40 protein-coding genes, 1 tRNA gene and 1 pseudogene are annotated in these 55684 nt (G+C 63.4%); 32 read left to right on the forward strand and 10 right to left on the reverse strand.

The genetic code is table 11. The features are described from left to right. Positions 1-118 precede the first annotated feature (118 nt). Both AB6724_RS18775 and cysC read right to left on the reverse strand, forming a co-directional pair. Positions 119-958 carry a sulfotransferase family protein gene (locus AB6724_RS18775; protein WP_369340058.1) on the reverse strand — a complete coding sequence of 280 codons (840 nt, stop codon included), beginning with the start codon at positions 956-958 and terminating at the stop codon, positions 119-121. Between the two features lie 13 nt (positions 959-971). Next, positions 972-1496, reverse strand: a complete 525-nt coding sequence (gene cysC, locus AB6724_RS18780) for an adenylyl-sulfate kinase (protein ID WP_369340059.1) — start codon at positions 1494-1496, stop codon at positions 972-974. Positions 1497-1732: 236 nt separating this feature from the next. On the opposite strand from cysC, the gene AB6724_RS18785 reads away from it, so the two are divergent. The 5 genes from AB6724_RS18785 to AB6724_RS18805 all read left to right on the forward strand — a co-directional run bounded on the left by AB6724_RS18785 (position 1733) and on the right by AB6724_RS18805 (position 14647). Next, positions 1733-8233 (forward strand): Ig-like domain-containing protein, encoded by a 6501-nt coding sequence (locus AB6724_RS18785; protein WP_369340060.1) that lies wholly within the window; start codon positions 1733-1735, stop codon positions 8231-8233. Positions 8234-8269: 36 nt separating this feature from the next. Continuing rightward, the gene (locus AB6724_RS18790) at positions 8270-9631 is read left to right on the forward strand and encodes an efflux RND transporter periplasmic adaptor subunit (RefSeq protein ID WP_369340061.1); all 1362 of its coding nucleotides are present in this window, start codon (positions 8270-8272) and stop codon (positions 9629-9631) included. 6 nt (positions 9632-9637) lie between these two features. Then, entirely contained in the window at positions 9638-11749 is a 2112-nt protein-coding gene (locus AB6724_RS18795) for a site-2 protease family protein (protein WP_369340062.1), read from the forward strand. A 338-nt stretch (positions 11750-12087) separates the two neighbouring features. Then, complete coding sequence (locus tag AB6724_RS18800) at positions 12088-13041, forward strand: alpha/beta hydrolase (protein WP_369340063.1); 954 nt, start codon at positions 12088-12090, stop codon at positions 13039-13041. Positions 13042-13543: 502 nt separating this feature from the next. Further along, a complete protein-coding gene (locus AB6724_RS18805; RefSeq protein WP_369340064.1) occupies positions 13544-14647 on the forward strand; it encodes an enoyl-CoA hydratase/isomerase family protein in 1104 nt (367 codons plus the stop codon). A 166-nt stretch (positions 14648-14813) separates the two neighbouring features. Here the strand turns inward: AB6724_RS18805 and AB6724_RS18810 are convergent, their stop codons facing one another. Then, positions 14814-15905 (reverse strand): DUF72 domain-containing protein, encoded by a 1092-nt coding sequence (locus AB6724_RS18810; protein ID WP_369340065.1) that lies wholly within the window; start codon positions 15903-15905, stop codon positions 14814-14816. 179 nt (positions 15906-16084) lie between these two features. Between AB6724_RS18810 and AB6724_RS18815 the strand changes: the two genes are divergently transcribed. The 5 genes from AB6724_RS18815 to AB6724_RS18835 all read left to right on the forward strand — a co-directional run bounded on the left by AB6724_RS18815 (position 16085) and on the right by AB6724_RS18835 (position 24566). Then, positions 16085-18448, forward strand: a complete 2364-nt coding sequence (locus AB6724_RS18815) for a Tex family protein (protein WP_369340066.1) — start codon at positions 16085-16087, stop codon at positions 18446-18448. A 54-nt stretch (positions 18449-18502) separates the two neighbouring features. Further along, positions 18503-19741: an alpha/beta hydrolase family protein gene (locus tag AB6724_RS18820; RefSeq protein ID WP_369340067.1), complete on the forward strand. Its 1239-nt coding sequence runs from the start codon at positions 18503-18505 to the stop codon at positions 19739-19741. Between the two features lie 60 nt (positions 19742-19801). Next, entirely contained in the window at positions 19802-20644 is an 843-nt protein-coding gene (locus AB6724_RS18825) for an HDOD domain-containing protein (RefSeq protein WP_369340068.1), read from the forward strand. A 75-nt stretch (positions 20645-20719) separates the two neighbouring features. After that, a complete protein-coding gene (locus AB6724_RS18830; RefSeq protein ID WP_369340069.1) occupies positions 20720-21835 on the forward strand; it encodes a patatin-like phospholipase family protein in 1116 nt (371 codons plus the stop codon). 223 nt (positions 21836-22058) lie between these two features. Beyond that, positions 22059-24566, forward strand: a complete 2508-nt coding sequence (locus AB6724_RS18835; RefSeq protein ID WP_439329898.1) for an AI-2E family transporter — start codon at positions 22059-22061, stop codon at positions 24564-24566. Positions 24567-24635: 69 nt separating this feature from the next. On the opposite strand, the gene gbd is transcribed toward AB6724_RS18835, so the two are convergent. Continuing rightward, complete coding sequence (gene gbd / locus AB6724_RS18840) at positions 24636-25772, reverse strand: 4-hydroxybutyrate dehydrogenase (protein WP_369340070.1); 1137 nt, start codon at positions 25770-25772, stop codon at positions 24636-24638. A gap of 469 nt (positions 25773-26241) precedes the next feature. Between gbd and AB6724_RS18845 the strand changes: the two are divergent. The 3 genes and pseudogenes from AB6724_RS18845 to AB6724_RS18855 all read left to right on the forward strand — a co-directional run. Next, positions 26242-27150, forward strand: a pseudogene (locus tag AB6724_RS18845) (IS110 family RNA-guided transposase); the annotation flags it as partial. 668 nt (positions 27151-27818) lie between these two features. Then, the gene (locus tag AB6724_RS18850) at positions 27819-28793 is read left to right on the forward strand and encodes an alpha/beta hydrolase (RefSeq protein WP_369340071.1); all 975 of its coding nucleotides are present in this window, start codon (positions 27819-27821) and stop codon (positions 28791-28793) included. Between the two features lie 18 nt (positions 28794-28811). Then, on the forward strand, positions 28812-29675 hold the full coding sequence (locus tag AB6724_RS18855; protein ID WP_369340072.1) for a GNAT family N-acetyltransferase: 864 nt from the start codon (positions 28812-28814) through the stop codon (positions 29673-29675). A gap of 116 nt (positions 29676-29791) precedes the next feature. Here the strand turns inward: AB6724_RS18855 and ygfZ are convergent, their stop codons facing one another. Then, the gene (gene ygfZ / locus AB6724_RS18860; protein ID WP_369340073.1) at positions 29792-30748 is read right to left on the reverse strand and encodes a CAF17-like 4Fe-4S cluster assembly/insertion protein YgfZ; all 957 of its coding nucleotides are present in this window, start codon (positions 30746-30748) and stop codon (positions 29792-29794) included. Between the two features lie 45 nt (positions 30749-30793). On the opposite strand from ygfZ, the gene mltG reads away from it, so the two are divergent. The 6 genes from mltG (at position 30794) to AB6724_RS18890 (ending at position 35691) form a co-directional block, all read left to right on the forward strand. Continuing rightward, entirely contained in the window at positions 30794-31786 is a 993-nt protein-coding gene (mltG, locus tag AB6724_RS18865) for an endolytic transglycosylase MltG (RefSeq protein WP_369340074.1), read from the forward strand. 121 nt (positions 31787-31907) lie between these two features. Then, positions 31908-32585: a dTMP kinase gene (tmk, locus tag AB6724_RS18870; protein WP_369340075.1), complete on the forward strand. Its 678-nt coding sequence runs from the start codon at positions 31908-31910 to the stop codon at positions 32583-32585. After that, a complete protein-coding gene (locus AB6724_RS18875) occupies positions 32582-33607 on the forward strand; it encodes a DNA polymerase III delta subunit-related protein (protein WP_369340076.1) in 1026 nt (341 codons plus the stop codon). The genes tmk and AB6724_RS18875 overlap by 4 nt, the downstream gene beginning before the upstream one ends. 91 nt (positions 33608-33698) lie before the next feature. Beyond that, positions 33699-34055 carry a PilZ domain-containing protein gene (locus AB6724_RS18880; protein ID WP_369340077.1) on the forward strand — a complete coding sequence of 119 codons (357 nt, stop codon included), beginning with the start codon at positions 33699-33701 and terminating at the stop codon, positions 34053-34055. Positions 34056-34147: 92 nt separating this feature from the next. After that, positions 34148-34966, forward strand: coding sequence for a TatD family hydrolase (locus tag AB6724_RS18885; RefSeq protein ID WP_369340078.1), 819 nt, complete (start codon positions 34148-34150; stop codon positions 34964-34966). Next, positions 34963-35691 carry an ankyrin repeat domain-containing protein gene (locus AB6724_RS18890; RefSeq protein WP_369340079.1) on the forward strand — a complete coding sequence of 243 codons (729 nt, stop codon included), beginning with the start codon at positions 34963-34965 and terminating at the stop codon, positions 35689-35691. The genes AB6724_RS18885 and AB6724_RS18890 overlap by 4 nt, the downstream gene beginning before the upstream one ends. 87 nt (positions 35692-35778) lie before the next feature. On the opposite strand, the gene msbA is transcribed toward AB6724_RS18890, so the two are convergent. Next, entirely contained in the window at positions 35779-37641 is a 1863-nt protein-coding gene (gene msbA, locus AB6724_RS18895) for a lipid A export permease/ATP-binding protein MsbA (RefSeq protein WP_369340080.1), read from the reverse strand. A 353-nt stretch (positions 37642-37994) separates the two neighbouring features. Between msbA and tolB the strand changes: the two genes are divergently transcribed. From tolB to AB6724_RS18925, 6 genes are all read left to right on the forward strand, one after another. Beyond that, positions 37995-39314: a Tol-Pal system beta propeller repeat protein TolB gene (gene tolB, locus AB6724_RS18900; RefSeq protein ID WP_369340081.1), complete on the forward strand. Its 1320-nt coding sequence runs from the start codon at positions 37995-37997 to the stop codon at positions 39312-39314. A gap of 64 nt (positions 39315-39378) precedes the next feature. Beyond that, entirely contained in the window at positions 39379-39906 is a 528-nt protein-coding gene (gene pal / locus AB6724_RS18905) for a peptidoglycan-associated lipoprotein Pal (RefSeq protein WP_369340082.1), read from the forward strand. Then, entirely contained in the window at positions 39906-40667 is a 762-nt protein-coding gene (gene ybgF, locus AB6724_RS18910; protein ID WP_369340083.1) for a tol-pal system protein YbgF, read from the forward strand. The genes pal and ybgF overlap by 1 nt, the downstream gene beginning before the upstream one ends. Then, on the forward strand, positions 40667-41506 hold the full coding sequence (locus tag AB6724_RS18915) for a tRNA threonylcarbamoyladenosine dehydratase (RefSeq protein WP_369340084.1): 840 nt from the start codon (positions 40667-40669) through the stop codon (positions 41504-41506). Before ybgF ends, AB6724_RS18915 begins: the two co-directional genes overlap by 1 nt. Positions 41507-41560: 54 nt before the next feature. Next, a tRNA-Lys gene (locus AB6724_RS18920) sits at positions 41561-41636 on the forward strand. Positions 41637-42122: 486 nt separating this feature from the next. Further along, complete coding sequence (locus AB6724_RS18925; protein ID WP_369340085.1) at positions 42123-42296, forward strand: hypothetical protein; 174 nt, start codon at positions 42123-42125, stop codon at positions 42294-42296. Between the two features lie 275 nt (positions 42297-42571). On the opposite strand, the gene AB6724_RS18930 is transcribed toward AB6724_RS18925, so the two are convergent. Further along, positions 42572-43795 (reverse strand): GGDEF domain-containing protein, encoded by a 1224-nt coding sequence (locus tag AB6724_RS18930; protein WP_369340086.1) that lies wholly within the window; start codon positions 43793-43795, stop codon positions 42572-42574. A gap of 327 nt (positions 43796-44122) precedes the next feature. Between AB6724_RS18930 and AB6724_RS18935 the strand changes: the two genes are divergently transcribed. Both AB6724_RS18935 and rimO read left to right on the forward strand, forming a co-directional pair. Beyond that, positions 44123-44479: a hypothetical protein gene (locus tag AB6724_RS18935; RefSeq protein ID WP_369340087.1), complete on the forward strand. Its 357-nt coding sequence runs from the start codon at positions 44123-44125 to the stop codon at positions 44477-44479. 408 nt (positions 44480-44887) lie between these two features. Beyond that, the gene (gene rimO / locus AB6724_RS18940; RefSeq protein WP_439329899.1) at positions 44888-46291 is read left to right on the forward strand and encodes a 30S ribosomal protein S12 methylthiotransferase RimO; all 1404 of its coding nucleotides are present in this window, start codon (positions 44888-44890) and stop codon (positions 46289-46291) included. A 168-nt stretch (positions 46292-46459) separates the two neighbouring features. Here rimO and efp read toward each other — a convergent pair whose 3' ends face one another. From efp to AB6724_RS18955, 3 genes are all read right to left on the reverse strand, one after another. Further along, on the reverse strand, positions 46460-47014 hold the full coding sequence (gene efp, locus AB6724_RS18945; protein WP_369340089.1) for an elongation factor P: 555 nt from the start codon (positions 47012-47014) through the stop codon (positions 46460-46462). 185 nt (positions 47015-47199) lie between these two features. Further along, complete coding sequence (earP, locus tag AB6724_RS18950) at positions 47200-48333, reverse strand: elongation factor P maturation arginine rhamnosyltransferase EarP (RefSeq protein ID WP_369340090.1); 1134 nt, start codon at positions 48331-48333, stop codon at positions 47200-47202. A 3-nt stretch (positions 48334-48336) separates the two neighbouring features. Further along, positions 48337-49251, reverse strand: coding sequence for a LysR family transcriptional regulator (locus AB6724_RS18955; RefSeq protein ID WP_369340091.1), 915 nt, complete (start codon positions 49249-49251; stop codon positions 48337-48339). A gap of 146 nt (positions 49252-49397) precedes the next feature. Here AB6724_RS18955 and AB6724_RS18960 point away from each other — a divergent pair, with 146 nt between their 5' ends. The 5 genes from AB6724_RS18960 (at position 49398) to pgsA (ending at position 55443) form a co-directional block, all read left to right on the forward strand. Continuing rightward, positions 49398-50630, forward strand: coding sequence for a CaiB/BaiF CoA transferase family protein (locus AB6724_RS18960; protein ID WP_369340092.1), 1233 nt, complete (start codon positions 49398-49400; stop codon positions 50628-50630). Continuing rightward, on the forward strand, positions 50627-51622 hold the full coding sequence (locus AB6724_RS18965; RefSeq protein ID WP_369340093.1) for a hydroxymethylglutaryl-CoA lyase: 996 nt from the start codon (positions 50627-50629) through the stop codon (positions 51620-51622). Before AB6724_RS18960 ends, AB6724_RS18965 begins: the two co-directional genes overlap by 4 nt. A 93-nt stretch (positions 51623-51715) precedes the next feature. After that, on the forward strand, positions 51716-52702 hold the full coding sequence (locus AB6724_RS18970) for a Bug family tripartite tricarboxylate transporter substrate binding protein (RefSeq protein WP_369340094.1): 987 nt from the start codon (positions 51716-51718) through the stop codon (positions 52700-52702). 167 nt (positions 52703-52869) lie between these two features. Next, positions 52870-54819 carry an excinuclease ABC subunit UvrC gene (gene uvrC, locus AB6724_RS18975; protein WP_369340095.1) on the forward strand — a complete coding sequence of 650 codons (1950 nt, stop codon included), beginning with the start codon at positions 52870-52872 and terminating at the stop codon, positions 54817-54819. A gap of 60 nt (positions 54820-54879) precedes the next feature. Next, positions 54880-55443, forward strand: a complete 564-nt coding sequence (gene pgsA, locus AB6724_RS18980) for a CDP-diacylglycerol--glycerol-3-phosphate 3-phosphatidyltransferase (RefSeq protein ID WP_369340096.1) — start codon at positions 54880-54882, stop codon at positions 55441-55443. Positions 55444-55684: the final 241 nt, after the last annotated feature.

The raw sequence follows: 55684 nt of genomic DNA on the forward strand, positions 1-55684 counted from the left end.
AGTCCGTGAAGGTCAATGCGGCCATCCACGGCAAGTTTACGGAGCTGATCGCCGGCATGAGCGGGCAGGTGCTGATGTCCATGAAGACTAACGATGGAAAATAATTATCTTCGGGACTTTATTGATCTCGAGATTTAACCGTAATTACATTCGCCCGACTGCTCGATTGATTATTCCAGAACGAGAGTTTTCCATATTGTTCAAATAGATCAGGTGGCAAAATTGTTGCCCTGGAGCTTAAATTGACTTCTCTCCGGACTTTGTGCATTCCATGAAGCCCCAATGCTTGATCAAAATCTGGGGCATCGTAATTCACATTGGAGAAATCATGCTCGAAATAAGGCTCTTCAACAAAATCATATATTAGTGGAATTACTTTTTCCGGCGCCCTTGCCAGGAACTCGTAATCAACAATCAACAATGAATTGGCATGTTTTCCATAGTAGGCTTCTCTCAAGGCAGACCAGGAGTATCCGACCAATCTATTTGGCATTGCCAGTGCTTCGATGCGACTATAGACAGTATTTCTCTCAACGCCATTATTGAATAATTTTGTGATTTCAAACGGGTTTGATGCGTACAGGCGTTCAATGCTATCCATGATCCAGGCGACATTTCGGACGCAAGCAATTACCTTTGACTGCGGAAAGATATCTGCAATCAAAGGCATGTTTGCACTCCATGTGCGGCTGGTGTCAAAAATAACTTCTTTATTCTCCTGGTCTGAATAATAGCTGTCAAAAATTCCTTTAACCAGACGCCGTCTTTTATCTTTCGAGATAACCGGTCCAAATTCGCTTCCGGCGCCAACTTGCTCAAGCATATTATGGACCAGTGTTCCAACCGGGCTTGACATTCCGGCGTAGAACTTCGGGTTCTGAAGCAAGATTGCAGACAACAGCGTTGAGCCTGAACGAGGTAGTCCGGTGATGAAGTGGTATTTCAAAGGATTATTCATGGGGATAAAAATCTTATTTGTTTAAGAGGGCGTTTAAATTGCGTATGGAAATGGATAAGTCCTCACGGCTTGTGTCAATTGTCAGACTTGGTTCACGCGGGGCTTCATACGGAGACTGGATTCCGGTCATGAGTGTGTTTGAGCCGCTCCGAGCCCTGGCATAAAGGCCTTTGGGATCACGCTGTTCACAAATCTCCAATGGCGTGCTGACATAAACTTCCATGCACCGGTCTTTTCCAATAATTTCATAGGCCATATCTCGATCTTCCGCATAAGGTGAAACCATGGCGACCAAAGCATAAATTCCATTGAGATTTAGTATTTTTGCGATGTGAGCGGCTCTGCGCATATTTTCTGCGCGATCGATTTTGCCAAAGCCTAAATCTTGACATAAGCCGGCGCGCAACTCATCGCCATCGATGATGCAAACATTTTTTCCATTTTCTCGCAGACTCTCTGAAAAAGCTTTTGAAATAGTGGTTTTTCCTGATCCCGGCAATCCCGTGAACCAGAGTGTCTGTGACGGATTCTTGCTCATTTTTGACGATGCTGAAAATTAAGTGGTGTGCAAAAATTATGATTCAAAATATAAATCATTTCAATAGCATCAAGCTATTGAAGTAAAAAATTTTGATTGAAAATTTAATTTTATATTTTGAAGAAAATATTTTAACATGTAAATTTTGTAAGTTTATTATTGTGAATAAACTTACAATGACGAGGTTTGCAGTAAATGGATATTAACTCTCATTTGTTAAATTCTGAGGCAGCATTATGAATTTTGTAACCAAGAATTTGTGGCAGCGTGTCTCAGCCATTTTGACCTCTACAAAGCAAAGTCAAATGAATTTTGATGCGATTTCATATATGTCGCGTTCAAATTCAGCGCTTCGACCTAGTAGTTCTGTAAGACCATTGGCATTAGAGCAGCGCTTTATGTTTGACGGTGCCGCAGTTGCTGTCGTTGCCGACCAAGCTCATGCGGCAGCTCCTGACACGGCGGTAGACCACGCAGCCAAAGTTGCGAGCAACCCGCAGCTTCACCCGATAGCGCTGGATTCCTCGCCACCAGCAGCCACGCAGCAGACGGTCGTGTTTGTGGACAGCCGGGTGAAAGACTATCAGCAGCTGGTTTCCAACCTTGCTTCGGATACGCAGGTGGTCGTTCTAAACGGCAACCAGGATGGCTTGCAGCAGATTGCCGACTATCTGGCGCTGCATTCAGGCACAACAACGGCTGAAATCCTTGCTCACGGCAATGCTGGTGAACTGTGGCTGGGCAGTAGTTATCTGTCGACGGCCAATCTCAGCGCGCATGCGGATACCTTGGCACGTGTCGGAAACGGTTTGGTCGCCGGCGGCGATATCCTGATTTACGCTTGCAACACTGCAGAGGGAGAAACCGGGCGGCAGTTTGTCAATTCATGGGCAACTTTGACCGGCCGCGACATTGCAGCATCTAGCAACCGCACCGGCACAGGTGGAGACTGGGCGCTGGAGATCTCCACGGGGATCATCGAAAGCCACAATGTGCTCTCGGCCGAAGCCATGGCCGCCTACCAGTATGGGCTGGCGACCCTCACCGTGACCAACAACGCCGACACTGGCTTCGGCTCGCTGCGCCAGGCCCTGAGCGATGCGGTGGCGGGTGATATCGTCACCTTCAACAGCAGCATGACGGTCAACCTCAACTCGCAACTGATCGTCACCAAGAACCTCACGATCGATGGCGACCTGAACAACGATGGTGTTGCCGATGTGACCCTCAGCGGCCAGTACAAGACCCAGGTGATCAGGGTCAACCCCGGTGTCACCGCGACCTTCGATGGTTTGGTCATCACCCAGGGCCTGGCGGTCGGCCAGGGGGGCAACGCGGGTGTGGACGGTGCCGCGTCGATGGGCGGTGGTATTTTCAACGCCGGTAACCTGACCCTGAACAATGTCAAGGTGACCGCCAACGCGGCCTCGGGCGGCGGTGGTGGCGGCGGTGTTACCGCGCCCTATGCAGGTGGCGCCGTGGGCGGTGGCGGCGGCGGTGGCGGTGCCCTGGGCGGACAGATCGGTGGCCACGGCGGGAGCGCGGGCTTCGGTAGCGGTATCTATTCCGGCACCAGCGGTAGCGCCAACACGGGCGGCATCGGCGGCAGTTATTCCGCGTTCTACATGGGCGGTCGGGGGGGTAGCAGCACCGGCGGCGCAGGGGGTATCGGAGCGGCCGGCTACAGTAACGGCGGTGCGGGCGGTACAGCGAACAACGGCACCCTTTCCATCGGTGGTGGTGGCGGCGGTTCCGGTTGGGACAAGGCCGGTCGCAGCGGCGCAGCGGCCAGCGGCGGTATCTACAATGCCACTACTGGTTCCTTGACCATTATCGGTACCTCGGTCATTTCCAACAACCTCGGTGCTGGCGGCGGCGGTGGCGGTGGCGGTGGTATTGGCGGCTCTGCCGACCCCGGTGGCGCGGGTGGCAAGGGTGTCGGTGCGATCTGGAACAAAGGCACGCTGTTGATGACGGCGGCTAACTTCGCGGCCATGTCCGGCAACGTCGGTGGCAGCGGTTCCGGTGGTTTTGCGTCGGGCGGAGGTGCCAACGGGGGCAGCCCGGCGGCCGTGAACAATATCTACAACGATGGCGGCACACTGAACACTAACTATGCGCCGCCGGTGGCCGCGACCATCGTGGTCACCAACACGGCCCAGCACATTGGCAGCACTTCGCTGGTGACCATCACCTTCAACCAGGCGGTCGTGGGCTTCACCAATGCCGACCTGACGGTGTCCAACGGCACCCTGAGCCCCGTTGCCTCCAGTGACGGTGGCATCACCTGGACCGCGATCTTCACCCCGAATTCGAGCGTCACCAGCGGCACCAACCATATCGTCCTGGACAATACCGGGGTCAACAGCGCATCGACGGGCACGCCGGGGAGCGGCACCACCTCGTCGAACAACTACGCCATCGACACCGTGCGGCCGACCGCGACCGTCGCGGTGACCGGCTCTACGCTGAGCACCACGGCACCCGGCACGGTGACCATCACCTTCAGCGAAGCGGTGACCGGTTTCAGTCTGGCCGACATGACGGCCTCCAACGGCACCCTGAGTAACCTGACCACCAGCGACAACATCCACTGGACCGCGACGCTGACGCCGAACTCTGGCAACACCAGCAGCGGCAACGTCATTACCCTGGACAACACCCTCTATACCGATACCGCGACCAACGCCGGTACCGGTACGACCCTTTCCAACACCTATACGGTCGACACCGTGCGGCCTACCGCGAGTATTGTGGTGGCCAACAATGCGCTGAACATCGGCGGCACGTCCCTGGTGACCATTACCTTCAGCGAGGCGGTCACGGGGTTCACCAACGCCGACCTCACCGTTGCCGACGGCACCTTGAGCGCGGTGAGCAGCAGCGACGGCGGCATCACCTGGACCGCGACCCTGACCCCGACCGGCGGGGTTAGCCATACCGGCGATGTCATCAGCCTGAACAACGCCGGGGTCAGCGACGTGGCGGGCAATGCCGGCAGCGGCACCACCAACTCGAACACCTACGCCGTCGACACCCAGCGGCCGACCGCGACCATTGTGTTCGCCAACCCGAATATCGGGATTGGCCAGACTTCGCAGGTGACCATCACCTTCAGCGAAGCGGTGACCGGCTTCTCCAATGCCGACCTGACGGTATCCAATGGCACCCTGAGCGCGGTGAGCAGCAGCGACGGCGGCGTGACCTGGACCGCGACGTTCACGCCGACGGCGAGCATTGTCAGTGCCAGCAACCACATCACCCTGGACAACACCACCGTCCAGGATGCGGCGGGCAACGTCGGTAGCGGCACCACCGCGTCCAACAACTATGCCATCGATGGCGTGCGGCCCACCGCGACCGTGGTGGTTTCGAGCAGCTCCCTGAAAATCGGCGACACCGCGCAGGTCACCATTACCTTCTCGGAGGCCGTGACCGGTTTCACCAACGCCGACCTGACGATCGCCAACGGCACCCTGAGCGCGGTGAGCAGCAGCGACGGCGGTGTCACCTGGACCGCGACCTTTACCCCGACGTCGAATATCACCAATACCACCAACGTCATCACCCTGGACAACACCGGCGTACAGGACGGGGCGGGCAACGCCGGGACCGGCACCACCACCTCCAACAACTACGCCATCGACACCCAGCGTCCGACCGCGACCATCGTGATGGCCAACCCGACCCTGGCGGCTGGGCAGACCTCGTTGGTGACGTTCACCTTCAGCGAGGCGGTGACGGGTTTCAGCAACGCCGACCTGACGGTATCCAATGGCACCTTGAGTGCGGTGAGCAGCAGCGACGGCGGCACCACCTGGACGGCGACCTTCACCCCGACCAACAACGTTCACGCCACCAGCAACGTCATCGGCCTGAACAACACGACCTATACGGACCTTGCCGGCAACGCCGGCGCGGGCGTGACCAGCTCAGCCAACTTCACCATCGATACCGTGCGGCCGACAGCGACCATCGTGGTGGCCAATCCGGCGCTGAATGCCGGTTCCAGCTCGCTGGTGACCATCACCTTCAGCGAGGCGGTGACCGGTTTCACCAATGCCGACCTGACGGTGGAGCATGGCACCCTCAGCGCGGTGAGCAGCAGCGATGGTGGAGTGACCTGGAGCGCGACTTTCACGCCTTCGGTGAACGTCACCGACACCACCAACGTCATCACCCTGGACAACAGCGGTGTGCAGAACGCGTCGGGCAATACCGGTACCGGCGCCACCACGTCCAACAACTACAGCATCGACACCCAGCGCCCGACCGCGACCATCGTGGTGAGCAGCGATCACCTGGGCATTGGCGGTAGCTCCCTGGTGACCATTACCTTCAGCGAGGCGGTGACCGGTTTCACCAACGCCGACCTGACGATCGACAACGGCACCTTGAGCGCGGTGAGCAGCAGCGACGGTGGCATCACCTGGACCGCGACCCTGACCCCGGCGGCGGGTATCACCCAGGGCAACAACCACATTGTCCTGGACAACACGAGCGTGGCTGACACCGCTGGTAACGCCGGCGCAGGCACTACTGCCTCGAACGCCTATGACGTCGACAGCGTGCGGCCGACGGCTACTATCGTGATAGCGAATCCGACGATGAAAGTTGGCGACACCTCGTTGGTGACCTTCACCTTCAGCGAGGCGGTGACCGGCTTCAGCAACGCCGACCTGACGGTATCCAACGGTACCTTGAGCGCGGTGAGCAGCAGCGACGGTGGCGTCACCTGGACGGCGACCTTTACCCCGACCAGCAACGTTCACGCCATCAGCAACGTCATCAGCCTGAACAACACGACCTATACCGACCTTGCCGGCAACGCCGGCACCGGCGTGACCAGCTCAGCCAACTTCACCATCGACACGGTGCGGCCAACGGCGACCATCGTGGTGGCCAACCCGGCGCTGAATGCCGGTTCCAGCTCGCTGGTGACCATCACCTTCAGCGAGGCGGTCAGCGGTTTCACCAATGCCGACCTGACGGTGGAGCATGGCACCCTGAGTGCGGTGAGCAGCAGCGATGGTGGAGTGACCTGGAGCGCGACTTTCACGCCTTCGGTGAACGTCACCGACACCACCAACGTCATCACCCTGGACAACAGCGGTGTGCAGAACGCGTCGGGCAACGCCGGTACCGGCGCCACCACGTCCAACAACTACAGCATCGACACCCAGCGGCCCACCGCGACGGTCACCGTGGCCAATCCCAACCTGGGCATCGGTCAGACCACCACCGTGACCATCGCCTTCAGCGAAGTGGTGAGCGGTTTCAGCCTGGCCGACCTCAGCGTGGCCAATGGCACACTGTCTAATCTGGCCAGCAGCGACGGCGGCAAGACCTGGACCGCGACCTTGACGCCAACCGCGGCGATCACCGATCCGACCAACCTGATCGTGCTCGATACCGCGCTGGTCAGCGATAACGCCGGCAACGCCGGGGCCGGCATCGCCATCTCCAACAACTATGCGATCGATGGCGAGCGTCCGACAGTCACGATTGTGGTGGCTGACACGACCTTGTCGGTAGGTAAAGCCTCGCAGGTGCTCATTACCTTCAGCGAAGCAGTGAGCGGTCTGGATATTGCCGACTTCACGGTGGAGCATGGGGTGTTGAGCAATCTCCGTAGCAGCGATGGCGGCAAGACCTGGACCGCGACGCTGACACCGACGGCAGGTATCACCGACACCAGCAATGTGATTACCCTGCATAACACCGGCTATGCCGATGCGGCCGGCAACACCGGAACGGGAACGACAGATTCGAACAGATATGCCATAGACACCGTTGCACCGACTGCTCCAGCGCTTGTCCTGGAGCAGTCAACGCTGGTCAATGGGCAGCAGGTTTCACCCACAGGCCTGGTTCTTATCTCTGGTTTGGAAGCGGGGGGCAGCTGGCAGTATTCGCTGGACAATGGCGCATCCTGGATCGCAGGCCACGGCGACTCCCTTCAGCTGCCAGGTCCTGGGGCATACAGTCTTTGGGTCCAGCAAAGAGATGCGGCAGGCAATGCATCCGCCGTGGCATCACTCAATGGCATTGTTCAGCCCTTGCTACCTCCAGTCGCACCCGCACCAATCATCTTTGCTGCGAGCGATTCCCTGGGGGGGGCTGGCCTTGCGCCGTTTCAGCCATCGGCGGTGTCTGAGCCTAGTGCGGATTTTCTGCATTCCACATCGGCGTTGCTCAGCTCAAGTTCTTCATCGCAAAGCATGGGAGCACTCAGGCCCGAAGGTTGGTCGGGATATGGAGCGCTTTCGTCCCAATCCCTCGCCGGCTTCAATGAGTGGATCGGCTCGCCTCTTGTAGTACCTTCTGAACCAGTCCGCTTCGGACTTGATGGAAACACCGGTCTTTTCTCTGTCTCGGTCGGGAGAAGCACTCTGGATCTGAAGTCCCTGCTCATCACTCCGGAGAGCCCGTGGGATGCCGCGTCACTCCAGTTCAGTTTCTCCGGTCAGCAGGATCTGCCCAGATGGATTCAGCTGGACCGTCATACAGGCCAACTTTCCATCAATGCGCCCAAGGACCTCAGCACAACGCTTGTGCTGCACATCAAGGTCAGCGATGGAGCGGGACATGAGTCTGTGCGGACTTTCAAACTGGTGGTCGGTGATGCTCCGGCTGCGTCCAGCGCGCCTGCAGGGCGGGCGGGACTGAGCGAGAAGATGGCAAGGGCGGCAAGGCAGCAGGCTGGACACAGGATGTCCATGTATACCCATGGCTGACGAAATGCTGAGTGCGGCGCACGGGGCGGTTGTGCAATGAATGCCCCCATTTCGCCTCAAAGCGTGAATCCGGCGATGCTGCTGCTGGAGCTGGGTCATCGCGCTCGAGCTGCACGCAGCAGCGCTGAACTCCGTTTTTTGCTGGTCAACGATAGTCGCGTGCTGACGCCCTATCGCCAAGCTTGTTTATGGCTGGATAGTGGCGGGGTAATGGCTTTGTCCGGCGTGGTGGAGCCTGACAAAAATACGCCTTATGCCCAGTGGTTGCATGGGGTGTGTCAGTTTCTCCATGCACAGCAATCCATTCAGGTTCGACGCATTGAAGTAGCTCAACTACCTCCCGAGTTGGCAACCTCGTGGAGCGAATGGTTGGGTGCGCATGCGGTATGGGTGCCTTTGTTGAAAGACGCTGAGACGCCTTTTCCTTGCGGTGGACTGCTGCTTTCGGGAGCCCAGGTCTTTGAAGAGCAGCGCTTCCCACTTTTCGCGGAATGGGGTCGTATCTGGTTTCATGCCTACGCTGCATTGCGGGCCGGCCGGCCCGGATTCTGGAAAAAGCCGCTAGCTTCAAGCGCCACCGCCGCGAGCTGGTGGCAAAAGAAGCCCACTTGGATCTTGGGCGGGCTTCTTGTGCTGAGTGCTGTTCCTGTGCATATGAGCGTTCTTGCTCCTGGCGAGCTGGTGGCTGCTCAGCCCGTTGTTCTGAGGGCGCCTTTGGACGGGGTCATCGAGCAAATTCATGTTCAGCCCAATCAAATGGTGCGTAAAGGTGAGCGCCTGTTTGGACTGGATGAAGCGCAGATCGGTAGTCGCCTGGAGGTTGCTCAGCAAGCTTTGTTGACGGCCGAGGCTGAATATCGGCAATCCGCCCAACTGGCCCTGGGTGATGTCCGTTCCAAGGCGCAACTTGCCGCATTGGTGGGGCGCATAGGCGAGAAACGTGCCGAGGTGCAATACCTGAGTGATCAGCGTGATCGCAGCCGGGTTCTGGCACCTGAAGATGGCATGGTTCTGTTTGACTCGCCTACCGAATGGCTAGGCAAGCCCGTGCAGACCGGTGAGCGAGTGATGCGTATCGCCCGACCTCAAGAAGTGGAAATTGAGGCCTGGGTTCCTGTCGGAGACGCCGTTCCATTGAAGGAGGGATCTCCAGTCAAGCTGTATCTGGCGGCCAATCCCATGGCAGGGCTGGAGGGCAAGCTTCGGTATATGGCGTATGACGCCAGTGCCAGACCAGATGGCAGCTACGCCTATCGGATGCGTGCCTCCATGCCGTTCGAGGAGAAGGCTCGCATCGGTCTCAAAGGTACCGCCAAATTGCAGGGGGATTGGGTGCCGTTGGTCTATTGGGTTCTACGCAAACCCTGGGCCGTCCTGCGCCAGTTTATTGCTTGGTGAGTCGACATGAGTACCGCGTGGCCTGCTTTGCGCGAGGAGCTGGATTTGCTCCCCGGTCCTGTGTTGCCTGACGGGCAGCCCAGCTGGACTTTGCACGATCCTGTGCGCAATCTTTTTTTTCAGCTGGACTGGGCCAGCTTTGAGGTGCTCAAACGCTGGCACCTGGGTGCGGCGGAGGCGATTGCCCAAGACGTCATCGAGCACACGACATTGACGCTCCATAAGGAGGACGTGAATGCTCTTTTCCAGTTTGTGCAGCGAAATGATCTGCTGGAACCGCTTCCCAATAGCGCAGGCACCCTGGCTCAGCAGTGGCAGTCCAGACGTTCAAGCTGGATGCAATGGCTGCTCCACAACTACCTGTTCTTCCGGCTTCCGTTGATTAAGCCGGATCGGTGGTTGGAACTCTGGGCTCCACGGCTGGGATTCTTGTTCAGCCGGGCTTTTGCTTGGATAACTGCGCTGGCCCTGCTTGCCGGACTTTGGGGCGTTTCCCGTTCCTGGGGCGAGTTCACGACCACGCTGGTTGATTCGCTGACTTGGCAGGGGGTGCTCGCCTATGGGCTGACGCTGGGGTTTGTCAAAGTACTTCATGAACTGGGGCATGGCTTCACGGCCAAGCGATTTGGATGTCGTGTTCCCACCATGGGAGTCGCGTTCTTGGTGCTATGGCCGGTGGCATACACCGATACCAATGAGGTCTGGAAGCTGACGCGGCGTGACCAGCGCCTCAAGGTGGCCGGCGCCGGTATTGCGACGGAACTGGTCATTGCTGCGTGGGCTTTGCTGGCGTGGGTCTGGCTGCCTGAAGGCTCGCCCAAATCCATGGCCTTCTTGCTGGCCACCACCACGTGGGTCAGTACCTTGGCCGTCAATGCAAGCCCATTCATGCGCTTTGATGGCTACTTTTTGCTGTCGGACTTTCTGCAAATGCCCAATTTGCACTCACGCGCTTTTGCACTTGCGCGTTGGGATTTGAGAGAGAAACTATTCAAGCTCGGCGAACCTCCGCCAGAGTCATTTACCGATGTCAGGCGCCGCGGGCTCATCTTGTTTGCCTGGGCGACCTGGATTTATCGACTGGCTCTGTTTTTGGGTATTGCAGCCTTGGTTTATCACTTCTTTATCAAGGCGCTGGGCATCTTGCTATTCCTGGTGGAAATTGTGTGGTTCATCGCCAAGCCCCTTTGGTCCGAGATCTCCGCGTGGTACATGCGTCGACCTCAGATTCTCCGCAGTCGAAGAGCACGTTGGAATGCCACCGGGGCAATCGTGCTTATCGCGCTCTGCTGGCTGCCGCTGCCCGCTCCGATTCGAACGGAGGGTATTTTGCAATCCGCCGAGATATGGCCGCTGCATGCATTGGAAGCATCGCAACTGCAGCAGCAACTGCTGGGCGATATGCACCGAGCTGAAGTCAGTACTCCCGTCTTTACGCTTGACTCTCCGGCTCTTAAGGTTGCTCAAGCTCAGAGCGATGCACAACGGACACAGTATTTGCAGCAAATGACGGCTGCAGGTTTTGACTCGGAGCTGCGCCGAGATTGGCAGGTGCTGCAGGAGCGTCAATTGCAAGCGGCGACTCAACAGCTGGCGGTAGAAACCGAAGCCAGTCGCTATCGGCTCAATGCCTCGGGTGCGGGCGTGCTGCGAGACGTTGATCCGGATCTCCGACCAGGAGACTGGCTGGCCCGCAATGAACTGCTGGGCAGGGTGGTGAGCCGCGATCGGCTGGAGGTTCTTGCCTATGTTCAGGAAGAAGATGTTCAGCGCATCAGCGTTGGCGATAGCGCGATTTTTATCGCCGATGCCGGAGTGGGGCCGGTACTGGATTTGACGGTGCGCAGCGTTGATCAAGATGCAAGCCGCACACTCCCGGAAGCTGCTCTGTCTACGGCGGCCGGAGGCAATATTCAGGTCAGAAGCATGCAGGGCACCCTATACCCGGAACGTCCGGTCTACAGAGTGGTGTTGGACGCAGCTATGCCACATTCAGGAGAAACTATTCTGCAACACCGCTGGCGAGGCAAAGTCAGCATTCGTGGCCGTTGGGAAGCTGCTGCATCGCAGTTTGTAAACACGGCAGCGAGCGTCTTTTGGAGAGAGGCCGGTTTTTAGTTTCAGTGAATGACTGCGAAGAGTCGTATCGCGGCTGTCGCAGGCGAATCGCCCAGGCTTATCTGGGCACTTTTGAGCCGTTGTGTTGACTGCCTGGGGGCAGTCCACACCGCAGTGTTCTTTCCTCATCGCTCGTGCGCGACAGCATTCAGATTTCGATCAGCCTCGCTGTGACTGCTTCGATCGTCGTGAATCCGGATCGATATCTATCTTCCCTTCGGGACGCTCGTGTGGTGGCTATCGGTGCAGCGCTGGCCGATGGGAAGTGTCCTGGCAGGTCTGGTGGTGCAGATGGCATTCGAATCCGGGAAATAGCGACACCTTGCTAGTATTTACCGATGCCCCAGACAAGCTACAAGGCGAAAACCTATTGGATGCAGTACCAATCCTTTTTCCCGGCACATGCGCGAGTAACCGTTGCCAACGGCCCGAATGAGGAGTGGCTACCCTGGAGAGGGGCATCGATCCATGTTGATCGCTTCCCATGCGTTGCATCACCGCTGACAGTGATCGTAGTGCATGGAGGTGGAGGATATGGCCGGCTATTCGCGCCGATTGGCAAGCTGCTGTACGACGCCGGCTACGAGGTAGTCGCCCCGGATTTACCGGGATATGGATTGAGTCAGGCGCCCGCTTCACTGGTTACTTACGAGGCTTGGACCGACTTGCTATGCGATATGGCTGCCATCGAATACCGGAATACTGGGCGGCGCGTGGTATTGTGCGGCGGAAGCCTTGGTGGCTATCTGGCTTACCTGTGCGCGGCGAGGATGGGGGGCGGCCCGATTGCCGGCGTGATCGCCACAACCCTTGCGGATCCGCGCACGCCGCTGGTAAAGCGACAGTTTGCCCGTAATGCGCTGGTGCGCCACGTCATGCTACCCCTGTTGCCCTTCTGCGCCGCTTTGATCGGCAGACTGAGACTGCCCGTGAAGTGGTTTACCAAAATGGGCGCGATGTCCAACGATCCATTGCTGAATCGGCTTGTTGCCGAGGATCCTTACGGCGGTGGCGTACGGGTGCCGGTCAGTTTCATGCAGTCGATTTTCGCCGCACGGCCAGACATGGAACCCGAGGACTTCGACCTCTGTCCTCTGCTGCTGGCGCACCCGGAAAACGATCGCTGGGCGGATTTCGAATCGAGCCGGCAGTTCTTTGACCGAATCAAGGGCGAGAAGAGATTGGTGATGCTGGAAAACTGCGGTCACTTTCCGGTGGAGGCGCCAGGCTTGGCGCAACTGGAGCAAGCTTCGATCCGATTCCTGCAACAGATTGCGCGCGTGACCGCGTGACATCGGTTTGTGGTGGCTAGGTCTGCGGTGCATGACGGTGGCGTGTCATGGCTCCGCCCTTCTGTCCGAGAAGATCAGGAGACTGAAACCTGCGAGCACGCAGACAGCAATGCCGCTGTAGAGCATGATGCTGAATCGTGCATGAGCGCCGCGCGGCCTGTCACCGCCAGCGTCTCCAGGGGCGACATCACCAATCCATTTCTCAGACGTCAATCGATGAAACTGCCCGCTCAAATATTATTTGCAGGTGCGACTTTGTGTAAATAGCGTTGCTGCCGAGCGCTTTTACGGCCTGCGTGTCCGATGCTAAATTTGCGGCGCTTTCGGCTGTTTGACGGGCGTCAAGAAAAGCTTGATCTGCGCAGCGCCGCCGCAGCTGCCGAGAATGGCCGTTTTTGTCACGCGCTTGTCCCTTGGCGCGCAGAGGGGCCCCGCATAATCGCTGGCAATCCGGATCGGCAGCGTCGGTCCGGCCGGACAACGATTCAAGGAGCAACTGACAATGGATACCGCCTCGACCGCCGAATTGCCCGATGTGATTGCCGAAGTGCGCGGCAAGCTGGGCATGATCACGCTCAATCGCCCCAAGGCGCTCAATGCCCTGTCCCTGGCCATGGTGCGCGATCTGCTGGCCACGCTGCTGGCCTGGCAAAAGGACGAGTCCATCCTCGGGGTGGCCATTCGCGGCAGCAACCGCGACGGCGTGTTCGGCGCTTTCTGCGCGGGCGGCGACATCCGGTTTCTGCACGCTGCGGGCAGCGGCGGCAACCCGCAGCTCGAGGACTTCTTTACCGAGGAGTACGCGCTCAATCATCTGATCCACCACTTCGGCAAGCCCTATATCGCTTTCATGGACGGCATCGTCATGGGCGGAGGCATGGGCATCAGCCAGGGCGGCTCGCTGCGCATCGTGACCGAGCGCACCAAGATGGCCATGCCCGAGACGGCCATAGGCTTGTTCCCCGATGTGGGCGGTGGCTATTTCCTCTCGCGCTGCCCCGGTGCCGTGGGCGAGTGGCTGGCGCTGAGCGGCGACACCATAGGTGCCGGCGATGCCCTGGCCTTTGGTCTGGCCGACGGCTGCATGCCTGCCGAACAACAGGCGGAACTATGGGAAACCCTGGCGACCACGGATTTTGCGAATGTGGAGGCGCTCAATGCCGTGGTGCGCTCCCGCTTTGTGGCCGTGGAGTCCAAAAGTGCCGCGCACCGCGCCGAAATCGACCGCTGCTTTGCGCAGCCCACGGTGGCCGCCATCGAGCAGGCCCTGGACGCCGGCAGCGACTGGGCCAGGGCCGTGGCAGCGACGCTGCGCAAGCGCTCTCCGCTGATGCTGCATGTGGTGCTGGAGCAGATTCGTCGCGCCCGCCGGATGACGCTGTCCGAGGACCTGCGCATGGAGCGCGACATGGTGCGCCACTGCTTCTATCTGCGCCCGGGCCAGAGCGAAACCCTGGAAGGCATTCGCGCCCTGGCCGTGGACAAGGACCACAGCCCGCGCTGGAATCCTGCGCGCATCGAGGAGGTCGGCGACGCGCAGTGGCTGGCATTCTTCGACAGCCCCTGGCCCGCGTATTCCCATCCGCTGGCCATGCTCAAAGACTGATAGGGGTCGGCGCCCGGGTCAGGCTCGAATCGAGTCCGGTTCACCGGGCTTTATTTTTGATAGCTGCCGGCGCTTGTAGAATAAGGACTTCAGGCTTTTGGAGTCCAAGGAATAGAACCGTAGACGGTTTCGCCGCATGGCCTGCCCGGCCGGCGCGGGTCGCAGCTCAGGCGCGAGGCTGCAGATCGGCAACAGCCTGGGCCAGCAGGGCGATGGATAGCGGCGCGCAGCCCTCGGCATCGTTGCTGATGGTCACAAAAGCCGGCTGGCCCGCGCCCGTGATGCCGGCAATGGTGCGCGCCAGCAGTCCGCGCGTGTGTCTGTCCTCGCTGCGGATTTCGCCGAAGGGTTCGTGCTTTTTCTGCGCATCGGGATAGCCGTAGGCGCCGAAGACGCGGTTCAGATTCCAGCGGCAGACCAGGGGGCCTGGCCATAGCGCGCGCAGTATGGGCAGCTGTTCCTCTATGGGCGGCATCTTGCCGTGCAGGCCCAGGCAGTAGGTTGCGCCATGGGCCTTGAGGGTTTCGGCCAGGGAGGGGCCGAGCAATTCCGGGTCGCGCAGCTCCACGGCCACAATCACCTGCGGATGTTTGGCCAGAGCCTGGCGCACGGCGGCCAGCATCCGGCCCAGCTTATCGAACACCAAGCTGGGGCGGCTCAGCAGCCCCCAGGGCAGGGGGCTGAGCTGAAAGACCAGCACGCCGAGCTTGTCGCCCAGGCCTTCGAGCGTGGGCTCGACAAAATGCTCGACGGCCAGGCGCGGGTCCAGAAACGCGGGATTGGGCTCGCGCGGCTTGCCTTCCTCGCTGCGCACCTGGGCGTCGGTGATGCCGGCCGGGCACTTGACGACAAAGCGAAAGTCCGCATCCACCTGGGCGGCAAACGCCGCGTATTGGCTGGCCGTGAGCGGACGCCAGAAGGTGCGGTCCACGCAGACGGTGCGCAGCAGCGGATGGCGGTGATAGGCGGTCAGGCCTTTCTTGGCGAGCGCGCTGCTGTCGTAGGCCCCGTCCCAGACCAGTCCCTCCCAGCCCGGGTAGGACCAGGTGGAGACGCCCAGGCGCAGCCCGGCCGGCAGCTGCGCGGCCAGTTCCAGGTGCTGATCGGCAGCAGGGGCCAGGGCGACATCGCCACGCCGGGGCTTGCGCACGGCCGCAGGTTCGTCGTCGCCCGCCGGTGCCGGTGGGGGCTGTCCCGCGCCTGCCGAGGGCGGCGGCAGCTCGTCGGCAAAAAAATCGTCCTGGAACATATCTGACATGGCTGGAGAGATTTTAATGAAATCGGCCTTTTCTGCTTATTCGGCAAGCGGTCTTAGCTATGGAAACCATAGTTTTTAAGCATCTGTTGCACTTCCCCGGGGCATGGAGGCCGGTGGGGCCGCATGGCTATGGCAAACTCATTGGCTTTCTGTGTTGAACGCCGTGGGGCGAGTATCGAATGCAAAAAATCATTGCTCAGATTGCCGGGGAACTGAATGTCAAGCCGCAGCAGGTGAGTGCTGCGGTGGAACTGCTGGACGGCGGCGCCACGGTGCCGTTTGTGGCGCGTTATCGCAAGGAAGCCACGGGCGGTCTCGATGACACGCAGCTGCGCACGCTGGACGAGCGCCTGACCTATCTGCGCGAGCTTGAAGACCGTCGCGAGACCGTGCTCAAGGCCATCGACGAGCAGGGCAAGCTGACCGATGCGCTGCGTCTGGCGATTGCCGGTGCTCCCACCAAGCAGGAGCTGGAAGACATTTATCTGCCGTTCAAGCAGAAGCGCCGCACCAAGGGCCAGATCGCCAAGGAGTTCGGCATCGAACCTCTGGCCGACAAGCTGTTTGCCGACCCCACGCTGGACCCGCACAAGGAGGCCGAAGCCTTCTGTCGGCCCGCCACCACCCTGGACGACGGCAAGCCCGGCCCCGATTTCTCGACCACGTTTGCCGTGCTTGACGGCGTGCGCGACATCCTCTCCGAGCGCTGGGCCGAAGACCCGGCCCTGGTGCAGAAGCTGCGCGAATGGCTGTGGGACGAGGGCCTGCTCAAGTCCAAGAAGGTCGAGTCCAAGAACGAGAACGACCCCGAGGTCGCCAAGTTCCGCGACTACTTCGAGTACGACGAACCCATAGGCCGCGTGCCCTCGCACCGCGCGCTGGCCGTGTTCCGCGGCCGTGCGCTGGAAATCCTCGAAGCCAAGCTGGTGCTGCCCATCGAGCCCGAGCCCGGCCAGCCCAGCCTGGCCGAAGGCAAGATCGCGCTGCACCTGGGCTGGAGCCATGCCAAGCGTGCGGCCGACGACCTGATCCGCAAATGCGTGGCCTGGACCTGGCGCGTCAAGCTCAGCCTCTCGACCGAGCGCGACCTGTTTTCGCGCCTGCGCGAAGATGCCGAGAAGGTGGCCATCAAGGTCTTTGGCGACAATCTGCGGGACCTTCTGCTGGCCGCACCCGCGGGCCAGCGCGCCGTGATCGGCCTGGACCCTGGCATCCGCACCGGCGTGAAGGTGGCCGTGGTGGACAGCACCGGCAAGCTGGTGGACACCACTACGATCTACCCGCACGAGCCGCGCCGCGACTGGGACGGCTCACTGGCTGTGCTCGCGCGCCTGGTGGAAAAGCACAATATCAATCTGATCGCCATCGGCAACGGCACGGCCAGCCGCGAGACCGACAAGCTGGCGGCCGACCTGATCAAGATCGCCACCAAGGCCGACAAGAAAATCGAAAAGGTGGTGGTCAGCGAGGCCGGCGCCTCGGTGTACTCGGCCAGCGAATTCGCGGCCCAGGAAATGCCCGATATCGATGTGAGCCTGCGCGGTGCGGCATCGATCGCGCGCCGCCTGCAGGACCCGTTGGCCGAGCTGGTCAAGATCGACCCCAAGAGCATAGGCGTGGGCCAGTACCAGCACGACGTGAACCAGAGCGAGCTGGCGCGCCAGCTCGATGCCGTGGTCGAGGACTGCGTGAACTCCGTGGGCGTGGACCTGAACACGGCCTCGGCGCCGCTGCTGTCGCGCGTCTCGGGCCTCTCCGGTTCGGTGGCCAAGTCGGTGGTGCGCTGGCGCGACGCCAACGGCTCGTTCAGGAACCGCAAGCAGCTGATGGAAGTGGCCGGCCTGGGCGCCAAGACCTTCGAGCAGGCGGCGGGTTTTCTGCGCATCCGCGGCGGCGACAACCCTCTGGACCTGACGGGCGTGCACCCCGAGACCTATCCGGTGGTGGAGCAGATCATCGTCAAGACCGGCAAGCCCATAGACCAGATCATGGGCCGCGGCGAGGTGCTCAAAAGCCTCAAGCCCGAGCAGTTTGCCGACGACAAATTCGGCGCCGTGACCATCAAGGACATCCTGGGCGAACTCGAAAAGCCGGGCCGTGATCCGCGCCCCGACTTCGTGGTGGCGCGCTTCAACGACGGGGTGGAAGACATCAAGGACCTCAAGGAAGGTATGACGCTGGAGGGCACGGTGAGCAACGTGGCCCAGTTCGGCGCCTTCGTGGACCTGGGCGTGCACCAGGACGGCCTGGTCCATGTGAGCCAGATGAGCCACAAGTTCGTCGAGGACGCGCGCGAGGTGGTCAAGACCGGCCAGATCGTCAAGGTCAAGGTGCTGGAGGTCGATGTGGAGCGCAAGCGCATCAGCCTGACCATGAAGCTCGATGCAGCGCCCGCGCGCCGCGACGGCCCGCGCGACAACCGCTTCGAGGGTGCTGGCCGCGGCAACCGTGGCGGCTATGCGCAGCCGCAGCGTGGCAACCAGCCCACACAGCAGGGCGCGATGGCATCGGCCTTTGCCAAGTTGCAGGGCCTCAAGAAATAATCTCCTTCGGGCCGCCATCCAATAGAGCTACAGGCGGCTTTTGAGGGAGACAGAATGCGCAAGACCAGAGGCAGGGTGTTGCCGGTGATGGGTGTGGCCCTGCTGGTCGTGTTCATCGGGGCGAAGATGGGTTCACGCGGCTGGCTGTCGCTGGACCGCGCCCGGCACCAGACCCAGCAGCCGGCCCCCCTGGTCTGGCCACCGGCTCTGGCGGCCGCGGATGACGGGCTCTGCCATACCGTCAGGCTCACTCTGGCCCAGGTGGACAAGGCCCAGGAGCAGGGCTTGGCGATAGACCAGGGCCGACGCTGCATCACACGCGCGGCCATGGCCGAGCATGAGACTGCAAGCGCCAGACAGGCCGCGGCCAGGCAGCAGCGGGCCGCGCTGCAGGCCGAGCAGGCGGGGATCGAACAGGCCGTGGAGCAGCAGATTGCGAGCGGCACCATAGGCTTGCAGAACCTGATGCAGGCCAGGGCCGGCAGGAACACCGAGATCGCCGCGGCCCTGCTGCCGGGCGCGCGTGCGGCCATCAAGCCCATGCCGGTGCCGCCGGCAAGGCAGTTCGTGCCCATGGTTTACCAGAGCGGTGCTCTGAGGCTCAGGGCTTTTGTGACGCCCGACCCCGGCGACGGCAGCAAGCAGCCACTGATGGTCTGGCTCACCGGGGGCGATACCAACAGCCTGGGCGAGTTCTGGACCGAGGGCGATGCCGCCAACGACCAGAGCGCCAGCGCTTTTCGCAAGGCCGGCATGGTCATGCTGTTCCCCGCGCTGCGCGGCGGCAATGACAACCCGGGCCAGCGCGAATACTTCTGGGGCGAGGTCCAGGACGTGGCGGCCGCCATGCTGCAGGCCGCGCAACTGCCCTATGTCGATGCCTCGCGCATCTATCTGGGCGGCCACAGCACGGGGGCGACCTTGGCACTGCTCGCGGCGGCGGCCGGTCTGCCGGTGCAGGGGGTGTTTGCCTTCGGTCCCGTGGACGACGTGGGCGGCTACGACTGGCCCGTGAAATGGAGTCTGCTGCCGCCCGAGGAGAAGCGGCTGCGCTCGCCGCTGTACTGGCTGCATGCCGTCAAGAGTCCGACCTGGATCATCGAGGGCAGCCGCCGGCCCGGCAATATCAACAGCCTGGACAGGCTTTGCGCCGCACCCAGGTCGCAGCAGGTGCATTGCGTCTCGGTACAGGGTGCGGATCACTTTTCCGTGCTACAACCGCTGACACGCAGGATTGCCGGCCAGCTGGTCATGGGCCGGCCGCTGCAATTGCAAAGAGATGAGAAACTGTAGGCCGCAGAGCCTGGGTCAGGTCCGGAAGAGGGCCGGCCGGGCGCCGGGCCACGCACGCAAATGAGTCGCGCCAAACCTTTGAACCTGTCCACCCTGTTGGAGTCGCAGTCCGCGCTGCCCAGCCAGCCGCGCGCCGTGGCTTTGCTGTCCAGCGAGCTGCACAAGCCCGAGCCGCATCTGCGCAGTCTGGCCCAGCTGTTCTCCACGGACCCGGTGCTGACGGCGCGCCTGCTGTGCGCCGCCAACGGTCCCGCACATCTGATGCCCCAGCGCGTGCACAGCATTCCCGAGGCCCTGGTGGTGCTGGCTCCCGGCCAGCTGCGCCAGCTGGTGCAGAAAGCCAGGCCCGGCGCGGGCACGCAGACCGCGGCCAGCTGGAGTCTGGCGGCTTTCTGGAACTACAGCCTGGACACGGCCCGCATGGCGCGCGCTCTGGCCATGTCGGTGCAGGCCAATGCCTCGGCCGCCTATGCCTTGGGGCTGATGCACGGCATGGGCGAGCTGCTGCTGCACTGCGCCGACCCGGAAACCTGCGGCCGCCTGGCCGAGCTGCTGGAGCCCGTACACCCGCGGCGTGCGCAGGTGGAGATGCAGCTGCTTGGCTACTGCTCGGCCCAGATCTGCGCCGGCCTGGCGCGGCAGTGGAACTTTCCCGCAGCCCTGACCGACGCCATGCAGTTCATGCATACGCCGCTGGAGCAACCCCAGTTCGAGCCTCTGACCGGCGTGCTGCATCTGGCCATGTGGCGAGCCTCCACCCGTGCGCTGAACTGGAGCGACAAACGCCTGGCCGTTTCCTTTCCCGCCGAGGTGGGGCTGGCCCTGGGCATGGATATAGACATGGTGCTGCGCCAGGCCTCCATAGACTGGCACGCGGGCGGCGAGCTGGATCTGGCGCTCTGAGCTCCCGCCATGCATGGCCGGACCTGGTCCGCGCGTGCGACATGCGGGGTCCAGCGATATCGGCACAATGACGTCATGATCTCTTCGCAGCACGTCTTGCGCCTTTATGCGGGCCCCAAGGCCCTGGCCCATATTCGCCGGCACGGCCTGGCGCCCGAGGCCGTGCGCGTGATCCCGGCGGCTGCGGGCGGCCCCAAGGGGCTGATTCTGGGGCCGCTGGACCGTTTCATCTTCGGGCAGTGGCTGGCCCGCAGCGATCAGCCCGTGGATCTGGTCGGCGCCTCCATAGGCGCCTGGCGCATGGCCACGGCCTGTCTGCATCATCCGCTGCAGGCCTTCGAGCGGCTGGAGCGCGACTATATCGCCCAGCGTTTCGATCCGCCCGCGGGGCATAAGCGCACGCCTGCCTGGCTGGTGAGCCAGCGTTTTGCGCAAAGCCTGCAGGATTTCTATGGCGGGCGCGTGGCCGAGGTCCTGGCTCATCCGCGCTACCGCCTGCATGTGATCGCGGCGCGCGGCCGACGGCTGCTGGCGCGCGAGTCGCGCTGGCGCACGCCGCTGGGTTATCTGGGCGCGTTTGCCAGCAATGCCGTTCATCGCCCGGCCCTGGGGCGCTGGCTGGAGCGCGTGGTGTTTTCCACGGGCGAGGCCCAGGCCCTGCACCCCATGCCGTTTGGCTGCGGCGACCTGCGCACCCGCCAGGTGGCGCTGACCGAAAGCAACTTCATGGACGCCGTGCGCGCCAGCTGCTCGATTCCCTTCGTGCTGCAGGCCGTGCACGATATTCAAGGCGCGCCGCGTGGTGCCTATTGGGATGGCGGCATCACCGACTATCACCTGCATCTGGACTACCTGGCCTCGCGCTCGCTGCCTCAGGACGGAGAGGGCATCGTGCTGTACCCGCATTTCCAGAAGGCCGTGGTGCCGGGCTGGCTGGACAAGGCGCTGCGCTGGCGCCACGGGAGCAGCCGGTTTCTGGACTCCATGCTGGTGCTGGCACCCGATCCCGCCTGGGTGGCCGGGCTGCCGCACGGCAAGCTGCCCGACCGCCATGATTTTGTGGACTATGGCGCCGACCATGGGGCGCGCTCCCGGGCCTGGACCGCAGCCACGGCGGCCAGCCGCCGGCTGGCGGACGAGTTTGCACAATGGCTAGAGAAGCCCGATCCTGCAAGAGTGGAGCCGCTTTGACGTTCAGATGCCCTCAGTTTCGATAGCTGCCAGCGCTCTGTTGACAAGGGATTTAGCTGTGAAAACCTTGGGATACGAATGAATACAGGCGTCGGCAGCTATCAATCCATGATGTTGCCATTCGCGGCCGAGGCCGACGGCGCTGGCGGCCGGCCGCATTACCAGGCGTTCCGATAGTGGAGGGGCCTCGCGCAGCGCCGAAAACAGTTATGCAAGGTAGTCCATGTCTTTGAACGATGATTCCGCGCCTCGGGGCTGCAACCCGGGCTCCCTACAGGGGCCGGACGCCGCCGGGGCTGCGCTGGAGATCGAGCCGGCCCCGCCACTGGCGCAGCCGGCAGCTGGCTTCAGGGAGGCGCGCGAGCGCAGCGGCGGCGTGCAGCTTGAGAGCATGGTCCCGGCCCTGCGTTTGCTGATCGGGCTGATGATTGCCAGCATCGTGATTGCGGCGCTGTACTTCGGGCGCGAGATGCTGATTCCGCTGGCCCTGGCCTCGCTGCTGGGCTTTCTGCTCGATCCGGCCGTATCGCGGCTCAAGCGCTGGGGCCTGCCGCGCATGGCCGCGGCCATCGTGGTGGTGGCGATCGCGCTGGGCGCGCTGGGCGGCCTGGCCATGTATCTGGGCAGTCAGGTGCAGCAGCTCAGCGCCGACCTGCCGACCTATCAGTCCACGATCCGTGGCAAGCTGCGCAGCCTGCGCAAGAACGCCAACATGCCCAGCGCCTGGGACGGCGTGCTCAAGACCTATGACACCGTCGAAAAAGAGATGGAGCGCGGCAGCCAGCCGCGGGGCAATGTGCAGAAGGTGGAGGTGCAGTCGCCGGCCCCCAGGCCGACCACGCAGATGCTGCAGTGGCTGGGCCGTATTGCCGAGCCCGTGACCACGGCCGGCATCGTGCTGCTGTTCGTGATCCTGATCCTGCTGGACCGCGACGAGCTGCGCGACCGCCTGCTGCGCCTCATGGGCGGCAATCTGTATATGGCCACCGGTGCGCTGGACGAGGCTTCCGAGCGCATAGGCAAATACCTGCGCATGCAGTTCATCGTCAATGTCAGCTATGGCGTGCCGCTGGCCGCGGGGCTGTGGTTCATAGGCGTGCCCGGCGCCATGCTGTGGGGCGCGCTGGGCGCCATCATGCGTTTTGTGCCCTATGTGGGGCCGCTGATGTCGGCACTGTTCCCGCTGGTGCTGGCCTTTGCGGTCGACCCGGGCTGGGACATGTTCTTGCTCACGCTGGGGCTCATCCTGCTGCTGGAGCTGATCAGCAACAATGTGCTCGAGCCCTGGCTTTATGGCTCCAGCACGGGCCTGTCGGCGCTGTCCATCATCGTGGCGGCCACGTTCTGGACCGCGCTGTGGGGGCCTCTGGGCTTGATTTTGTCCACGCCGCTCACGGTCTGCCTGCTGGTGCTGGGGCGCAATATTCCGGCGCTGAAGTTCATGGAGGTGCTGCTGGGCAGCGCGCCCGTGCTGGGGCCGCAGCAGCGCCTGTACCAGCGCCTGCTGGCCGACGATCTGGATGCCGCCATAGGCCTGGCCGTGGCCGGCGTGCAGGCCAGGCTGCCCTCCAGGCCCGCGTCGCAGGATCGCGCCCTGGCCGTGAGCGGTTTTTACGACGAGGTCGGCATTCCCGCGCTGCGCATCGCTGCCCAGCAGCATCTGGAGTTTGCGACCGCCGAGCACAGGCTGAGGCTGTCCAGCGGCATGGACGCGGTGATCGAGGAGCTGCAGGAGCATTACGCGGCGCCCGGCGGCGCTGCCGGCGGCCGCGCCCAGCGCCGCCTGCGCATTCACAGCGCGGGCGTGCGCTGGGAGGTGGATGCGCTGGCGGCGGCCATGGTGGCGCATGCCGAGAGCCTGCATGGCCATGTGGTCAGCAGCTCGGACTGGGCGCTGGCGACGGAGGCCACGCTGATGTCACGCAGCGGCAATCCCCTGCCCGCCGATCATGAATGGATGAAAGCCATGCAGCAGGCGGATCTGCTGGTGCTGTCCAGCTTCAACCCCCAGCCGCAGAGCATGGCGCGGCGCATCCTGCGCCGCATCCGCCGCCATTGGCCGCGCGTGAACGTGGTGCTGGCGCTGTGGAACGCGCCCGCCGTGGCCGCGGACCCCGAATTTGCGGCCGCCTGCGGAGCCCAGGCCTGCGTGAGCAGCCTGCATGAGTTGCAGCTGTGGGTGGATGCGATGCAGGTCGAGGAGCTCAGCGATGGTGTGATCGCAGCCCCCGTGCCCGCCGAGGATGAGCTGCGCGTCGCGGCCCTGCACGCCAGCGGCGCGCTGGATGCGGCGCTGGCGCCGCTGTACCGCGAGACCGCGCAGCAGGCGGTGAATGTCTTCAACACGCGCTGGGCCCAGGTCTCCTGGGTGGATGCGGACCGGGTCTATGCGCCGGGCAGCCTGCTGATGCCCCAGGGCCAGGAAAGCGCCAGCCTGGCGCGCGCGCAAAGCATCTGCTCCTATGTGGTCCATGGCCGCGAAGCCATCATGATCGCCGACTTGGCGCGCGACCCGCGCTTTGCGGCCAATCCCGGCCTGCAGGAGCTGCAGCTGCGCTTTTATGCGGCCGCGCCCCTGGTGGACAGAAAAGGCCATGTGCTGGGCTGCCTGTCCATCATGGATGACCAGCCGCGCCATATGTCCGCCGACGACATGGCCTTGCTGGCCGCCATGGCCCATCAGCTCATGGACAGCATCCGCGAGGCGCGCAAGCAGGCGGGCATGGGCTGAGCAGGCATGTCCATGTGCGGGGCAGGCAGGCGTTAGGCCCTAGAGCGTGTCGAGATCGTCGACACGCTCTTATAGCGAGCCGGCGAGCAGCTGCTCGTAGTCCTGGGGCGAGGCCGGCCGCGGATTGCTTGCATGGCAGTGGTCCTTGAGTGCTCCGGCGATCACGGCTTCGAACTGCGCGCGCTCCACGCCCATGGCCGCCAGGCCCGAGGGCAGGCCCAGGCGGGCGTTCATGTCGCGAATCGCCGCGGGAATGTCGCTGCCGCTGGCCAGCCCCATGGCGTGGGCCATGCGGTTCAGGCGGTTCTCGCGGCGCACGCTGTCGGCCTCGGCATTGAAGCTCACCACGGCGGGCAGAAACATGGCGTTCAGCGTGCCGTGGTGCAGGCGCGGGTTGATGCCGCCCAGGCTGTGGCTCAGGCTATGCACGCAGCCCAGGCCCTTCTGGAAGGCCATGGCGCCCTGCATGCTGGCGCTCATCAGCTGGCGCCGGGCTTCGCCGTCGCTGCCCTGGCGCGTGGCGCGCTCGATATGGGCCCAGCCGCGCGTCAGTCCTTCGAGCGCAATGCCGTCGGCCGGCGGGTTGAAGGCCGAGGCCATGAAGGTTTCCATGCAGTGGGCAATCGCATCCATGCCCGTGGCAGCCGTCAGCAGCGGCGGCAGGCCGTAGGTCAGCTCGGGGTCGCAGATGGCCGCCCTGGGCACCAGATGCCAGCTGTGAAAGCCCAGCTTGCGATGGTCGTCAACGATGATGATGGCGCCGCGCGCCACCTCGCTGCCCGTGCCGCTGGTGGTGGGCACGGCGATCAGCGGGGCTACATGCGCGCCGATGCGCGGCGAGCCGCCTTCTATGGTGGCGTAATAGGACAGCGGCCCTTCGTGCGTGGCGGCGATGGCCACGCCCTTGGCGCAGTCGATGGCGCTGCCGCCGCCCACGGCGATCAGGCCGTCGCAGCCCTGGGTCCGGTAGATCCCCGCGGCGGCGCGCACGGCAGCTTCCGTGGGGTTGGACGGGGTCTGGTCAAACACCGCATGCGGCAGGCCACCGAGCGCATCGACGGCTTTCTGCAAAATGCCTGCGGCCTTGACGCCGGGGTCGCTCACGATCAAGGGCTTGGCGATGCCCACGCGCTCGCATTCCTGGCGCAGCAGCTGGATGGCGCCGAAGTCAAACTGGATCTGGGTGACGTAATTGATAAAGGCCATGGCTTGCTCGGGGAGGTGAATGCCAAAGAATCTAGAAGTCTCATGCTGCAGTGCAAAGAAAGCAAACCCTGAGGCACCCGGCATTTCGTCGCGCCGGGGACAGGCTTGGTATTCTGGGTAAATAAAGTCGTAAACTCGAAAATAAAGTCGTAAACAGCGACCTAGCATTCATGCGGGTTTGCGGGGGATGGTGGTGAAGAACTAAAGTCGTAAACTCGTCGCCCCCTGAAAAAGCGCTCCAATGGAGCGCTTTTTTTGATTGAACTGGATTGCCTTCAGGTCGCTAGTGCTGCGGTTCAGCGCACATCCAAATTGAGCTCACAAGGGAACTGGTTGTTGCCCCTTATTTGATCGCCCCTGAGGGGCGCGGCAGCAATCGAATACGAAGGGACTTTCCTAGTCCAGCGCTGATGCTCGAAGTTCAGCATGGATGTCCGGAAGTTCTATCGGAATTCGACTGGAGAATGCCATGACTGAACTGACTCATGGGCCCATCGTGCGAGTGGGCGTTGATCTTTCCAAGCGTCTCTACCAAGTCCACGCAGTGGATCAGTGGGGTCACCTGGTATTGGCTAAATCCCTGTCTCCCGAGCGCTTTTATGCATGGTGCGCCATTTTGCCGCAAGGCTGCCTGGTGGTCACCGAAGCCTGCGGCGGCTCGCACCATGTGGCAAGGCAGTTGCAGGCCATCGGTCTGGATGCTCGGCTGATTGCGGCGCACTTCGTCACGCCTTATCGGATGGCCGGCAAGAGTGGCAAGAACGACGCCAATGATGCGGCGGCGATCTGCGAAGCCGCCAGTCGGCCCCACATGCACTTTGTTCCCATCAAGAGCGCTGCGCAGCAAGGGCAACTGGTGGTGCATCGTTTGCGCGAAGGCTACAAGCAAGAACGTAATGCGTGCACCAATCGTATTCGGGGTCTGCTCACCGAGTTCGGTCTGGTGTTCCCACAGCGCCCGGAGACGTTGCGCAAGGTGTTGGATGAAGTGCTCGAAGACGCGAGCAATGAACTGCCTGGCATGGTGCGCCTGGCTTTGGAGCAGGCGCTGCTGCACTGGATTGATCTGGATATTCAGATCGCCTGGTGCGATGAGCGCATCGAGGTCCACCTTCGCAGCGATGAACGCGTCCAACGCGCCGCGCAGTTGCAGGGCATCGGCCCCATCACGGCCTCGGCACTGGTGGCTACCGTGGGGGAGTTCCAGCAGTTCCGCAGTGCCAAGCAATTCGGTGCCTAGCTGGGTCTGGTGCCCAGCCAGAACTCCAGCGGAGGTAAAACCAGCCTCGGCAATATCACCAAACGCGGCGATGATTACCTGCGCACCTTGCTGATTCAGGGGGCCAAGTCCGCTGTCAACACAGCGGCCATCCGCAACATCCTCAAGGGCGCGCGGGCGCTGAACAACAACGAGCCTTTTCCGGGCGAGCGCCTGCTGCATCGGGTGCTTGGCAAAAGCTACTACGCCCATGTGCTGCCGCCGCTGCCTGAAAACGAGGAGACGCTGCGCGAGCGTGCCGAGACGGAGCTGTCTGCGCTGCTGGGCAAAGGCAGCCAGGCACTGGTGGCGGCCTCGGGCTGGCTGGCGCGCTGGAGCGAAGGCCTGCGCGATAGATCCAAGTAACGGTGGACTGCCCCGAGTCAGGTAGACAACTCCCGGCCTCAAGCCCGGGGGCACTCAAGCGTCTAGGGACAGTCCACTCTGAGCGATCGCCCAGGACCGGATTCACATGGACTGAATCTGTGGGCGGAAAGCTGGGAGGTCGGCGCTATCAAGCTCCGTCAGCACACCGCGTGTGCCGGTGTCAAGCTAGCCAAGGATGCTGGGCTATGGGGGCTTATAAGTGTCTGTTTCCATTGAACCTGAATTGTGTTTGCGGCTTTGGTTCAACACGTCACTGCAAGTGATGCCGCGGAAGGCGCATGAATGCCAGGCCCGGGTTTGCGACTTTATTGACCCGGAATAATTTGCGGCGGCCGTGTGCAGACTTGCGCTTCGCGCCCCACAATGCCAGCCTGTGTTTTTGACAGGAATCAAACCCGACCATGTCTGCTGTTCACCAGGCCTTGCCCGCGAGTCTGACGCCCTCGATGCGCGACGTGCTGCGCCGCATGGAGCGCGCGGCGCGCACGCCTCTTTATCAGCTGGGCGCTGCCGGAGCCAGGGCCACCTATGAGGCCGGCGCCGGCGTGCTCGAGATTCCGCGGCAGGATTTGCCGCGCGTGGAGGAGCTGCTGATACCCGCGCGCGACGGCGCGGCCCTGCCGGCCAGGCTGTATGCGCCCGCCGCGCATGAGCAGGCGCCGGGCCTGCCGTTGCTGCTGTATCTGCACGGCGGCGGCTTCACCGTGGGCAGCGTGGCCACGCACGACCTGCTGTGCCGCCGGCTTGCGCATCTGGCCGGTTGCATGGTGGTCTCCCTGGACTACAGGCTGGCGCCCGAGTTCCGTTTTCCCACGGCGCACAACGATGCCTGGGACGCGCTGCAATGGCTGGCCGCCCATGCGGCCGAGCTCGGTGCGGATGCGGGCCGCATGGCCGTGGGCGGCGACAGCGCCGGCGGCACCCTGGCTGCGGCCTGCGCCATCGAGGCGCGCGACGCGGGGCTGGAGCTGGCGCTGCAGCTGCTGATCTACCCGGGCACCACGGCCCATCAGGATACCGATTCGCACCGGCGCTATGCGCATGGTCTGGTGCTGGACGAGCCTGCGATCAGCTGGTTCTTCGCGCAGTACATTACCGAGCCCGAGCAGCGCGAGGACTGGCGCTTTGCACCGCTGCTGGCGCCCGATGTGGACGATGTGGCCCCGGCCTGGATAGGGTTGGCCGAATGCGATCCGCTGGTGGACGAGGGCGTGGAATATGCGGACAAGCTACGCATGGCTGGCGTTGCCGTGGAGCTCGAAATCTACAAGGGCGTGACCCATGAATTCGTCAAAATGGGGCGTGTGATCGCCGAGGCGCGGACGGCCCATGCCCATATGGCTGCGGCATTGCGCGATGCCTTTGGACTGAACTGAACCACAACAAGGATTGAGATGCAAAGACAGGACTTTCGCAGCTTCACGCGCATCGAGGTGCGCTGGGCCGAGGTGGACGCCCAGAAAATCGTTTTCAACGCCCACTATCTGATGTACGCCGATGTGGCCATCACCAATTACTGGCGCCAGCTGGCCATTCCCTACGAAAGCGGCTTTGCCGCGCTGGGCGGCGAGCTGTTCGTGAAAAAAGCCAGCACCACCTACCACGGATCGGCCACGCTGGGCGATGTGCTGGAGGTGGGCATTCGCTGCGTCAGGCAGGGCAATACCTCGCTGCAGTTCGAGGCCGGCATCTTCCGCGGCATGGAACTGCTCAACACCGTGGAGCTGATCTATGTGTTTGCCGACGCGGCCACGCAGACCCCCAGGCCGCTGCCGCAGGAGCTGCGCGATGTGTTGACGGCATTTGAGGCCGGGCAGGAGGTGGTCAGCCTGCGCTCGGGCAGCTGGAACGATCTGGGACGCGATGCCGAGCGTCTGCGCATGGCCGTGTTCGTGCGCGAACAGGGCGTGCCGCGCGAGATCGAGATCGACGAATTCGACCCCGTGGCTCGCCATGTGGTGCTGTTCAATGCCCTGAATCAGCCCGTGGCGACGGGGCGGCTGGTCAGCGATGCGCCCGGCGTGGGACGCATCGGTCGCATGGCCGTGGACCGCAGCGTGCGCGGCGGCCGCTGGGGCCGCATGGTGCTGGACAGCCTGATGGCCGCGGCGCGCGACCGCGGCGACAGGGAAATCGTGCTCCATGCCCAGCGCCATGCCGAGGCCTTCTATCTGCGTGCCGGGTTTGCACCCGTGGGCGAGCCCTATGAAGAGGCCGGCATTCCGCACATCACCATGCGGAAGGTGTTAACCCCCTGAGCGGCTGCGCCGCTTCCCCCTGGAAGGGGGACGGCACCTTCGCTGCGAGGCGGCTCTTGCTTGGTGCCTCTGGGTTGGGGTGTGCCGGTTTTACCCGCCGTGCTTGGTGGGCGTGGTCAGATATCGTCCAGCAGCGCGTAGGGCAGAGGCTGCACCTGCAGTGCTGCGCCCTGGGCCGCATCGGCGCTCTGGCCTTCGGCCAGAGCCACGTGGGCGAACAGGTCGCCGCGCGTGGACGAAGCAATCTGCATGGAGACTATGGCGTCCCAGCCGCCATCGGGCGCGGCCGCGGCCTGGATTACCGTGCCCGTGGACTGCTCCAGGTCCTCGGGGGTAAAGACCTCCTGGCCCACGCTCACGGCCTGGGCTGCATGCACCAGATAGGCGCGGCGCTTGAGCGTGCCGCGGAACTGGCTGCGGGCCACTACTTCCTGGCCGGGATAGCAGCCCTTTTTGAAATTGACGCCGCCCAGGGATTCGTAATTGAGCATCTGCGGCACAAAGGCGTCGACCACCGGGGACGACAGCGTGGCGACGCCGCTCTGTACCTCGGACCATTGCCACAGCTCTTCGCTCAGGGTCTCGCCGCGAGGCGCCTGACCGGCGGGCGCCAGCCACAGGGCGCGGCGGTTGCCGGCAGCGGGGTAGAGAGCCAGCACGCTGGCCGCGCCGGCCTGCCTGAGGCTCCAGGGCGCAGCATCCGCGGGCAGATATTCCTGGGCGGTAGCGCCCGCGAGACCGTAGAGCGCAAAGTCGGCCGTGGCGTCGCTGAGCTTGCACTGGGCGCGCAGCACGAACATGGACAGGCGCTTGAGCGTGGGCGCCAGCAGGCTGCGGTCGCAGATCAGCAGGATTTCGTCGGTCGAGCGCTTGAAGCCTATGAAGCTGGCCAGCATGCGGCCTTTGGCCGTGCAGAAGGCCGCAAGGCGGGCGTGTTCCAGGTCCAGCAGCGCGAAGTCGTTGCTCAGCTGGCCGTGCAAGAAGCTGGCGGCATCGACGCCAACGGCACGGATGACGCCAAGATGAGATAGGGGAGTGATGCCGTTCAGCGGCAGCGTCTGGGACAGGGTCATGGCTGAATTATGATCGCCGCTCTAAGTCTTTTATGGATCAAGGTTGTGCGTGCTCTTACCCGTGCACTGATATTGCTGTTGTTGTCGGCCGCCGTGGCCGCGGGCTGGGCCTGGTGGTGGCTGCATCAGCCCCTGCCCCTGAACAAGCCCGTGCTGGAGCTGGAGATCGAGCCCGGCACCACGCCGCGCGGCGTGGCGCAGAACGTGGTCAAGGCCGGGGTGCAGACCGATGCGCGGCTGCTGTATGCATGGTTTCGCCTGTCGGGCAAGGACCGGGCCATCAAGGCCGGCAACTACGAGCTGGCGACGGGGCTCACGCCCTATGCGCTGCTGCAGAAGCTGGCGCGCGGCGAGGAAAGCCTGCGCGCGTTGACCATTGTCGAAGGCTGGAACTGGCGCCAGGTGCGCGCAGCGCTGGCCCGCGAGGAGTTCCTCAAGCAGGACAGCGCCGGCCTCAGCGACGAGGCCGTGATGACGGCGCTGGGCCGCAATGGCGTGGCGCCCGAGGGCCGCTTCTTCCCCGATACCTATACCTATGCCAAGGGCAGCTCCGACATGGCCGTGCTGCGCCGCGCGCTGCATGCCATGGACAGGCGTCTGGCCGATGCCTGGGAAATGCGCGCGGCCAACACGCCGCTCAAGTCCGCCGACCAGGCGCTGATCCTGGCCAGCATCGTGGAAAAGGAAACCGGCAAGGCCGCGGACCGCGCCCAGATCGCGGGCGTCTTTAGCAACCGCCTGCGCATAGGCATGCTGCTGCAGACCGATCCCTCGGTCATCTACGGCCTGGGTGCCCAGTTCGACGGCAATCTGCGCAAGCGCGATCTGCTGACCGATACGCCCTGGAACACCTATACCCGTGCGGGTCTGCCCATCACGCCCATCTCCATGCCGGGCAAGGCCGCGCTGATGGCGGCCGTGCAGCCCGAGCAGACCAAGGCTCTGTACTTTGTGGCCCGGGGCGATGGCTCCAGCCATTTCAGCGCCACGCTGGACGAGCACAATAGGGCGGTCAACCGCTATCAGAGAGGGCAGTAATTTCCCCCTGAGTCGCTTCGCGCCTTCCCCCTGAGGGGGACGACACCTTCGCTGCGGGGCTGCCCTTGCTTGGTGTCTGCTGGCTTGGAGCGTGCCTTTTCAGTGAATGGATGATTTTTAGATGACAACAGGACTGTTCATCAGTTTCGAGGGTATAGACGGCGCGGGCAAGTCTTCGCATATCGACGGCCTGGCCCGGGCCTTCCGCGACCATGGCCGTGTGGTGACCTTGACGCGCGAGCCCGGCGGCACGCCGCTGGCCGAGAAGCTGCGCGCGCTGATGCTGCATGACGCGATGGACCCGCTGACCGAGGCCTTGATCGCTTTTGCGGCACGGCGCGACCATCTGCTGCAGGTCATAGAGCCTGCGCTGGCGCGCGGCGAGGTGGTGATCTGCGACCGCTTTACCGACGCGACCTTTGCCTACCAGGGCGCGGGTCGAGGTTTCGACCTGCAAAAGCTGGCCGTTCTCGAGCGCATGGTGCAGACGGGCACGGCGCCCGAGGCCGGCCTGCTGCCGGATCTGCTGCGTGAGCCCGATATGACGCTGTGGTTCGATCTGCCCGCCGAAGTGGCGGCCGAACGCCTGGCTACGGCCCGCGTGCCCGACCGTTTCGAGGCCCAGCCTGGCGAGTTCTTCGCTCGCGTGGCCCGCGGCTATGCGGACCGCGCCCAGGCCGCGCCGCAGCGCTTTGTGCGCATAGAGGCCCATGCCAGCCGCGACGCGGTGTGGCGGCAGATCATGCTGGCCGTGGCGCACAAGGGCTGGCTGGCCGGTATGGAGGAAAGTCAGCCATGAGCGAGCCCAGCGTCGAGGCGCCCTGGATCGCGGCGCAGCGCGGCCAGCTGCTGGCCCAGCGCGGCCACGCCTGGCTGCTGCAGGGGCCTTCGGGCCTGGGCCAGTACGCGCTGGGCCTGTCGCTGGTGCGGGCCTGGCTGTGCGAGCAGCCCTCGGCCCAGGGCGCCTGCGGCCATTGCGCCAGCTGCCATGCCGTCGATGTACGGGCCCATGCCGACCTCTGTGTGCTCATGCCCGAGGTGCAGATGGTGGAGCTGGGCTGGCCGCTGCCCGAGAAGGCTCAGGCCGATATCGACGACAAGAAGCGCAAGCCCAGCAAGGAAATCCGCGTGGACGCCATGCGCGATGCCGTGGAGTTCTGCCAGCGCACCAGCGCGCGCGGGCGCGGCAAGGCGGTGCTGGTCTACCCGGCCGAGCAGATGAACGCCATCACGGCCAATGCGCTGCTCAAGACGCTGGAGGAGCCGCCGGGCGACACCCGCTTCGTGCTGGCCAGCGAGGCCGCGCATTTGCTGCTGCCCACGATACGCAGCCGCTGCCTGGCCCATACCATGAGCTGGCCTGCGGCGACCGAGGCCGCGCCATGGCTGCAGGCTCAGGGCCTGTCCGAGGCCGATGCCGCGGCCGCGCTGCTGGCGGCCGGAGGACGGCCGGGCGACGCTCTGCGCCTGGCCGCCGACGCGGGCAAGGCCGCGGCCTGGTCGCAGCTGCCGCGCCAGCTGGCCAAGGGCGATGTGGCGGCGCTGGCGGCCTTTGCACCCACCGATGCCGTGGCTGCGCTGCAGAAAATCTGCCATGACCTGATGGCCCTGGCCGGCGGCGGTGCGCCGCGCTATTTTTCGCCGGCGGATCTGCCGGGCAAGCCGCTGTCCATGGCGCTTCTCGCGGAGTGGTCGCGCGAGCTGGTGCAGGCCGCGCGCACGGCCGACCATCCTTTCAACGCGGGCCTGATGATGGAGGCCCTGGCCGCCAGGGCGCGCAGCGTGTTGATCTCCGGCAAAGCCGGGCGGCCGGCACGCTAGAGCCCGGCCCGCCCGGCTTGGTGAATGGTCGGCCGGGTGTTAACCTCGGGCCTGCCGGCCGCGGCCTCACTACAGATTGTTCCCGTCCCCTATGAACGCAACCACCTCTCCCCGTCCCAGCGTGATGCAGCTGGCGATCAAGGAAAAGGCCGCTCTCTATGCGGCCTATATTCCGTTGTTTGCCGAAGGGGGGATTTTCGTGCCCACGCAGCGTGATTACCGTTTGGGTGATGATGTCTATGTTCTGCTGACGCTGCCCGACGATCCCCAGCGCTATCCGGTCGCGGGGCGCGTGGCCTGGGTGACGCCCGAGCGGGCCTCGGGCAATCGCACCCAGGGCGTGGGCATCAGGTTTCCCAAGGATGAGAAATCCGTCCAGCTCAAGGCCAAGATCGAGCAGATTCTGGGTACGGCCCTGAGCTCCGAGAAGCCGACGCAGACAGTTTGACAAGGTTTGACGGCCGGGTGTTCCGGCCTTGCGTGCCGACCAGCGGGATTGCGCTTCCGGGGTCGGCATGGTTGTTTCTGACAGGTTGATTCATGTTTACCGATTCGCATTGCCATCTGAACTTTCCCGAGCTGCATGCCAATCTCGCACAGATCCGCGAGGCCATGGCCGCGGCCAAGGTCACGCGCGCGCTGTGCATCTGCACCACCATGGAAGAGTTTGCCGATGTGCACCAGCTGGCGCTGGACTACGACAACTTCTGGGCCACGGTGGGCGTGCACCCCGATACCGAGGACATGACCGAGCCCAGCGTGCAGGACCTTGTGCAGCGCGCGGCGCTGCCGCGCGTGGTGGCGATTGGCGAGACCGGGCTGGACTATTACGGCATGGAAGACCGCAAGGGCGGCCGCACGATTGCCGATCTGGAATGGCAGCGTGAGCGCTTTCGCACCCATATCCGCGCCGCGCAGCTGGCCGGGAAGCCGCTTGTCATCCATACGCGCAGCAGCTCGGACGACACCCTGGCCATTCTGCGCGAAGGCGGCGAGGCCGACAGCGGCACGCAGGCCGGCGGCGTCTTCCACTGCTTCACCGAGACCGAGGCCGTGGCCCGCGCGGCGCTGGACATGGGCTACTACATTTCGCTGTCGGGCATCGTGACCTTCAAGAACGCCCAGCATCTGCGCGACGTGGCGGCTTTTGTGCCGCTGGACAAGCTGCTGATCGAGACCGACAGTCCCTATCTGGCGCCCGTGCCTTACCGCGGCAAGACCAATAATCCCTCCTACGTGCCTTTTGTCGCCAGGCAGATCGCCGAGGTGCGCGGCATGTCCGTGGAGGAGGTGGCCGCGGCCACCAGTGCCAATTTCGACCGCCTGTTCCAGGGCGTGACTTCGGGAGCGAGTGCATGACTTTTTCCGCAGCCCCATACGCCGCACGATTGAATCGCCGCCACAGCCTGCGCTGGCTGGGGGCGCTTGCCGCCGTCGGGGCTGCAGCTCTGGCCGGCCCCGCCCGGGCCGATGATTACGAGGATTACTCGCGCGCTCTGGTCAGCGACAACGACAGCGCCATGGTGAACCTGATCTTTCGCGGCTTCGATGCCAACACGCTGGATACGCGCGGGCGTCCGGGCCTGGTGGCGGCCTTGCATCAGGATTCGCTCCGGGTGTTCAAGGTGCTGCTCTCGGCGCCCCGCATCGACGTGAATCTGGCCTCGCGCCAGAACGAGACGCCGCTGATGATGGCCTGCATCAAAGGGCATCTGGACATCGCCAGGGAACTCATCAAGCGCGGTGCCGACGTCAACCGCGAAGGCTGGACGCCGCTGCATTACGCGGCCTCGGCGGACACGCCCCAGACCCTGGACATCGTGAAGCTGCTGCTGGAGGAGAGCGCCTATATCGACGCGGCCTCGCCCAACGGCACGACGCCGCTGATGCTCGCTGCGCAGTACAGCAGTGAGGCCGTGGTCCGGCTGCTGCTGGAAGAGGGCGCGGACATCACCCTGCGCAACCAGCGCAATCTGATGGCGGTGGACTTTGCGCGGCTGGTGGACCGCCGCTATATGGTGGAGCTGCTGGACAAGGCCTTGCAGAACGAGCGCCGCACCCAGCCGTCGCGCGGGGGCTGGTAATCAATCAGATAGCTGGCAGCGCCCAATGAAAAAGGACTTCAGACCGATATTGGCCTGAAGTCCTTTGCGTATCAGCGGTAGCTGCTCTTAAATTTGCTGCTCGCCGGGTGTGGCGCTGCGCACCTGGGTATGCAGGCGGGCGTAGAGGCCGCCCAGCTCCATCAGCTCGGCATGCGTGCCCTGCTCGGCGATGCGGCCGCGCTCCATCACCACCACGCGGTCGGCATGCTCGATGGTGGACAGGCGGTGGGCGATCACCAGCGTGGTGCGGCCCTGCATCAGGCGGTTCAGGGCCTCTTGCACCAGGCGTTCGGATTCGTTGTCCAGCGCCGAGGTGGCTTCGTCCAGAATCAGGATGGGCGCATTCTTGTACAGCGCGCGCGCGATCGCCAGGCGCTGGCGCTGGCCACCCGAGAGCTGGCTGGCGTTGTGGCCCACCAGGGTCTGCAGGCCCTGGGGCAGCTGGCGCACATAGTCGCCGAGATTCGCGGCTTCGAGCGCCGAGCGCACGCGCGCCTCGTCGATATCCGAGCCCAGAGCCACATTGGCCGCCACGCTGGCGTTGAGCATGACCACGTCCTGGCTGACCATGGCGAACTGCTGGCGCAGCGCATGCAGATCCCATTCGGCCAGCTGCACGCCGTCCAGCGTGATCTGGCCGCCGGTGGGCGAGAGAAAGCGCGGCAGCAGATTGACCAGCGTGGTCTTGCCGGCGCCCGAGGGGCCGACCAGGGCTACCACCTCGCCGGCCCTGACGTTCAGGCTCAGATGCGAGAGCGCGGGGGGCTTGTTCGCGCCGAACTGCACGCTGACGTCGCGCAGCTGCAGCTCTCCGCTGACGGCCGCCTGGGGCTTGAAGGAGCCGCCTTGCTCATCGCTAGAGCCTTCGAGCAGCGACAGGCCGCGCTCCAGCGCCGCCACGCCGCGTGTGATGGGATTGGCCACATCGGCCATGCGGCGAATCGGCGCTATCAGCATCAGCATGGCCGAGATAAAGGCCGCAAAGCCTCCCACGGTCACGCCTTGCACGCTGACCGCACCTGCGCCGCCTTCGCGGCTTTGCCACAGGGCGATGCAGAGAATTACGGACAGCGCAATCGCCGCCAGCACCTGGGTCAGCGGCGTCATCGCGGCCGAAGCGATCGTGGCCTTGGTGTTGAGGCTGCGCAGCTGGCGGCTGAGGCCGCTGAAGCGCGACTGCTGCGACTGCTGGGCACCATGCAGGCGCACCATGCGGTGGGCCAGCACGTTTTCCTCGACCACATAGGCGAGCTCGTCGGTGGCGGTCTGGCTGGACTTGGTGATGCGGTACAGGCGCCGCGACAGGGTCTTCATGATCCAGGCCACGCCGGGCACCATAAAGGCCACGATCAGCGTCAGCTGCCAGTTCAGATAGATCAGATAGCCGAGCAGCGCGATCAGCGTGAAGCCGTCGCGCGAGATGCTCATCATGGCCTGCACCAGTTGCTGGGCGCCGGTCTGCACCTCGTAGACCACGGTGTTGGACAGGGCCGAGGCCGACTGGCGTGAGAACAGGCTCATGTCGGCGGCCAGCAGGCGCTCGAACAGCTTCTGGCGCAGCAGCAGCATGCCGTCATTGGTGATGCGCGCCAGCGCGTACTGGCCCGCAAACTGGGCCAGGCCCCGGATGACGAAGAGCCCGATCAGAAACACCGGCACCGTCCACAAGGGCAGCGAGCCCTGGGTGAAGCCGCTGTCCAGCAGGGGCTTGAGCAGGGCGGGCATGGCGGGCTCGGTGGCCGCGCCCACCAGCGTGGCCAAAATGGCGAGCACCCAGGCCCAGCGCTGACCCGAGAAATACGGGGTCAGCCGCTTGAGGCGCTGCATCAGCGGCAGCTCCGAGGGATGGGGGGCGGCAGGCTGGGCGGATGACGGTACAGGCGCGGCCTGGCTGGCCTCGCTTGGCGATGGGGACGGAGTGGCTTGCATAAGCGCGTGATTTTAGGGGGCCTGCGGCCGGTGCCCATTCAGGTGGCGATCTGCGCGGGCCGCGCCGGCCCGCATGCGAAGCCGCAGCACCGCAGGAATGCGCGGGCAGATTTCAAGCGCAAAAGCCGTTTATATTGTTTGCGAGTGTGACGATGGCTTGCCACGCTTATCAAACAAAGAGAGGATTGCGGGCTTACACATGCCAGCTCTGGCATGCTCCGAATCCGAAAAATCTGTCGCACTTGCGTTTGATCACCCTACTGAGCACGTTCTTACATCAGGAAGCAGTCAGTGTGTGTAACATTCGCGCTTGTGTTTGTGCCGGGCGTTCCCGGAGATATTGATGGCTGCCAATGACTATTGACCGACTTCCATCCCTTTCCTCTTTGGCGGCAGGGCCGCAAGCTTCACGTAGAGCCATGCTGGCCGCTCTGGCTGCCACACCAGCCATTCCGGCACTGGCCCAGTTCCGGGTCGAAGTGACCGGCGTCGGCCTGACCCAGCTGCCGATCGCCATTGCACAGTTCAAGGGAGAGGGGGCGTCGCCTCAGAAGATTTCGGCCATCATCCAGGCCGACCTCGAGCGCAGCGGCCAGTTCCGCGCCGTCGACGCCTCGGGCGCCGCTCTCGATGAAACCTCTCGCCCCGATGTGGCCCAGTGGCGCCAGAAGGGCGCCGATTCCCTGGCCTCGGGCAGCGTCACGCGCCTGGCCGACGGCCGCTGGGACGTGCGCTTTCGTCTGTGGGATGTGGTCAAGGGCCAGGACCTGGGCGGCCAGGGCTTTGCCGTCACGACCGGCGATCTGCGCCTGGTGGCCCACCGCATTGCGGACTACATCTACGAAAAGCTCACCGGCGAGAAAGGCATCTTCTCCACTCGCATCGCCTATGTCACCAAGGCCGGTGCCCAGTATCGCCTGTGGGTGGCCGATGCCGATGGCGAGAATGCGCAATCGGCCCTGTCTAGCCCCGAGCCCATCATCTCCCCGGCCTGGGCGCCCAACGGCACGCAGCTGGCCTATGTGTCCTTCGAGTCGCGCAAGCCCGTGGTCTATGTGCACGATGTGGCCAGCGGCCACCGCCGCCTGCTGGCCAACTTCCGCGGCTCCAACAGCGCGCCGGCCTGGGCGCCCGACGGCAGCCGCCTGGCCGTGACGCTGAGCCGCGACGGCGGCTCCCAGCTGTATCTGCTCAGCGCCCAGGGTGGCGAGCCGCGCCGCCTGATGCAGAGCAGCGGCATCGACACCGAGCCCTGCTTCTCCAGCGACGGGCGCACGATTTACTTTGTCAGCGACCGCGGCGGCGCGCCGCAGATCTACAAGGTCTCTTCCTCGGGCGGCAACGCCGAGCGCGTGACCTTTGCCGGCAGCTACAACATCTCGCCGGCCGTCAGCCCCGACGGCAAATGGCTGGCCTATGTCTCGCGCGTGGGCGGCGCCTTCAAGCTGCAGGTCATGGACCTGGCCAGCGGCACCGTGAATTCCATCACCGACACCACGGCCGACGAGAGCCCGAGTTTTGCGCCCAACAGCCGCCTGATCGTCTACGCCACCATCCAGGGCGGCCGCGAAGCTCTGATGACCACCACGCTGGACGGCAAGATCAAGGCGCGTCTGGCGGGCCAGGGCGGAGACATACGTGAGCCCGATTGGGGCCCGTTCCAAAAACACTGATCTGAAGTTTGCTTTCCCTATTTCCTAGTGATGAAGTCCGTTGTGGACTGTTCGGAGAAATCTCATGTTGACTATCAAACGTCTTTCTTTGGCCTTGGCCGTGACCGCTCTGGTTGCCGGTTGCAGCTCGGGTGTCAAGCTCGACGACAAGCCCGTCGATGGCTCGCTGACCAGCCAGGGCGCCGGCGCCAATGGCCAGGGCCAAAGCGGCGTATCGGGTGTGGACCTGACGGGTTCCGCCGCCTCCAAGGCCGGCCCTCAGGGTGTAAGCCGCATCGTTTACTTCGACTTTGACAGCTACTCTGTCAAGCCCGATGCACAGCCTCAGATCGAAGCCCATGCCAAGTTCATCAAGGCCCATCCCGGCGCCAAGGTGCAGCTGGAAGGCCACACCGACGAGCGCGGCGGCCGCGAATACAACCTGGCCCTGGGTCAGAAGCGCGCCGAAGCCGTGCGCCGCTCGCTGGGCCTGCTGGGTGTGAATGATGCCCAGGTGGAAGCCGTGAGCTATGGCAAGGAAAAGCCCGCTGCGGAAGGCCATAGCGAAGACGCTTACGCCCAGAACCGTCGCGTTGAAATCAACTACCGTTAATGATGAAGCAGGCTTTGTTGACTCTCCGTCACGTATCGCTGCCCCAACTGCTGGCGGCCGGTCTCCTGGCCGGCTCCGCCATCAGCGCCCATGCAGCCCTGTTTGGTGATGACGAGGCTCGCCGCGCCATCATCGAGCTGCGTCAACGCGCCGACAGCCTGCAGCAATCGCAGGAGCAGACTCGCCGCAGCCTGCTCGACCTGCAGTCGCAGATCGAAGCGCTCAAGGCCGACCAGGCTAGGCTGCGCGGTCAGAACGAGCAGCTCACCCGGGATGCCGCCGACCTGCAGCGTGGCCAGAAGGATCTGGCCAAGGGCTTTGACGAGCGGCTGCGCCAGTTCGAACCCGTCAGCGTGAATGTGGATGGCCAGGACTTCACGGCCGACCGCAACGAGAAGCACGACTTCGACGAGGCGTTGGCGCTGTTCCGTGCGGGCAAGTTTCCCGAGGCTGGCCAGGCTTTTGCAGGCTTTCTGCGCCAGTGGCCCAAGAGCGGCTACACGCCTTCCGTGCGTTTCTGGCTGGGCAATTCGCAGTACGCAACCCGCGACTACAAGAATGCCATTGCCAACTTCCGCTCGGTCATAACCAATGCGCCCATGCATTTGCGTGCGCCCGAAGCCGCCCTGTCCATTGCCAACTGCCAGGTGGAGCTCAAGGACGCCAAGGCAGCGCGCAAGACGCTGGAAGAGCTGCTGCAGGCCTATCCCAACTCGGAAGCCGCTGGGCTTGCCAAATCCAAGCTGGCGGCGCTCAAGTGATGGCCGACAAGACGCAGGCTAATGCGGAAACAGCGCCTCCAGCAGGCGCTGTTTTTTCTCCGGAGGACGCGGACCTGCAGCGTCGCTTTGGCGGACTCGAGCGCCTCTATGGCGTGCAAGGCGCAGCCAATATTCGCGCCGCCCATGTGGTGGTCGTCGGTATCGGCGGCGTGGGCTCGTGGACGGCCGAGGCGCTGGCGCGCAGCGGCGTGGGGCGGCTGACGCTGATCGACATGGACCATGTGGCCGAGTCCAATATCAACCGCCAGATCCATGCGCTGAGCAGCACCGTGGGTCAGGCCAAGATCGAGGCCATGCGCGAGCGCATCGCGCAGATCAATCCCGGCTGCCGCGTGGAATGCGTGGACGAGTTTGTCGACGCCGACAACTGGCTGCAGCTTCTGCCTGCGGATGCCGATGCGGTGATCGATGCCTGCGACCAGGTCAAGGCCAAGGCCGCCATGGCGGCCCAGGCACGCAAGAGCAAGCAGTGCTTCATCTCGGTGGGGGCGGCCGGCGGCAAGCGACTCGCGCATCTGGTGGATATCGATGATCTCAGTGCCACCACCCATGACCCCTTGCTCGCGCAGCTGCGCTATCGTCTGCGCAAGCAGCATGGAGCGCCCAAGGATGGCAAGCGCATGGGCGTGACCTGCGTCTTCAGCCGCGAAGCCGTGGCGCCGCCCGATGCATCCTGCGCGCTTGACGGCGGGGACGGCAGCCTCAACTGCCACGGCTATGGCTCGGTGGTCGCGGTCACCGCAACCTTTGGCCAATGCGCTGCGGGGTGGGTGCTGGACCAGCTGGCGCGCAGCTTGTCTGCGGGCCGGGGAAAATAGGATACAATAGCGTTATTCCACTGATTAGGCAAATACTGCTCATGAGGTGTGGCAGGGTCTTTAGCTCAGTCGGTAGAGCAGCGGACTTTTAATCCGTTGGTCGCGAGTTCGAATCTCGCAGGACCCACCAGAGAATTCAAGCCGCTACAACTGTTAAGGTTGTAGCGGCTTTTTCGTTTTGTGCCCACAGTGGGGATTTCTGCACTTCGGGGATTGCCGTTTCGCGACCTTGGTGCGTGATGGGTGGCGTCGATGCCGACGCGTAACTCTGGGAGCGATCCAGACCAGGCTCCGGCCGACAAGGTCGACGGCGCGGCGGCCGCTCGATGAGGGTCAAGATGCGCATGCCGATTGCGCAACACGTCATTCTGTTCGGGGGACTTGCATCTGTCCGGCGGGCGGAGGCCTATGAATACCGCCTGCCGGTGTGTTGCTTGTGGTTCTCGATATTTCCAAAACAAAAACCACCTGCAAGGTGGCTGAAAACAATTCTCACGCTTTGCGGGTCTGGCGCGGCTATGGGTCAGGGCTGTCGTCTGTCCGAGATTCCGGGGATGGCTTGTCTGACTTGGGCGAAGGGCCAAAAGCCCCGCATGCTTAATTGAAGAGGTGAACTATGAAAAAGATGCTTGCATTGGCCGCAGTGGCCTTGATGCTCACAGGCTGTGTTGTGCCGCCGCCGTATTACGACCATGGCCGAGGTCATGGTCGAGGCAATGATCAGGGCCAGGATTACGATGATGGCGGTTATCACTGCCCGCCCGGCCAAGCCAAGAAGGGCCGCTGCTAAGTGCTCATGGAGCCCGCCTCGGCGGGTTTTTTGTTTTGAAAACCTGGCTGTCTCGTGACTGAAGGTCGGTGCAGGCGCCTGAGCCCAAGGCGCGGGAAATAAGGTCTCTCGCTGAGACACAGGCCATGGCCGTCCGGGCTATAGCGGGGGGTTGCAGTCGGGGCTATTGGGAAAACGCGCGTCTGCGGGTTCTTGAGGGCTTGCAAGCCAGCGGCGTGATTTCCGCCGGCTGGAAAAATATGGCCTCGCAGGGCCGCCGCTTGCAGCCCGGGCTGCTATCTGCCAAGAGGCAGTTCAATGATTTCACCCATCGGTATGGTGTGCTCAAAGCTGATGTCTGGATAGATGCGGCCGATCACATGCACGCGGTCGCGACCCGCGTTTTTTGCGCCGTACAGCAGCTCATCGGCCTCTTTCAACGCATTCTCCAGCTGGGTCGGATCCGTGATGGCGGAGATGCCGAAACTCATGGTCAGCTTGGGCCCGTGAGGCAGGGTGGTGCTGTCCGAGCTGAGTTCAAGCCGTATGCGTTGGGCCACGCGCTCCGCATCTTCCAGATCTATGCGTGTCAGCAGCAGCACAAATTCTTCCCCGCCAAAGCGGGCCACCAGGTCGTTGCTGCGCACATTGCGCTGCAGTGTGGAAGACACGAACTGCAAAACCAGATCGCCCCGGTCGTGTCCCCAGGCGTCGTTGATGCGTTTGAAGTGATCGATGTCGCCTGCCAGGATGGCGATGGGGTACAGGCGCTGGTCCGCAAGCCGCTGCTGAGCGGTTTCATAAAACGCCCGGCGGTTCAGGATCTTCGTCAAGGTGTCGTGGTCGCGCTCGCGGCGCAACTTGTCGATGGTCTCCCTGATGGTCGCGGCACACATCAAGACCGTGAACAGCAGGGCAAAAAACAGGGTGCTCATCAACGTGATGACCCAGTAAGCAGAGGTCGCGTGCAAAAAATCGCCAAGCTCGGTGTAGCCCAGAAGCAAGGTCAGCAGTGGGCGCAGCATGGTAAGGACTGCATATGTCACATAGGACCAAAGCAAGGCCTGATCCAGCCAATATTTTGGGCGCTCGTTTTTGAAAACCGCAGGTATTGGCAGCAAAAGAATCAGCCCTGTGCCGAAGCTGAATAAATGCAGCCGAAACCACAAATTGGGGTCAACATGGGTGAAATAAAACAGCGCCGCCAGGCTCAGCACACCCACCAACAGAGCGGCCCGCGGGTGAGTGGACACATGCCTGCGTTCCGCCAAGCTCATGGCGAGGCACCATGTGCCCAGCAGATACAAGGTGCCGGCTGTCACCAGGTGGCGGTTCAGCACCTCAAACGGCGCAATGCTCCGAAAGCCCAGGGATAGGGCTGCAAGTGCGTATGCCGCGCCCAGCCACAGCAGAAAACGTTGCTGGCGCTGGATAAGCCAGCAAACCACGAGCAGCCCGGCCAGAAACAGGATGGCCAGGGACGGCGCAAGCACATAAATGTGATTATTGGCTACGGACATATCATTGCTGACAGAGGTGATGCAGATCACGAAAAGAGAAGCAGAAACTGCCTTCTCAATCCATAGCTCATTGTTTTTATTTATTTTTTAGATTCTTCAGAATTTGATTTTTTGAAAATCCGTTAAAACACAGTTGGCAATTAAATGCAGTGCCTGGGAGTTTATTTTTGCGAATTGGTTTGATGCAACAAAAAATAACATATTTCGACAAAAAAATTGCGACTTTGCCGAACTCCCGCCCCTGGCGGGCGGCGCGCAGATGCTGCTGGGCGTCGGCTCTTGAGAACATGAAAGCGAGAAATGGCGCTGCGGCGCCCTGACAGGACTATGTTGAAAACCACGATCATCACTTGGGCGCTGTGCATGCTGCCGCTTGCCGGCGGCGCCGCACAATCAACGGGGCCGGCGCTGACCGTGCATTTCGAGTACCAGCCAGCGGACTTGTCGCGCGTCCGTGTCTTGCATGGCCGGCTCGACAAGGCCGTGCGGCGGGCGGGTGTGGGCGAGGTGGACGAGGCCGAACTTCACGCCGACGGCAACGACGGGTATTTCGACATGCGCGGGCCCGATCCCGAGCGCATATACCGGGTTGTAGCCCCGATCCTGAGGGCCTCGTCGTTGATGAGCGGCGCCGAGATCACAAAGAGGGCTGCGTCCGGCAAGTCCGCTTTCCCGCTGCATTGAGCGCTTTCAAGAAACGCCAAGCCCCTGCGCCGCCGCCTGGGCATCAGGGCCTGGCCGAAAATACTGGCGGCCGGCGGAGGGGCGGCAGGCATGGGCGCTGCAGGATGCAGCCTGTGGGCGCGCAGGGCTATTGGGTGTTTGATGATAAAATGCGGGATTGGATTCGCTGGGGCTTGGATGGGCGTCGATGGCGGCCCGGACTTTCCATCCCTTGATCGCGGCTTGAGCTTTGCCGCATCCACCAGATATAGGCGCTACGGCTACTGGAGCTGTGGCGCTTTTTTCGTTCATCCTGCCATTTGCCATGCACTCTTGCGCGGAGCGGGTAGATGGTGCTGCGCCTGCCTGAAAAAGCGGCTGAAATAAAATCGCTGTTTTGCGTCGAGGCCGCGCCGCTGGAAAAGTCAAATGAAATCAACAGATTCTGATAGCAACATGCAAACGACTGTCCCCAAGGTCGGCTTCGTCTCCCTGGGCTGCCCCAAGGCGCTCACGGACTCCGAGCTGATCCTCACGCAGCTCAGTGCCGAGGGCTACCAGACCTCCAAGACCTTTGAAGGCGCGGATCTGGTCATTGTCAATACCTGCGGCTTCATCGACGATGCGGTCAAGGAGAGCCTGGACACCATCGGCGAGGCGCTGGCCGCCAACGGCAAGGTGATCGTGACGGGCTGCCTGGGCGCCAAGGCCGGCAAGGAAGGCGGCAATATGGTGGCCGAGGTGCATCCCAGCGTGCTGGCCGTGACCGGCCCGCATGCCACGCAGGAGGTGATGGATGCGGTCCACACCCATCTGCCCAAGCCTCACGATCCGTTCATCGACCTGGTGCCCGGCAGCTTCGGCGAGGCCGGCATCAAGCTCACGCCCAAGCACTATGCGTATCTGAAGATTTCCGAGGGCTGCAACCACCGCTGCACCTTCTGCATCATTCCCTCGATGCGCGGCGATCTGGTGTCGCGCCCCATCGGCGATGTGCTCAAGGAAGCCAAGGCGCTGTTCGAAGGCGGCGTCAAGGAACTGCTGGTCATCAGCCAGGACACCTCGGCCTACGGCGTGGACGTGAAGTACCGCACAGGCTTCTGGGACGGCAAGCCGGTCAAGACCCGCATGTTCGAGCTGGTCGAGGAACTGGGCAAGCTGGCCAGCCAGCATGGCGCCTGGGTGCGCCTGCACTATGTGTATCCCTATCCCACGGTGGATGCCATCCTGCCGCTGATGGCCGAAGGCAAGGTGCTGCCTTACCTGGACGTGCCGCTGCAGCACAGCCATCCCGATGTCCTGAAGCGCATGAAGCGCCCGGCCAGTGGCGAGAAGAACCTGGAGCGCATCAAGGAATGGCGCAAGGTCTGCCCCGAACTGGTGATTCGCTCCACCTTCATCGCCGGCTTCCCCGGCGAGACCGAGGAAGAGTTCGAGCATCTGCTGAACTTCATCCGCGAGGCAGAGATCGACCGCGCCGGCTGTTTTGCCTACAGCCCCGTCGAAGGCGCCACGGCCAACGAACTGCCCGGCATGCTGCCCGAGGAGGTGCGCGAGGCGCGCCGTGCGCGCTTCATGGAAGTGGCCGAAGAGGTCTCCACCCAGCGCCTGCAGCGTCGCGTGGGCCAGGTCATGAAGGTGCTGGTGGACAAGGCCGTGAGCCTGGGCAAGAAGGGCGGCGTGGGCCGTACCTATGCGGATGCGCCCGAGATCGACGGCGTGGTGCATATCCAGCCGCCCGAGAAGGCCAGCAAGACCTACAAGGTGGGCGAGCTGATCAGCGTGCGCATCGTGGGCACCCAGGGCCATGATCTGGTGGGCATTCCTGTCTAAGCAATAAAGTGAGCTGCTGGCGCCTGATGCATCTGGATTCTGGCCTTAAATCCGGCTGAAACCTGGAAAGCACAAGCGCCAGCAGCTCCTGAAATTAAGTGGATAAAAAAAGGCTTCCGGATGGAAGCCTTTTTTGCATGGGAAGCAGCCGCAAGAGCTGCCGCCGCATTACACGCGCTTGCGGTATTCGCCGGTGCGGGTGTCGATTTCGATCTTGTCTTCCTGGGCCACGAACAGGGGCACGGCCACTTCGAAGCCGGTTGCGATCTTGGCGGGCTTCATCACCTTGCCGGAAGTGTCGCCCTTGACGGCAGGCTCGGTCCAGGTGATTTCGCGCACCACGGTGGTGGGCAGTTCGCAGGAGATGGCCTTGCCGTCGTAGAACACCACTTCGGCTTGCATGCCGTCTTCCAGGTAGTTCAGGGCGTCGGCCATGTTCTCGGCTTCGACTTCGTACTGGTTGAACTCGGTGTCCATCCACACGTACATGGGGTCGGCGAAGTAGGAGTAGGTGCAATCCTTCTTGTCCAGGATCACGTTGTCGATCTTGTCGTCGGCCTTGAACACGTTTTCCGTGCCGAAGTTGCCGATCAGGCTCTTGAGCTTCATGCGCACGGTGGCAGCGCCACGGCCGCCGCGAGCGTATTCGGTCTTCAGAACGATCATGGGGTCCTTGCCGAACATGATCACATTGCCTGCGCGGATTTCTTGAGCGATTTTCATGGCTTGCGTTTGAAAGGTTGAAGCCGCTCTACACGGCAGGCAAGCTGTTCGCAATGGTTGCGTGGTGCAACGGTCAAAGATGCGGCGGCGGGGCCTGCCGCGTGTACCGCGGCGGGGCGCGACCCCGAAAGCAAGATCGCCCGGTGCCCCGGTTGCGATAGCCCTCAGAGAGGCAAACCGCAATTTTAGCTTTTTTCGGCCACAAAAGCTTGAAGCTGCTCAATCAAATCCGTTTGTGCGGCCAATTGTGCCCGCGCAGCCTGTGTGCATTGCTGCCATTGCTCTAGCATTTCGGGGCTCAGCAAAGGCAATGCTTGCGGTGCGGTCATGCCGTTCCACGCGTGGTGGAAGGCGCGCAGGCTGGCCGGTGCCTGGAGCCAGTCCAGAAATGCCTCGAGCTTGTCGTGGTGGGCGTTGTCGTGCTGGGGGTAGATATGCCAGACCAGAGGCTGGCCGGCCCACAGCGCGCGTACCAGAGAGTCTTCTCCGCGCACCAGATTGAGGTCGCAGGCCCAGAGCATTTCGTCGAATTGCGGCTGGGGTCGGGGCGGCAGATAGCAGCTGGCGACTTGTGCGGCCTCGGGCAGGGCCCGCATGGCCGCCGCCGCGCGGCCGGGCGTGACCAGCAGCCTGGCCTGCAGCGCCCCAGGGGCTTGCGATTGGGTCAGTAATTGGCCCAGCCATTGCGCCAGGGCAGGGGGCTCGTAGCAGAACAGCGAAAGCGCGCATTCGCCGGACAGGATCCCATGTTCCGCGCGCCACTGCGGGCGTTGCGCCGCAAAACTCTGCTGGCGAGCGCCCAGATCCCGCTCACGCAGCAGCGCACCGGTCGCCTCCGTAAAGCCCGGGTAGAAGAACCAGCGCGTGAGTCCGGAGGCCGGTCCGGACATGATGCGTGAGGGCAGGCGATGGCAGCGCTCCACATAGTCTTCGGCCGACAGGTATTCAAGATTGATCCAGACCGGCGCCCTGTCCCGCTCGGCCTTGCGCGCAATGGCGGCCACAAAAGCCTGGGGAATCTCGCAGCCAAAAGCCTCGATCACCACATCGCCTGTGGTCTCGGGTACGGCAGCCGCCGCATCGGACCAGGCATGCAGGCTCAGGCCCCGGGGCCATGGCTGGGGCGCCATCCATTGCAAGGCGCTGGCATCGTCCATCCACAGGCGCACGGTCTGGCCGCGCGCCGCCAGTTCGGCCGCGGTGCGCCAGCACACGCCGACATCGCCGAAGTTGTCTATGACCTGGCAAAAAATATCCCAGCTCAGCGGCGCATGGGCGTGGGGTGCTGCCTCTGAGGCAAGGGGGAGAAAATCCAGCATGTGCTATTCAATTTCTGTGGGTTCTGGCCGGCATAGATGCTCGACCAGCAACTGGGCCACGGGCGACAGCGCATCCTGCGAGCGCACGCAGAGCATGAGCTGGCGCTCGGCCCAGGGCTCGGCCAGCCGTATGCAGCGCAGCGGCAGTGCGCCTATGTAGATGCGCGCGCTGCCCTCGGGCAGGATGCCTATGCCGAGGCCGGCGGCCACCATCAGGCATAGCGCGTCGTAGCCCGTCACCTTCATGCGCAGGCGCGGTTGCAGGCCCTGGTCGGCGGCCGCGCGGGTGATCAGGTGGTTGAGCGCGCTGTCGGCATGCATGCCTATCAGGTCGTGCGCCACCACCTGGGCCAGGGCCAGCTTGCGCTGCCGGGCCAGCGCATGGCCCTGAGGAACGACCACGGCGAGGCGGTCGCTGCGGTAGGGGCGCAGGCTGATCTTGTCGCCGTAGCTGCCGTGGTTGAGCAGGCCGATGTCGGCTTCGTTGTCGGCGACCGCGCGTGCGATGTCGGTGCTCACGCGCTCCTGCAGGCGCACGTCCACATGCGGGTGCCGGCTCATAAAGCGCTGCAGTTGCGCGGGCAGGAACTGGGTGATGCTGGAGATGTTGGCCATCACGCGTACATGGCCGCGCAGGCCTTTGCCGCCGTCGTGCGCATAGTCCTTCATCTGCGTGGCGATGCCGTCGAGCTCGTTGAGTACGCCGCGCGCCATATGCAGCAGGGCATAGGCAGCGGCCGTGGGCGTGCTGCCGCGGTTGCTGCGCGTGAAGAGCTCCACCTGCAGCTGATCCTCGAGTTCTGCGAGGCGCCGGCTGGCGGCCGAGGGCGCGATGTGCTCGCGCGCGGCGGCTCGCGCGATGGCGTTTTCTTCCATCACAGCCACAAACAGGCGCAGGGTGATCGGGTCCAGTTTCATAGGATTGGCAATTATCCCGCTTGGGCTATGCCCAAATGCGATGGCAGCTTCGCATTTAAGCGTTTTGCAATGTGCGGTGCCCAGGGCAAGATGGCCTGAAAAGCCGTGTTTCGCTTTGGAGGCGCGGCAGCAAGAGAGACAACTGGATGAACGCAAAAAACATCAAGCACCCGACCACGCCTCTCGATACGCCCAGCGCGCTGCAAGGCGTGAAGGTGGTGGAAATGGGGCAACTGATCGCCGGCCCGTTCTGCGGCAAGACCCTGGGCGAATTCGGTGCCGAGGTGATCAAGATCGAAGCTCCGGGTGCCGGCGACCCGCTGCGCAACTGGCGCTTGATCAAGGAAGGCACTTCCGTCTGGTGGCAGGTGCAGTCGCGCAACAAGCGTTCGGTGGCACTGGACCTGCGCCAGAAGGAGGCCCAGGATGTGGCCCGCCGCCTGATTGCCGAGGCCGACGTGCTGGTGGAGAACTTCCGCCCCGGCACGCTCGAAGGCTGGGGCATGTCTCCTGCCGAGCTGCATGCCATCAATCCCGGTCTCGTGATCCTGCGCATCTCGGGCTACGGCCAGACCGGCCCCTATCGCGACCTGCCGGGCTTTGGCGTGATCGGCGAAGCCATGGGCGGCCTGCGCCACCTGACGGCCGAGCCGGGCCGCGTGCCGGTGCGCGTGGGAGTGTCCATCGGCGACACGCTGGCCGCGCTGCATGGCGTGATCGGCGTGATGATGGCGCTCTACCACCGCAAGGTGAACGGCGGCCCGGGCCAGGTCATCGATGTGGCCCTGCACGAGGCCGTGTTCAACGTGATGGAAAGCCTGCTGCCCGAATACAGCGCTTTTGGCGCCGTGCGCGAGGCCGCAGGCAGTGCGCTGCCGGGGATTGCGCCTTCCAACGCCTATCCCTGCCAGGACGGCTGGGTGCTGGTGGCCGGCAATGGCGACTCCATCTTCAAGCGCCTGATGACGGCGATCGATCGCCAGGACCTGGCCGACGCTCCCGATCTGGCGCACAACGCGGGCCGCGTGGCGCGCGTGGCCGAGATCGATGCCGCCATCGGCGACTGGACCCACGGCCGCAGCGTGCGCACCGTGATGGAGGAGCTGGGCAAGGCCCGTGTGCCCGCAGGCAAGGTCTATACGGCCCGGGATATTGCCGAGGACCCGCATTACCGCGCCCGCGACATGATCCTGACCCAGCACACGCGCGACGGCTATGACGTGGAAGTGCCGGGCATCGTGCCCAAGCTTTCGCTCACGCCCGGCACGGTACGCGCCAGCGCTCCCCATGTGGGCGACGATACCGACGTCGTGCTGGCCAAGCTGGGGTTGACGACCGAGCAGATCGCGCGGCTGCGTGAAAAAGGCATCATCCAATGAGCGCCGCAGCAGCATCCAGCCCCTCTATCTGGCACGGTGCGGGCCGCCGCATCTTCATGAATGAGGTCGGCACGCGCGACGGACTGCAGATGGAGCAGGCCTTTGTGCCCACCGAGGACAAGATTGCCCTGGTCAATGCGCTGTCCCAGGCCGGCCTGTCCAAGATCGAAGTCACGGCCTTCGTCTCGCCCACGGCGATTCCTGCGCTGCGCGATGGGGAGATCGTGATGCGCGAGATAGCGCGCCGGCCCGGCACCGTCTACACGGCGCTGGTGCCCAATGTGCGCGGCGCCGAGCGCGCCATCGAGGCGCGCACGGACGAGCTCAATCTGGTCATGTCGGTCAGCGAGACGCACAACCTCTGCAATCTGCGCATGCAGCGCACGCAGTCGTTCGCTTCCCTGCAGCAGGTGATTGCCACGGCGCAGCAGGCCGGCGTGCCGGTCAACGTCTCGCTGTCGTGCTGCTTCGGCTGCCCCATGGAGGGCGATGTGCCGCAGGCCGAAGTGCTGGCCTGGGTGCAGCGCTTTGCCGATCTGGGCGTGCAGGGCATCACACTGTGCGACACCACGGGCATGGCCTATCCCAGTCAGGTGCATGAGATGGCCAGGGCTTTCAGGGCGCGCTGGCCTGCACTGGGTCTGACCCTGCATTTCCACAATACGCGCGGCATGGCATTGGCCAATGTGCTGGCGTCCATTGCAGCGGGCGCCGACCGGTTCGACGCTTCGATAGGCGGCCTGGGCGGCTGCCCGTACGCGCCAGGGGCTTCGGGCAATGCCTGCACCGAGGAGATCGTGCATGCGCTGCAGCTCATGGGCTACGACACCGGCGTGGAGCTGGCACGGGTCGTGGCCGCGGCGCAGACGCTGCCGGCCCTGATCGGGCACGAGACGCCAAGCCAGATCGTCAAGGCCGGCGCGCGCTGGGATCTGCACCGGCCGCCCGCAAATTTTGCGGAAATCAGAGAGCGCGCGCTGGCCAAGGCCTGAGAGCACAGCCATGCCGCTTGATGCGCGGTGCCTCGGGGGAGGTGCCGCCCATCCATTCCCATACATCACGCATACCAACAAGGAGACATTCCCATGCGCATTCAACGTCAACGCCTACATCTGGCCGCTGCGGCGGCGGCCCTGGTTCTGGGTCTGCCGGCCGGCCAGGCCGTGGCCCAGGGCAGCTATCCCAACAAGACCGTGCTCATGATCGTGCCGGCCGCTGCGGGCGGCACCACCGACCTGGCCGGTCGCATGGCCGCGCAGGCCTTGGCACCGGTGCTGGGCCAGTCCGTGGTGGTGGACAACAAGGGCGGCGGCAACGGTGCCATTGCCGCCAATCTGGTCAAGCGGGCCGAGCCCGACGGCTACACGCTGCTCATGCAGTATTCGGGCTACCACGTGATCTCGCCCCATCTGGTCAAGGCCAAGAGCTGGGAGCAGGGCGATTTCGCGTCCGTGGCCAATGTGCTGTCGGCGCCGCAGATCATCGTGGTGCGCGCCGAACTGCCGGTGAAGACGCTGGCCGAGCTGGTCGGCTACGCCAAGGCCCATCCAGGCAAGCTCAATTACGCCTCTTCGGGCAATGGTTCGCTGCAGCATGTGACGGGGGCCATGCTGGAGCAGCAGGCCGGCGTGAAGATGGTGCACGTTCCCTACAAGGGCACGGGCCCCGCGCTGCAGGATCTGCTGGGCGGCCAGGTGGACCTGACCTTCGGCACCGCGCCGCCGTTCATGCCCCATGTGCAAAGCGGCAAGCTGCGGGTGCTGGCCGTGACGGGCAAGCAGCGCCTGCCCAGCCTGCCCAATGTGCCGACCACGGCCGAAGCCGGCTACCCCGGGGTGAACGCCACCTCGTGGTTTGCCGTGTTTGCCCCCAAGGCCACGCCCCAGCCCGTGATCGACAAGCTGGCGGCCGATCTGAAGAAGGTGGTCGAAGACCCGGCCTTCAAGAAGAAAGCCGAGGAGCAGGGCGCCGCGGCGGACTATATGAACCCGCAGCAGCTGGGCGCCATGGCCAAGACCGAGTACGCGAACTGGGCCCAGGTGGTGAAGTCCTCCAAGATCGAAGCCGAGTAAGCGGCGTATTGCGCCTGACCCGAGGCCCGGACCGTCCGGGCCTTTTTGCATGTAAAACGGCCGCGGTGCCTATGTGTCAAGCACGTGCAGCTATTTTTGTGGAAGCGTGAGGCCGTTGGATGACGCGCTGCGTCGCGGGATGTTCACATGCGCCGACAATAGCGCCCATGTCTTCCACGCACTCCGATGAACTGCTGGCCCAGGTGGCAGCGCTGCCGCCGCTGCCGGGCGTGTATCGCTACTTCGATGCCGAGGGAGTCTTGCTCTATGTGGGCAAGGCCATCAACCTCAAGCGCCGCGTCTCCAGCTATTTCCAGAAAGACCATGGCGGCACGCGCATAGGCCATATGGTCGGCAAGATCGCGCGCCTGGAGACCACGGTGGTGCGCTCCGAGGCCGAGGCGCTGCTGCTGGAAAACAATCTGATCAAGACCCTGCACCCCAAGTACAACATCTTGTTCAGGGACGACAAAAGCTATCCCTATCTCAAGATCACAGGGGTGTCGCAGCGCGACGGCAAGGATGGGGAGCCGGCTTTTCAGGTCTTTCCGCGCATGGCTTATTACCGCGGCTCGGTGGACAAGAAGCATCGCTACTTCGGACCCTATCCCAGCGCCTGGGCCGTGAAGGAGAGCATGCAGCTGCTGCAGAAGGTGTTCCGCCTGCGCACCTGCGAGGACACGGTGTTTGCCAACCGCAGCCGCCCCTGCCTGCTCTACCAGATCAAGCGCTGCACCGGGCCTTGCGTGGGCCTGATCTCGCCCGAGGCCTATGCGCTCGATGTGGGCAATGCCGAAGCCATGCTGCGCGGTGAAACCCAGGAGCTGATGCGGCAGCTGGAGGCGCGCATGATGGAGCACGCCGAAAAACTCGAGTACGAAAAAGCGGCCGAGGTGCGCAACCAGATCACGGCCCTGTCGCGCGTGCTGCACCAGCAAGCCATAGAGACGGCCGATGACAAGGATGTGGACATCCTGGCCGTCAAGGTCCAGGGCGGCCGCGCCTGCGTGAACCTGGCCATGGTGCGCGGCGGCCGCCATCTGGGCGACCGGCCGTATTTCCCCGCCAACCTCGGCGATGCGGCCTCGGTGTATTCCAGCGAGCAGGAGCTTGATGCGGCGGCGGCGCGCCCCGTGGAAGAGCTGGTGCTCGATGCCTTCATCGCCCAGCACTATGTGGGTGTGGCCATACCGCCCACGCTCATCGTCAGCCATGCGGTGGACAGAAAACTGGTGGAGCTGCTGATCGAGCAGACCGGAATCCGCATCGGCGTGGTACAGCAGCCGCGCGAGCAGCGCCGCATCTGGCTGGAGATGGCCCAGAAGAATGCCGACATCCAGCTCGCGCGCCTGCTGGCCGAGGAGGGTTCGCAACAGGCGCGCACCCGCGCCCTGGCCGAGGCGCTGGATCTGCCCGAGGAGAGCCTGGACAAGCTGAGCATCGAGTGCTTCGACATCTCGCACACCAGCGGCGAGAGCACCCAGGCCTCCTGCGTGGTGTTCCACCACCACAAGATGCAGAGCAGCGAGTACCGCCGCTTCAATATCGAGGGCATCACGGGCGGCGACGACTATGCGGCCATGCGACAGGTGCTCATGCGCCGCTACAAGCCCGTGGCCGAGGCCCAGCGCGAGGCGGGCGGTGCCGAGCTGACCGGCAAGCAGCCGCATCTGCCCGATCTGGTGCTGGTCGATGGCGGCAAGGGCCAGGTCAGCATGGCGCGCGAGGTGTTCACCGAACTCGGACTGGATATCTCGCGCATCGTCGGCGTGGAAAAAGGCGAGGGCCGCAAGGTCGGTCTGGAAGAGCTGGTCTTTGCCGACGGGCGCGACAAGGTCTATCTGGGGCACGACTCCGCGGCGCTGATGCTGGTGGCCCAGATCCGCGACGAGGCCCATCGCTTTGCCATCACCGGCATGCGCGCTGCGCGCGCCAAGGTGCGCGTGGGCGGCGGCCAGCTTGAGGAGATTCCCGGCGTGGGCCCCAAGAAGCGTGCACGGCTGCTGCAGCGCTTCGGCGGCGTGCGCGGCGTGGCCGAGGCCAGCGTTGAGGACCTGATGACGGTCGAAGGCATTTCCGCCACGCTGGCGGACGAAATCTACCGTGCCTTGCATTGAGCCGGCTTCAATGCAGGAGGATGCGCGCCGGAGCCTTTGGCACGTGACACAATGGCGCCCATGTTCTTGACCATCCCCACCTTGCTGACCTGTACGCGGATTGTGGCGATTCCGCTCATCGTCGGGGTGTTTTATGCGCCGCTGGACCAGACCACGCGCAATCTGATTGCCACCTTGATGTTCATCGTGTTTGCAGCGACGGACTGGCTCGATGGCTATCTTGCCCGCAAGCTCAACCAGACCTCGGCGTTCGGTGCGTTTCTGGATCCGGTGGCCGACAAGTTCCTGGTCTGCGCTTCGCTGCTGGTGCTGGTGCATCTGCAGCGCGCCGATGTGTTTGTGGCCCTGATCATCATCGGCCGCGAGATCGCCATCTCGGCGCTGCGCGAGTGGATGGCTCATATCGGTGCCAGCAAGAGCGTGGCCGTGCACATGATAGGCAAGCTCAAGACGATGGCGCAGATGGTGGCGATTCCCTTTCTGCTCTACGACAAAGTGCTGTTCGGCGTGATCGACACCGGTGTCTGGGGGCACTGGCTGATCTGGGTTGCCGCAGTGCTTACGGTGTGGTCCATGATCTACTACCTGCAGAAAGCCCTGCCGGAAATCCGCTCCAGGCTCTGAGCTGCAATTGACGGAAATCTGCAAAGCGCTTGTCGATCAAGCGCTTTTTGCTTTCTGTGGGTGCATGAGTTTTTGGGCGTGCGCGGTCAGGGTCGTCGCACGTCGCATGCCTGAGGCTTTGTGAATCCTTGTCAATCCGTGAAGTCGGCACATCGCCAGCGTTTAAAAAGGCTATGTCCCCGTTGAGTGTGGAAAAACGCCGATAGCCGCGAGGAGCATGGCTTGCGGGGTTGGCAGGCGA

This window comes from Comamonas guangdongensis, from assembly GCF_041079535.1.
GTDB classification, from domain to species: Bacteria; Pseudomonadota; Gammaproteobacteria; order Burkholderiales; family Burkholderiaceae_C; genus Comamonas; species Comamonas guangdongensis.

Bases quoted from the DNA above. Each gene is read 5' to 3' on its own strand.
- AB6724_RS18850 (WP_369340071.1), top strand. From the start codon at position 27,819: ATGTCTGCTGTTCACCAGGCCTTGCCCGCGAGTCTGACGCCCTCGATG.
- AB6724_RS18775 (WP_369340058.1), bottom strand. From the start codon at position 958: ATGAATAATCCTTTGAAATACCACTTCATCACCGGACTACCTCGTTCA.
- efp (WP_369340089.1), bottom strand. From the start codon at position 47,014: ATGAAAATCGCTCAAGAAATCCGCGCAGGCAATGTGATCATGTTCGGC.
- tolB (WP_369340081.1), top strand. From the start codon at position 37,995: ATGACTATTGACCGACTTCCATCCCTTTCCTCTTTGGCGGCAGGGCCG.
- gbd (WP_369340070.1), bottom strand. From the start codon at position 25,772: ATGGCCTTTATCAATTACGTCACCCAGATCCAGTTTGACTTCGGCGCC.
- earP (WP_369340090.1), bottom strand. From the start codon at position 48,333: ATGCTGGATTTTCTCCCCCTTGCCTCAGAGGCAGCACCCCACGCCCAT.
- AB6724_RS18935 (WP_369340087.1), top strand. From the start codon at position 44,123: ATGTTGAAAACCACGATCATCACTTGGGCGCTGTGCATGCTGCCGCTT.
- AB6724_RS18855 (WP_369340072.1), top strand. From the start codon at position 28,812: ATGCAAAGACAGGACTTTCGCAGCTTCACGCGCATCGAGGTGCGCTGG.
- AB6724_RS18805 (WP_369340064.1), top strand. From the start codon at position 13,544: ATGGATACCGCCTCGACCGCCGAATTGCCCGATGTGATTGCCGAAGTG.
- AB6724_RS18890 (WP_369340079.1), top strand. From the start codon at position 34,963: ATGACTTTTTCCGCAGCCCCATACGCCGCACGATTGAATCGCCGCCAC.
- AB6724_RS18915 (WP_369340084.1), top strand. From the start codon at position 40,667: ATGGCCGACAAGACGCAGGCTAATGCGGAAACAGCGCCTCCAGCAGGC.
- AB6724_RS18800 (WP_369340063.1), top strand. From the start codon at position 12,088: ATGCCCCAGACAAGCTACAAGGCGAAAACCTATTGGATGCAGTACCAA.
- cysC (WP_369340059.1), bottom strand. From the start codon at position 1,496: ATGAGCAAGAATCCGTCACAGACACTCTGGTTCACGGGATTGCCGGGA.
- pgsA (WP_369340096.1), top strand. From the start codon at position 54,880: ATGTTCTTGACCATCCCCACCTTGCTGACCTGTACGCGGATTGTGGCG.
- AB6724_RS18825 (WP_369340068.1), top strand. From the start codon at position 19,802: ATGAGTCGCGCCAAACCTTTGAACCTGTCCACCCTGTTGGAGTCGCAG.
- AB6724_RS18955 (WP_369340091.1), bottom strand. From the start codon at position 49,251: ATGAAACTGGACCCGATCACCCTGCGCCTGTTTGTGGCTGTGATGGAA.
- AB6724_RS18875 (WP_369340076.1), top strand. From the start codon at position 32,582: ATGAGCGAGCCCAGCGTCGAGGCGCCCTGGATCGCGGCGCAGCGCGGC.
- AB6724_RS18885 (WP_369340078.1), top strand. From the start codon at position 34,148: ATGTTTACCGATTCGCATTGCCATCTGAACTTTCCCGAGCTGCATGCC.
- AB6724_RS18810 (WP_369340065.1), bottom strand. From the start codon at position 15,905: ATGTCAGATATGTTCCAGGACGATTTTTTTGCCGACGAGCTGCCGCCG.
- AB6724_RS18835 (WP_439329898.1), top strand. From the start codon at position 22,059: ATGTCTTTGAACGATGATTCCGCGCCTCGGGGCTGCAACCCGGGCTCC.
- AB6724_RS18960 (WP_369340092.1), top strand. From the start codon at position 49,398: ATGAACGCAAAAAACATCAAGCACCCGACCACGCCTCTCGATACGCCC.
- AB6724_RS18970 (WP_369340094.1), top strand. From the start codon at position 51,716: ATGCGCATTCAACGTCAACGCCTACATCTGGCCGCTGCGGCGGCGGCC.
- uvrC (WP_369340095.1), top strand. From the start codon at position 52,870: ATGTCTTCCACGCACTCCGATGAACTGCTGGCCCAGGTGGCAGCGCTG.
- AB6724_RS18925 (WP_369340085.1), top strand. From the start codon at position 42,123: ATGAAAAAGATGCTTGCATTGGCCGCAGTGGCCTTGATGCTCACAGGC.
- rimO (WP_439329899.1), top strand. From the start codon at position 44,888: ATGAAATCAACAGATTCTGATAGCAACATGCAAACGACTGTCCCCAAG.
- ygfZ (WP_369340073.1), bottom strand. From the start codon at position 30,748: ATGACCCTGTCCCAGACGCTGCCGCTGAACGGCATCACTCCCCTATCT.
- AB6724_RS18790 (WP_369340061.1), top strand. From the start codon at position 8,270: ATGAATGCCCCCATTTCGCCTCAAAGCGTGAATCCGGCGATGCTGCTG.
- msbA (WP_369340080.1), bottom strand. From the start codon at position 37,641: ATGCAAGCCACTCCGTCCCCATCGCCAAGCGAGGCCAGCCAGGCCGCG.
- AB6724_RS18830 (WP_369340069.1), top strand. From the start codon at position 20,720: ATGATCTCTTCGCAGCACGTCTTGCGCCTTTATGCGGGCCCCAAGGCC.
- pal (WP_369340082.1), top strand. From the start codon at position 39,379: ATGTTGACTATCAAACGTCTTTCTTTGGCCTTGGCCGTGACCGCTCTG.
- AB6724_RS18815 (WP_369340066.1), top strand. From the start codon at position 16,085: ATGCAAAAAATCATTGCTCAGATTGCCGGGGAACTGAATGTCAAGCCG.
- AB6724_RS18965 (WP_369340093.1), top strand. From the start codon at position 50,627: ATGAGCGCCGCAGCAGCATCCAGCCCCTCTATCTGGCACGGTGCGGGC.
- AB6724_RS18785 (WP_369340060.1), top strand. From the start codon at position 1,733: ATGAATTTTGTAACCAAGAATTTGTGGCAGCGTGTCTCAGCCATTTTG.
- AB6724_RS18880 (WP_369340077.1), top strand. From the start codon at position 33,699: ATGAACGCAACCACCTCTCCCCGTCCCAGCGTGATGCAGCTGGCGATC.
- AB6724_RS18795 (WP_369340062.1), top strand. From the start codon at position 9,638: ATGAGTACCGCGTGGCCTGCTTTGCGCGAGGAGCTGGATTTGCTCCCC.
- AB6724_RS18930 (WP_369340086.1), bottom strand. From the start codon at position 43,795: ATGTCCGTAGCCAATAATCACATTTATGTGCTTGCGCCGTCCCTGGCC.
- AB6724_RS18820 (WP_369340067.1), top strand. From the start codon at position 18,503: ATGCGCAAGACCAGAGGCAGGGTGTTGCCGGTGATGGGTGTGGCCCTG.
- ybgF (WP_369340083.1), top strand. From the start codon at position 39,906: ATGATGAAGCAGGCTTTGTTGACTCTCCGTCACGTATCGCTGCCCCAA.
- tmk (WP_369340075.1), top strand. From the start codon at position 31,908: ATGACAACAGGACTGTTCATCAGTTTCGAGGGTATAGACGGCGCGGGC.